Source organism: Algibacter sp. (assembly GCF_029245835.1).
Classification (GTDB): Bacteria; Bacteroidota; Bacteroidia; order Flavobacteriales; family Flavobacteriaceae; genus Algibacter_B.
Map to the genome: position 1 here is coordinate 1 of NZ_JAQWOO010000074.1, position 57,671 is coordinate 57,671.

Sequence of the window (57,671 nt, forward strand, 5' to 3'; positions counted from 1 at the left end):
AAAGCACTAAAAAATGGATAATGCCTGTTAGAAATTGGGGAATTATACTCAACCAATTTTTAGCTATATTTGAAAACAGGATTAAACTATAAATAATTTAACCCTGAAATTTTGAACTTACACACTTTTTAGGATAGTGTCCATTGGTTTTAGGTTCTGCCAAACCAAAAACATTTGCCGCAAACAAATCCATTGGTATTATTATGCATCAAAAAACATCGCATTTACAAACTGCTTTATTTAATAATGTTTTAGGATTACCTCCAGGAACTACTGGAACTTCTATTTTGGAAAGTGGTAAAGCACAACTTTCAAACCTTTATCCGCATGTTGAGCAAATTGAAAAAGAAAAAGTTTGTGAAATATCTAAATCGAGTGACGGGTTTAAAATTACAACCAACAAAAACACCTATGCTTCTAAAATTGTTGTTATAGCAATTGGCTACACCAATTTAATGACTATTAAGGGGATTGAAAAGTATATTGAACCTCACCCAAGAGCAGCTATTGAAAAAAATCGTATTTGGTTAAAAAATACCGACCATTTAATTGAAGAGAACCTATATGTTGCTGGTACTTTAGCAGGATGGCGCAGTCAATTTGCTATGGCTTCTGGAAGTGGCGCGCATGTGGCTACTGATATTTTAACACTTTGCAATGGCGGGAAGCATGTCAAGGTGCATGATAAGGTTTAATTATCGGCTGAAGTTGCTAAGATTATGAATGTATTTGATGAGAGACTGAAACAACCTTTGACTACCCTCTAGGTGATATCTTCAATATACCAATATTACTCACCACCATTACTCAACTTAATAACCTCATCAATCATAATATCGCGTTGGTTATAAACTTCTTCAAAAGCGCCCGCTCCAAAAAGTTGATCGGCAAGTGTGGCTTTAATATATTGTTTTACCTCTTCGTGGTAGGCCACAAAAGTAACTTTAGATTCTGTTCTTAGATTCAAGTAATCTTGAAAAGCAAACACTAAATCACTACCTACTTCAAAAGCATCTATAAAATCTTGTCTTGTAGCACCATCATAAAGGTGTCGGTCTTTTTCAAGCTCTTCAAATACGAAATTCCCAAAAAACCCGCGACGTAGTAAAAAGGACAATGTTTCGTTTTGCATGCTATTATCAATAGGCACAAAAACATCAGGAATAATACCACCACCACCGTAAACAATTTTTCCTTTGGGTGTGGTGAATTTTAAAGAATCATCTACTTTTATCTTTTCAGGGTCTAGAAGTTCTCCGCTATCTAATCTATCAAAATACTCATCGTAATAGTCTTTATTTCCATTAATATACGGACGCTGAATAGAGCGACCCGTTGGCGTATAATAACGAGATACGGTTAAGCGCACTGCACTACCATCTCCTAAATCCATTTCGCGTTGTACAAGTCCTTTCCCGTAAGAGCGTCTTCCAACAATAGTGCCTTTATCATTGTCTTGCAATGCTCCTGCAATAATTTCGCTTGCTGATGCGGAGTTTTCATCAATTAGCACATATACTTTGCCGTCTTCAAAATCACCTTTGCTAGTAGCAAAGCTTTCCTCAATATCGCCTCGCTTATTTTTAGTAAATAAAATAAGGGTATTATCCTCTAAAAATTCATCTGCAATTTGTTCAGCAATACCTAAAAAACCCCCTGGGTTGTCTCTTAAATCCAAGGCCATTTCGGTAGCCCCTAAAGCCTCAAGTTTTTCAATGCCAGCTTTAAATTCTTTATAAGTAGATTCGGCAAAACGATTTATCTTTATGTAGCCTAAATTTTCCGTTAGCATATAAACGGCATCTACACTTTTAATAGGAATTTTTCCGCGCTTAACTGTAAAATCTAAAAGCTCTGGTTCGCCTCTTCTATAAACTTTTAGCTTAACTTTAGAGTGCATTGGTCCTTTTAGCTTTTTAACCAAATCCCCATCTTTTAAATTATCACCAAAAAGCGAATCGCCATCAGCCATAATAATCCTATCACCACCCATAATACCCGCTTTTGCACTGGGTCCGTTTTCAATAGCACGAATAACGGCAATGGTATCTTTATAAGTATAAAAACTAACACCAATCCCTACAAAATCACCTTTCATTTCTTCAGCAACACGTGCCATATCAGACTTAGGAATGTACACAGAATGTGGGTCTAGATTATCCAATATTCCATTTACAGTCACATCAACAATACTGTCTGTGTCAATATCATCAACATAATCATATTCAATGTAATCTATAAGCCTGTTGAGTTTATCTTTTTTGCTATTGGTAGAAAACAAACGATCTGAAGAGTCTGAAAAATCTAACTTTCCACCAATAAAAATGCCCGCTGCAATGGCAACGCCTAAAACAAGTGGTAAATATTTTTTTTGATATGGCATTATGCTTTTAAATCTTCAATATGTTCTAATTCGATACCGGCTTTTTCTAAAAATTTTAATCCAGAATTATCCTTATAGGCGTTATTATACACCACTTTTACTACACCAGCCTGATGGATTAATTTACTACATTCCTTACAGGGCGACATGGTTATATAAAGTGTTGCACCTTTACAGGATTGTGTAGATGCTGCTACTTTTAAAATAGCATTGGCCTCGGCATGCAACACATACCATTTTGTATAGCCTTCATCATCTTCACAAAAATTCTCAAAACCTGAGGGTGTACCATTGTATCCGTCTGAGATTATCATTCTATCCTTCACAATAATAGCGCCCACTTGCCTACGATTACAGTACGACAATCTCCCCCACTCTTGCGCAATTCTCAAATAAGCCTTATCGTACTTAAGCTGTTTGTTTTTAGACATTAATTTTTTATTTGGGCGTTACCTTTTACTTATACCTGCCAGGTTTTTAAAACCTTGCAGGATCGCAAAAGGTCAGGCTTTCCGTTTCAATCTTTTGCTATAAAGCAAAAGGATTTTCTCTGCAATCCTTAACGCGAGTCCATATAACGAATATAGTTAGTTAGTATTTTAATTACAACGCAAAGTTCGTTAAAGTTTTACGAAAGTTTGTTGAGGAAACGGTTTTGCGTTAGGGATTGAACGGTCTGTTTGAGCTCCCCGACCTTGGAGGGAGCGAGTAGTGAAAGCCCGACCCTTGTGGTAACGCCCAAATTAAATTTTAAGCTAAAAAGTCGCTATTTAAAATCATAGGAATTACCAAACCTACTACTATGGCCGAAATAACCATAATCCAATCGCGTTTTGTAAACCTGAAAATAGTTTGCACCACATAACTTAAAAACAGAACAATAAATACAATTATAACTTGAGCTAATTCGATACCTAAAGCAAATTCTATAAGTAAAACTAACTTGTTATCTGTATCACCCAATAGCATTTGAAACTCGCGTGCAAAACCTAAACCATGTATTAAACCAAAAAATAATGTAGATAGAAATAGTACGCCTATTTTTTCGCGTTGTGCGCCTTTACCGGAAGTAAATACATTAAAAAGTGCGACAACTAAAATGGTGATAGGAATTAAAAACTCAACCACTGTAGCATTAACAGCTACTACATGGTAAGCTGCTAAAACTAAGGACAAGGTATGCCCAAGTGTAAACACAGAAACAAGTAGTAACACGCGTTTCCAATTTTTAAAAACGTAAGGAACGGTTAAAACGATAAGGAATAAAACATGATCGTAGGCATTAATATCAAGTACATGATTGATGCCATACTCTACGTTAAACCAAAAATTTTCTAGCATAATAATTAGGATTTAGGGGTTATCAAATATACGATTATTGAGATAACTGCAATAGCAATAACGATGTAATCTCTTCTACTAGAAACGAATTTTAGCCGTTATTTTGAAGTTCATTTGGTATTTAATCTATATTTGTAATATTGATATTAAATGAAACCTAATGCGTGTTAAAATCGGAGTTATTTTAAGTTTTCTAGTGTTAATTTCAGCTTGTAAAAAAGCTCAAGAAGCCCCTTTAGAAAACCAAATGGAGCAAGATAAAAGTCAAGAAATAACAGAACTAGAAATATCTAAGCTAAATTATGTTGAATATATTTTAGACTCTAAAACCAAAGAAACGGTTCAAGATTGGAGTGAATATCAACAATTAGCAGATGTTATTAGCAATATTAAAAAAGCAGATTTAGTTTTTTTTAATGATAATGAAAAAGCCATTAAATTACTTTTAAAAGAGCTAAAACAAAACATTCCTAAAACTTTAAATTCAGAATCGATTCTTTCTAGGCTTTTGGTTTTAGAAACTAAATTGCTTAAGCTGGAGAGTTTATCAAATTTATCTACTACAAGTAAAGAAGAACTTCTTATCAATATAAAAGAATTCTTTATTGCTTTTTCAAACTTAAATTTTCAAATGAACAAAAAAATAGAGTTTGATAGTCAAGCGATTGAAAAACCGTAATTAACACAATAAAAAAAGTAGCTCTAAATTTAGAACCACTTTTTTTATAATTTTATTTTTAATTATTGTTTTGGTTGAGCTGCAGCTTGCTGTAAGGTCTGCTTTTGCCTTAATAATTCTTTTTTAGTAATGTTAATTAAACTAAAATTAGGCGCTTCTTTTAAAGCAGCATCTAAAATATCAACAGCAGCATCAATATTCGCTTTTTTATCTTTACTAAAAGTAGATATCGCATTTAAGTACATAAAACTAGATTTTAATGACACCTCATAAGGTGTTTGGGTTTCGTAGTATGCTTTTTTATCTTCTGGTTTAGAATTTTCCAAACCAAATGCAATATGCTTATCAGCTTCTACTAAATTTTGAATTTGCAAGTAAATTTCAGCCAATTCATAAGCTACTAATAGGTTTTTTTCTCTTTTAAAAAGCTCTTCAAAATGCTCCACAGCAAGCTTTGGTTGTTTAACAGATTTTAAAGAAACTGCCTTTACCTCAACAGCAATATCAGAATCTGTAGCGTTTTGTTTTATCCCAATAGTATTAAGCGCCTGCATATATTTGTTTTCGCTCATATATATATAAGCCAACGTGTCTTTTCTAGCTTCTGATGGTGATAATAAATTTAAATGCGTCATAGCATTAATAACCCCTTGTGTATCACCTTGAGATTTCATTTGTGCGTAATACGCCTCGTAATGTTTTAATAACTCCGAGTTAGTTTGTGCTCCCACCATAAAACTTGTCATCAATAAAACCAATCCAAATAATTTTTTCATTTTTAATCTAATTTATTTTTAGTGCGCTAAAACTAAAAAAAATTAACATTTAAACTCTTAAAAGAATGCTAATTATTACTAATTAAAATTTAAATTAGAGGTATTCGTAAGATATGTTGTGCTTTCCAAGCTTTAAACAATTACTTTTTTAGGAAAAATCAAAAAAAATAAGTATATTTAAGATTATTAAAAATTTAAATATTATTATGGGAATAAAGAGTTTTCAAGGAGCGAGAAGGCAACAGTCAGCAAATACTGATATACCATCATTAACGGTAAGCGATTATATGACCACAAGTTTAATAACGTTTACTCGTGACCAATCTATTGAAAGCGTCATGCAGTCTTTGATTAAAAACAGAATTTCTGGCGGACCAGTTGTAAATGAAAATAATGAACTTATCGGAATTATTTCTGAAGGCGATTGTATAAAACAAATAAGTGAAAGTAGATACTATAACATGCCAATGCAGGATCAAACTATTGAAAAGCACATGGTAAGTAATGTAGAAACTATAGATGGTAATATGAATATTTTTGATGCTGCTAGCAAGTTTTTGCAATCAAAACGCAGACGTTTTCCTATTCTTGAAAACGGGAAATTAGTAGGGCAAATAAGTCAAAAAGATGTGCTTAAAGCGGCTATGCAAATGAAAGGGCAGAATTGGAAATAAACCTTTTTAATGCTTTCAAAAGAATAAAAAAAATAGTGTTATCAGTATATATAAAGCTTCTGGTTTCTAATTAACCATAAGCTTTTTTTAAACCCGACCGTGTTTTGTCTTTAATACAGCAGGACTATCTGTTATTAAAAGTTTGTCTTTTCCTTTTGCGGTAATAGAAGCTATACTAGAATAATTATAATCTTTTAGCTGGTTTTCTAACTTTATATAATTAACATAACCAGCAACAGTAATACGTTCTCCAACTTCTACAATAGCTTCTTTGTATCGTAGTTGTTTATTAAAGCCAAACAAATTATCCGTTTTAATATTATAACCCTTTAAAAGTTCTGCAAATTCTGGTGTGAGTTCTTTAAACAAACCTGAACTTGTTTTTTTATCCGTTACTAAATAATCGTAATAATTTTTTGGTGTTTTGGTTGGAAGCACAAGCACACGCTCTCCCATTTGCTCAATAAAAAAATCTTGAATATATTCTTCGCTAACAATTGTTTTCCAATGCGAATTTTTACCAGAACTCACTTTTTTTTGAATCTGCATTTTATAAAACACGCATTTACGCTTGCTTAAAGACGCAATTAATGGCGCTTCAATATTTAAAGCCTTACCTTCTATTTTAGAATAGGTTTTTGTTTTTAAACTACCTACACGCTGTTGTGGCAAATTTTTAAGTCGTCTTAAAATAATTGTTTTTGGGCTATAGTAATAAATTAAACAAGCGATTAACGAAAAAGCACTAATAGCAATAACAACAATAATTGGTGTGCTCATTTTTTAAATTTGAAATGATTAGTTGGTATACATAATAAGTATCTCAGCATGCAAAAAAGTTACAGCAATATTACTCCCTTTTTACAAGCGCATAAAAATCATTCTCTAAAGGCAAATACCCTTGATCGTAAACGAAATAATAAATAGTTCCTGCTTTAGTAGTATAAATACTTGTGAAATAATTAAAATCAAAACCATTTTGAATAAGTTTTGTTCTTGTAGTTTTAGTTTTTTGATTAGGGTTTAAAGTTTCTAAAATTCTCCAATTCTTTCTTAATCGATTATTAATATTCCTAATCAGGTTTTTAGAATCTTTATTAATAGTATTGTTATAAGCGTTTCTACAATAATCACTACAGAATTTTTTATCACTTCTTCCTAATAATTTATCACCACATTCTAAACAAACTTTATTCATAATTACTAATTTTTATAAATATATACAATTTATTTTAAAAAAATTATAATTATACTATTCAATTATATTAATGATTTAAAACGATTTAAACGACTACAATTATTTACAAACGAACACAAACGTTTACTAACCGATTAAAAACTTTCAAGTATAACATCTTTGCAGTGTCGAAACATAAGAACTCGATAGTATTAACTGTTTAACGATTAAAAATTTAAAATTATGAACACACTTAGAAACAAAGTACAGTTGATTGGTAACTTAGGAAACGATCCTGAAATCATCAATCTTGAATCAGGAAAAACTTTAGCAAAATTTAATATTGCTACTAATGAAAGCTACACCAATAATAAAGGTGAAAAAATTACAGATACACAATGGCACAACATTATTGCTTGGGGAAAGACTGCTCAGATTATTGAAAAGTATGTAACTAAAGGAAAAGAGATTGCTATTGAGGGCAAATTAACATCTAGAAGTTATGATGATAAAGATGGTAACAAACGTTATATCACAGAAATTGTATGTGGTGAATTATTAATGCTTGGAAAATAAACACCTGTTTTTGCCCAAAGAAAGACTTAGAAGAGATTCTCTAAAAAGAGTCTCTTCTATTTTTTTGTGTTATCAATATTAAAATACCCGCCTTTATTTTCAGTTCTATCTAAAGATTGTCTAATAATTAAATGCGCTACATTTATCATATTTCGTAATTCACAAAGCGACGTGGTTATTTTAGATTCTCGATACAAATCTTCAACTTCCTCATAAATCAAATCTAAATGTTTAATAGCTCTTTTTAAACGTTTATTACTTCTTACAATACCAACATAATCTCGCATTAAAGCTTGTAATTGTTTTAAATTATGTTTTATTAAAATATGTTCTTCTGGTATAATAGTGCCTTCATCATTCCAATCTGGAATATTAACCTTTATAGATTCAGGCTCTTTCTTAGAATGAAGTTTATAAATATTATGGGCATATACCAAAGCTTCTAATAAAGAATTTGAAGCCAATCTATTTGCACCATGCAGCCCGGTTCTAGAACATTCTCCACAAGCAAATAAATTATTAATAGTGGTCGCTCCGTTGTTATTCACTTTAATGCCTCCGCATAAATAATGTGATGCTGGCACAACAGGAATCCAGTCTGTTTTAATATCTATATGATGCTCTAAACATTTCTTATAAATATTAGGAAAATGATTTATAAAGCTATCCATATCTAAATGGGTGCAATCTAGATAAACATGCGATTCTCCAGATTTTTTTAGTTCGCTATCAATACTTTGCGACACAATATCTCTTGAAGCAAGTTCAGCACGCTCATCATAATCTGGCATAAACCGATACCCCTTTTTATTTCTTAGGTAGGCACCAAAACCTCTAACGGCTTCAGAAATCAAAAAAGAAGATTCGCCTTTGGCTTCGTATAAAGCTGTTGGGTGAAATTGCACAAATTCCATATCCTCAATTCTAGCTTTAGCCCTGTATGCCATTGCAATACCATCACCAGTAGCAATTACGGGGTTTGTAGTGTGTCCATAAACACAACCTATACCGCCAGAGGCCAACAATGTACTATTGGCTTTTATAGTGAAAATACGTCCAGACTTTTGATTAAAAACATACGCTCCATAACAAGATAATTCCTCTGAATCCGCATATTTAAAATGATGATTTGTTACTAAATCTATTGCAAAATGGTGGGGTAAAATTGAAATATTAGGTAATTGATGTGCCTTAGTTAATAAAGCGCGTTCTATTTCGTAGCCTGTAATATCTTTATGGTGTACAATGCGGTATTCAGAATGCCCTCCTTCTTTACCTAAATCAAATTTCCCTGTATCATTCAGGTCAAAATTGGCGCCCCAAAGGAGTAACTCTTCTAAACGGTCTGGACCTTCTTTAACAACCATTTCTACAACATCTTCATCACAAAGGCCATCGCCAGCAATTAAAGTGTCTTTTATATGTTTTTTAAAGGAGTCTTCTTCTTTATTTGAAACAATAGCAACACCTCCTTGCGCATATTTAGTATTAGATTCGTCTTCATTGGCTTTAGTTACAATAACAACCGTTCTGTCAGGAAACTTTTCAGCTATTTTTACTGAAAATGTTAGACCTGCAACACCCGAACCTATTACCAAATAATCTGTAGTCATATTATTTTGAAAGCTCTAGCATGCGTTCTATGGGCAACAATGCACGTTCAATTATAGCTGGATTAACTTCAATTTGCGGAGACTCATTAAGCATACAATCGTATAGTTTTTGAAGGGTATTCATTTTCATGAAATGGCATTCGCTACACGCACAAGTATTATCTTCTTTTGCAGGCGCTGGAACCAATTCCGTATTAGGCATTTCTTGCTTCATCTTATGCAAAATACCTGCCTCGGTTGCTACAATAAACTTTTGGTCTTGATGTTCTTTTACATAATTTATCATGCCTGATGTAGAACCAATATATGTTGCCGTATCTAAAATATGAGTTTCAGATTCTGGGTGGGCAATAATTTTATAATCCGGATATTTTTTATGAAGCTCTATGAGTTTGTCCATTGAAAACGCTTCGTGTACAATACAGCTACCATCCCAAAGCAGCATATCTCTACCTGTTTCATTTATAATATATTGTCCTAGATTTCTATCTGGAGCAAAAATAATTGGCGTTTCTTTTGGAATAGAATTTACAATTTTTAATGCATTTGATGAGGTACAAACAATATCACTCAAGGCCTTAATTTCCGCAGAACAGTTTACATAAGTAATCACCACATGGTTTGGGTGTGCTTTGGTAAATTTCTCGAAATCTTCTGGTGGACAAGAATCTGCCAATGAACATCCTGCCTTTAAATCTGGTAATACCACCGTTTTTTCTGGACTTAAAATTTTAGCCGTTTCCGCCATAAAATGAACACCTGCAAATACAATCATATCTGCATCAGTTTCTGCCGCTTTTTGAGAGAGTCCTAAACTATCTCCTACGTAATCTGCTATATCTTGTATCTCGCCTACTTGATAATAATGCGCTAAAATAATAGCATTCTTTTCTTTTTTTAAGCGATTAATTTCTTTTACTAAATCCATTTTAATCTTTTAAGAATAATTGCAAAATAGTTAATAACTACTATTTCTTATTACTAAAGTTACAAATATCTTAATTAAAAGCTTTAATAAAATATGAATTCCTAAAAAAAAATAATGGAATATCGAACCTACAGTTTTTTTATAAAATCATTAAATTTTCATTAAACAAAGGCTTCAATAATTCATAAAACTAAAACTCGTTTTTAGTTATTTATTATATTTTAAGATATAACCGTTAAATTTTGAATTTCTAATTGAATCCTATTCAAAGTTTTCTCACTCTTTTCTAACTCTTTTAAAACTGTAGTTTTAATACCTTCAAAACTATGCTTAACCTCCTTAAATAAATTTTGATAATACACAATTCCAGCTTTCATATTACTAGTAAATGTATGTAGATATTTTTCATCTTTCCTATTCATTGAAGTCTTAGCATCATCTAACTTATCCTTAAGATAGTCAATGTAAATATGAAGCTCTTTAATAAATAAATTAGGACGATCTGGACGAGACACCATATTACTTCTGCCATAAATATGATCTGTAATATTTTCAAGACTCATCACTTTAGAATAGTATGCCATATTAGGTCCAGGACAAACGGAAACACCATCGCCCTCAACTTTGGTATCTAAATTATATTTTAATAAAGCAGAGGTACCAAGCCCAACGCAAGTACAAGATTTTTCAGTAATTTTATTAAGCTCTTTTTGGTATATATCTGGATTTAAGCCCATACCATCTAAGGCTTTAATCTTGTTGTATTGATACTCTCTTGATGCTGTACAAATACCTTTTTCTTTAAATTCCTTATTTAAAGCAACAAACTTTTTAGGGCAAGAACTACCGGGTCTGTCTTTATTAATCAGTGCCTGCTTTTCAATATCTTTTGTATTATCCCTTAAATTATTAAAAGGAATTCCTAATGGTGAAATATTACTGAGGTACAAATCTTTTTCCTCAGCTTTAGCTAATTTCGCTAGGGTATTATCATCAACTGTAGTGGCCTCTGGAACTAATAAAAAAGGACTGCCCCAACCTATTGAATCTAGGTTGTAATGGTCTAATAAAAAATTATGCTCTTCTTGGGTTCCAACACCGCCTTGAGCGCTAATTTCTATAGATAGCGGTTGTTTAGGAATACTTTTATTTTGGCTTAAAAGCGCTTTAGAAAACACACTATGAATAGTTTCAATAAGGGCACCTCGCTTTTCATTAAATTCTGCTAAAACAGGCCCTAACAAATATCCCTCAGTTGCAAATGCATGTCCCCCACAATTCAGTCCGGATTCTATTCTATATTCTGAAACCCAAAGGCCTTTTTTAGCTAAAAATCGTCCTTGAATAAGTGCAGATCTATAATCACTAACTTTTAAAATAATTCGTTTTTTTATGTTTCCATTTTCGTCTGGATAAAAATCATCAAACTGAGACATATAACTGAATAATCTAGGGTTCATACCAGCAGAAAGTACAACTGAAGAATGTAATTTACTTTCTGCAAAACCACGAAGTGCTGCATGAGCATCATTATATTCAACATCTAATTTCTCGTCTTTTTTATAGTTATCCTTATCAACTTTAGTCATGATATTAACATCAATGGCACCCATAACCAGATTATTTGATGCCCATTTTTTTATTTCAGTAAAATCAACGCCTTTTGAAGTTAACTTTTTAAAATCAGCTTTAAGGTTTGAATTATCGGGAAGCATATTAATATACGCTAGCAATTCATCTCCTTTTTTAGAAGTCGCCGTTTTTAAAGTTTCAAACTTGTTTTCAGCTAAATCGCTTATTAAATTCAGATAAGAGGTTATTCTTTTTGCTCTAAAATCATCAATCTTTTCAGAAATTTCTTGATAAGGTATTTCAAATTTTTCACTGTACATCTTTCTTAACTTCTCCAATAAAATATCATCTACTAAAGATATTACTGAATCCATACCGTACTGCGCCACTTTTAAAGGCGTATCTATTGTAAAACCAATTCCCATTACAGGAATGTGAAACGAATGTGCTTTTTTCATATTGTAAATATTAATCGACAAAGGTAGAGTGAGGTTAAAGAAGATTACATGATTTATATCATGTAATTAACTATCATGAATGCATGATAAACGCATTTGGAGTGTTTTAAAAAAGAAGAAAATATTAAAAAAATTAAGGTATCCAAGCTATTTTTTTTAATTATTCACAATCATAATTCATCAAAGAACAGAAATTGATAAAACTTTAAAAAGACTATGTGTTTCGTTTAAGCTTCACTACTTTTATGGTTAATTTTTTCAACAGAAGATACTATGCCAGTAAAACCAAAATTAACACGATTTAATCAAAATGTGTTATCAAAATACCAGATATATAACAGTATATTCATGACATTACCTTTTGATGCTGTTACAAAAACAGGAGTATTACTTCCGTTATTTCATGAAACCTGTAAAAAAGGATTTAACAACGGAGATGATCCTACTGCCATTGTTGACTCCTTTTTTGAAAAATATCAAGCTAGAAGAAATAAACAAAGCCAAATTAACTTACTATTTAGGTTTATTCAATATATAGAAAGACAAGTTGTTTTATTTGATGCTATTGAAGATGCATCATTCTCAGTTGTAAATAATATGGAGGGTTTAGGTACTTTAAGAAACCTTAAAGAAACCGCAAGTTCTGAAGGAAAGTTAGAAGAACTTAAAGCATTTCTTGAAGAATTTAAAGTTCGAATCGTTTTAACGGCTCACCCAACACAATTTTACCCAGGTTCTGTTTTAGGTATTATTACAGAACTTACAGATGCCATTAAAAGAAACGATTTAACAGAAATAAACAATCTATTTGGTCAATTAGGAAAAACACCTTTTTTCAAACAAAAGAAGCCAACACCTTACCAAGAGGCAAAAAGCTTAATGTGGTACCTTGAAAATGTATTTTATCAATCATTTGGTGATATTTATAATTACATTCAAACGAATATTTATGATGATGGTAAAAAACACAACGATATTATAAACATTGGATTTTGGCCAGGAGGAGACCGTGATGGAAACCCGTTTGTAAAACCAGAAACTACTTTAAAAGTTGCAAAAAAATTAAAAAAATCTATTCTTAAAAAGTATTACCAAGATTTAAAAAATTTAAGAAGAAAGCTAACATTTAAAGGTGTTGAAGATCGTATTATTCGTCTTGAAACCATCATGTACGAATACAGCATTAATTTAAAAACAAAAAAAGCAATTAGCGCTAAAGAATTAAGAGCAGAGCTTTTAAGTATAAGAGATGTTATTGTAAACGAGCATCAATCATTATATGTAAGTGAAATTAACAACCTAATAAATAGAGTTCATCTTTTTGCTTACAGATTTGCATCTTTAGATATCAGACAAGATAGTAGAATACACCATAATGTTTTCACAACAGTTATAGACCACTTAATTGCTAAAGGCAACTCATCTTTCCCAGATAATTATCACGATTTATCTGAAGCTGAACAAATTAAAATACTATCAAAAGCCACTGATGATATTGAAGATTTAGAGATTTTTGAAGATGAAATGGTTAGCAATACTTTAAAAACTATTGCTATAATAAAAGACATTCAAAAAAGCAATGGTGAACGTGGCGCTAACCGATACATTATTAGCAACAACCAAACAGCACTTAATGTAATACAGTTATTTGCTATGTTGAGAATGGTGGCTTTTAAAGATAATTTAACAGTTGATGTAGCGCCGTTATTTGAAACCATTCCTGATTTAGAAAATGCACCAGGAGTTATGGAACAATTGTACCTAAACCCAGAATACATGGCTCATTTAAGAGCTAGAGGAAGCAAACAGCATATTATGTTAGGGTTCTCTGATGGCACAAAAGATGGTGGTTATTTAATGGCAAACTGGGGTATTTATAAAGCAAAAGAATTGCTAACTGAAATGTCTAGAAAATATGATATTACCGTTATATTCTTTGATGGTCGTGGCGGACCTCCTGCTCGTGGTGGTGGAAAAACGCATAATTTCTACTCATCTTTAGGACCAACTATTGAAGATAAAGAAGTACAGATTACCATTCAAGGACAAACGGTAAGTTCTAATTTTGGAACCAACGACTCTTCACAATATAACTTAGAGCAATTAATTACTTCTGGTATAAAAAATAGAATTGATGGCGAAAAGAATCGTTTATCAAATGAAGATAGAACGGTAATGAATGATCTTGCAGAAACAAGTTACCAAACTTATAAAGATTTTAAAAGCCATCCCATGTTTATCCCATATTTGGAACGCATGAGTACTTTAAAATATTACGCAAAAACCAATATTGGAAGTAGACCTTCTAAAAGAGGCACATCAGATAAATTAGTGTTTTCAGATTTAAGAGCCATCCCTTTTGTAGGGTCTTGGAGTCAGTTAAAACAAAACGTTCCAGGTTTTTATGGTGTTGGTACAGCATTAAAAGTTTACGAAGATAAAGGTGAATGGCATAAAGTTGAAGACCTTTACCACAACTCTAAATTCTTTAAAACACTCCTAGAAAACAGTATGATGTCCTTAACTAAATCGTTTTTTGATTTAACAAAATACATGTCTAAAGACGAAGAGTTTGGCGGTTTTTGGAATATTATTTTTGAAGAATACAAAACCACTAAAAGATTATTATTAAAACTAACCGGGTACACTGAGTTAATGGAAAACGAGCCTTCTGGAAAAGCTTCAATTGAAGTAAGAGAGTCTATCGTTTTACCGTTATTAACCATTCAGCAATACGCACTTAAAAAGATACAAGAGTTTGAAAAAGCTGGTGTAGCTGCTGACGATCCTGAAAAATTAATTTTCGAAAAGATTGTAACACGATCGTTATTTGGAAATATTAATGCCAGTAGAAATTCAGCATAAGTATTTTTCATAAAACACAAAAAAATCAAAGCCTTCACTTTTTTAGTAAAGGCTTTTTTATGTAATAAATCTAAGCCAGTAATCCTAAAAAGTTACTACTCTAAGTGCTTTTTGGACGTTATCAAAAGAGTCAGGCTATACGCTATAAGTCCTTGGTATTAAATCTCTGTGGACTTTTATTCACTTTTTTTTATATGTTGTTTTTATGAACATAAATGTTTCATTGCTATTAACTAAAGCGGACTTTCAAATTATTAATTAATATGACTCAGCTTCACCTTTTAACACCCTTTAATTGTAGCACTTAACTTTACAAAACAAAAAAAAAGGACGCCTTGCAAAAGCAAAACATCCTTTTAATCAAACTAACTAAACTAAACTAAATTGTTATTAATTAGTGCTCATTTAACCTGAAATCTGGATACGCATCCATTCCATGCTCATGACCATCTAATCCTTCTAATTCTTCTTTTTCAGACACTCTAATTCCAATAGTTTTCTTAAGTGTAAATATTATAATGAATGATGTTACAATACAAAATACAGCATAACAAGCCACGCCTATTAATTGTGCAACAAATGTATGATCTGGGTTAGTTGAAAATATTCCAACAGCTAAAGTTCCCCAAATACCACAAATTAAGTGCACTGCAATTGCTCCTACTGGATCATCTAATTTAATAGCATCTACAAAAGCAACAGCAAATACAATAAGCGCACCAGCAACAGCACCAATAATAATGGCACTCTCAGGAGTCATAACATCCGCACCAGCAGTAATACCTACTAAACCACCTAAAATACCATTTAAAAACATGGTTAAATCTAAATTTTTATATTTTAGAAATGATACCACCATAGCAACTACTCCACCTGAAGCTGCCGCTAAACAAGTTGTTACCAGCGTTAATGATGTTAATTCTGGGTCAGCAGAAAGTACAGAACCACCGTTAAATCCAAACCATCCTAACCAAAGAACTAATACCCCAGCAGTAGCTAATGGTATACTATGACCTGGAATAGCTTGAGGCTTTCCATTTTTAAATTTGCCAATTCTTGAACCTAACAAATAAACAGCAACCAAAGCAGCCCATCCACCAACAGAGTGTACTAGTGTAGAACCAGCAAAATCATAAAATCCGAGTTGATCCAAAAATCCACCACCCCATTTCCATGATCCGGCAATTGGGTAAATTAAACCAACGTATATCACAGTAAAAATCATAAATGCACCAATTTTCATACGCTCCGCAACGGCCCCTGAAACAATAGTTGCAGCTGTTGCAGCAAACATTCCTTGAAATAAGAAATCTGTCCACCATGTATAACCACCATCAGCATATTCTGGAGTCATTCCATTTTCCGGAGGCGCAATACCAAATCCTGCAAAATCAAAAAATCCAGCTGAACCTTCAGCAAACCCTGGATACATTAAGTTGAATCCCATTATATAATACAATAGTAAACCAACTGTAATGATAAAAATGTTTTTAAATAATATGTTTATTGTATTTTTTTGTCTTGTTAGCCCAATCTCCAAAAATGCAAAACCAGTATGCATAAAAAAGACGAGTGCCGTACAGACCATCATCCATACGTTATTAGCTGTAAATAATCCTTCCATAATTGTTATTTTATTTTGATACTTTCTTTAAAGTGTCTCCTCCTTTTTCTCCAGTTCTTATTCTATAAGTTTCTGTAATGTCTGATACGAAAATTTTACCATCTCCAACTTCTCCTGTTGCAGCAGATTTTAATAAGGCATCTAAGGTTATTTTTTCAAAATCGTCATTTACCACAATTGATAAGTATCTTCTTTGAATATCGCTCGTACTATATGAAACACCTCTGTAAACGTGTGCTTCTTTTTCGTTACCTAAACCTGTTACATCCCAATAAGAGAAGAAGTTTACATCTACTTGATGCAACGCTTCTTTAACGGCACTAAATTTAGATTTTCTAATAATTGCTTCAATTTTTTTCATAATTTATTATCTTATAATTGTTTAGTTTGTTAAAATAGGAAATTATTTAATGCTGATAACTAAACTTTGAAAACACTACTTTTATTAAAGTCTAAAAGATGCCTTAGTTATAAGGCACCTTTTAGATAATAATTTAATTTTATAATTATTCCTCAATTTCTCTTTGTCTCTTACCTGGGTAAGCGATAGAGCCATGTTCTGTCCAGTCAAGACCAGCAATTTCTTCTTTTTCAGAAACTCTTAATCCAACTGTCTTTTTCATAATTCCTAAGAAAATGAATGATAAACCAATAGCCCATGCAGCATATGCTAAAACTCCAATAGCTTGAGCGCCTAATTGTGCAGCTCCACCACCATTAAATATACCAATACCAGCATCACCATCAACACCCCAAAGACCTATAACTAAAGTACCCCAAGCACCAACAACACCGTGTACTGAAATAGCACCTACAGCATCATCAATTTTTAATGTTTTTTCAATGAAACCTATCGAGAATACAACAAGTAAACCACCAATTAATCCAGCTAATACAGCACCACCTTCAGTCATGTTACCACATCCTGCAGTAATACTTACAAGACCAGCAAGTGCGCCATTTAAAGTCATACTAAGATTTGGTTTTCCGTTTTTAAACCAGGTAAGCAATAATGCACCTAAAGCACCCGCAGCAGCAGCTAAGTTTGTTACAAGTACAACTTGCGAAGCAGCAGTAGCATCATCACCACCCCAAGCTAATTGAGAACCACCGTTAAAACCGAACCATCCTAACCATAGGATAAATACACCTAAAGTTGCATACATTTGGTTGTGACCATGCATTTCAATTGGCTTACCATTAAGGAATTTTCCAATTCTAGGACCAACCATCCAAGCAGCAACTAATGCAGCCCATCCACCAACAGAGTGAACAATAGAAGATCCAGCAAAATCGATAAATTCAGCAGGCATAATACCATCAGTGTTGTTTAACCAACCACCGTTCCATTCCCAACCACCAGCGATAGGGTAAATAAAAGCAGTTAATAAAATACTAAAGATGGCGTAAGTTGTATATTTAGTTCTTCCAGCAATAGCTCCAGAAACAATAGTTGCAGCAGTAGCAGCAAATACAGTTTGAAAAAATAAATCTGCAGCACCTTGAGAAAATATAAAGCCTCCCCAATGGAACCAACCACCGGCAACATCAGTACCGTACATTAAAGAATATCCGATAAACCAGAAAGCTAGAGAGCCTACTGCAATATCAAGGAAGTTTTTCATCGCTATATTTACAGCGTTTTTTGAATCTGTCATTCCAGACTCTACCAAGAAGAATCCTGCTTGCATGAAGAATACTAAGATACCTGAAATAAGCATCCACATCATTCCCATATCGCCTTCAATAGCGGCAGTATCTTGAATTAAAAAGGGTATATTTAATATTGACATAATAAATAATTTTTAGGGTTAGTTAAATAAATAAAGGCAAGTTCTCTGAGAACTTAGAGAACTTGCCTTATATTCTCTTTTATATTTTTTTCTCTTAGAACGAGTAGATTGCAGCTAATGTGAAAGCAGCTAAATTATCAGATGCATCTCCATCAGAATCAAAATAAGGCATATCATTACTCCAAGAATCTAATCTAATCTCAGGTTTGATAATTAAATTGTCTACAGTATAACTAGCTGTTAATGTAGTAGCAAATACACTAGGCAAATCATCAACATCTTTTTCATGTAATCCGAAAAGCTCACCTCTTAGACCAATAGAAAAAGAATCAGATGTCGCTAATTGTGGATATAATGCTACACCATAAAACCCAGCTTCATCACTAACTTGATAAGCACCATTAATACCTAAGAAAAAAGAATCAGATAAATCAAAACCACCTGTATAATCGATTTCAAAACCTAAAACTTCATCATCATCATAGTAAAGGTTTAAGAATTGTCCTTTATACCCTAATTGAGCACCTAAAGCATATCCACCAGTTAAGTTATTGTTAACATCTGTTGGATTCATAAAAGCAAGCATTAAGCTAAAATCTTCAGATAAGGCGAAATCAGCTTTTAAACCAACCATAGAAAAAGGTCCGCTTGAAAATAAATAAGACGTACTGTAGTTGAAATTTGCAACCGGAGAAATCACTTCGTAACCAAGGTAAGTATTCCAACGTCCCATTGTTAATGTGGTGCTTTCAGATACATTCCAGTAAGCATACAATTGGTTAATGTATAAATCATTCCCGCCGCCTGCAGCTTGAATTCCTCTAGTTCCAAAAGCCAAATCAGCTACTGCACCTGTTGTTTCACCCTCATAAGATGCTATTACATTTGCCATACCTAAAGCAAAACCTGTTTGATCTGCAAAAGATGATCCAAAAGATTGGACAACATTATCTGAGGCTGTTAAATAAGTTTGATAATAAGTATCAACACTACCACTAATACTTAATTTTTTTGGTGCTTCTTCTTGAGCAAATAACGCTGTTGCTACGAAAAGCATTGAAAGTGTAATAATTTTTTTCATCATTGTTTTATTTTTAAGTTATTTAATTTTTTAGATCTAAGTTTTGATTAGTTTTTGTTTTAAGTTAAATAATTTTAGATCTAGTCTTCCTTAAGAACGGGGCTAAACTATATCAAAAAGATTTAACCCCCATAAAAAATAGGGGCATTTAGCTTACTTTTATCAATATTCTATTTTTTGCCCTATTTTTTTAAGGGTATTCTCTAAAATAATAGATTTTTTGATATTTCAACAATCAGCGTAATTGAATTATTGTCAGTATTTTCTAATTTTTAGTATTATAAATTTCATTTAAAAGATGATTTCTTAACATAAATTCACATATCCTTATATATAAGCAAAAATTTACCGTTTGAATATTTATTAAAAAAAACGTCTAATATTGATATATACCCATTTTTATATCCTGTTGACTTCAAAAATCGAAATAATCAAATCTACCTTATTGTATTTCAAATCTTAGAGCGTATCTTAGCTCTTCAACTCAAGTTTTTAAACTAATTTATTGTTGACTATGATTAAGAAACAAGGACTTTATTTACCAGAATTTGAACACGAAAACTGTGGCGCAGGTTTTATTTGTAATCTTAAAGGAGAGAAAACAAATCAAATCATTCATGATGCCCTAGAAATTCTTGTTAAATTGGAACACCGTGGTGGTGTTAGTGCAGATGGAAAAACTGGTGATGGTGCTGGGTTATTAATTGATATCCCTCACGACTATTTTAAACGCGTTTGCGATTTTGAAATCCCTAAACAAAGGGCATATGCTGTTGGTATGGTTTTTTTACCAAAAACATCAAACCAATATAATTTTTGTAAAACCACTTTTGAAAAAGAAGTAGAAGCACAAGGGCTTACTATTTTAGGATGGCGTAAAGTACCGGTTGACTCCTCTCAATTAGGGCAAATTGCTTTAGCATCAGAGCCTAACATAGAACAACTTTTTATTGGCAAAACAGAAGCTATTGATGAAGCTACTTTTAAAGCTAAATTGTATGCGGCTAGAAAAATAACTGAACACGCTATTAGAACCTCTAAAATCTCTGAAAGCGGTTACTTTTACGTACCTAGTTTATCGAATACAACCATAATATACAAAGGTATTATTATGCCTGAAGATATTGGGCCATATTATACCGATTTACAACAAATAGATTTAGTAACCCGTTTAGCATTAGTGCACCAACGTTTTTCTACCAACACCATGCCTACTTGGGAATTGGCACAACCATTCCGCCACATGTGTCAGAATGGAGAAATTAATACCCTACGCGGAAACGTAAGCAGAATGCGTGTTCGTGAAGAAATCATGAAGAGTGATGTTTTCGGGCCACAAATAGATAAATTATTCCCAATAATTTTACCAGGAAAATCAGATTCAGCTTCTATGGATATGGTTGTTGAATTATTAACGCATACCGGACGCTCATTACCAGAAATTATGATGATGATGATTCCTGAAGCATGGGAAAAACACGCCACCATGTCTGAAGAGCGTAAAGCTTTTTACGAATACAATGCTTGTATTATGGAGCCTTGGGATGGTCCTGCATCTGTGCCTTTTACAGATGGCGACTATATTGGTGCTTTATTAGACAGAAACGGATTAAGACCTTCAAGATATACCATTACAAAAAGTGGTAAACTTATTATGTCTTCTGAAATTGGCGTGGTTGAAGTTGCACCAGAAGATGTAAAAGAACACGGTAGATTAGAACCAGGAAAAATGTTCTTGGTGGATATGAATAAAGGACGCATTATTGAAGATGAAGAAATAAAAAGTAAAATAGTTTCAGAAAGACCGTATCAAGAATGGTTAGATAAATCACGTTTACATTTAAAAGACGTAGCATATACCAGCGAAACTTGCCCTATTGAAACTATAGATATTAAAACACGTCAGCGTTTATTCAACTACACGTTTGAAGATATTCAAGAAGTCATCACACCAATGGCGCAAGTTGGAAAAGAAGCTTTAGGCTCTATGGGTATTGATACCCCTTTAGCGGTTTTATCTGATAGACCTCAACTCATTTCAAACTACTTTAAACAATTATTTGCACAAGTAACAAACCCACCATTAGATGGGATTCGCGAAGAGATTGTTACAGATATTAGTTTAAATTTAGGAAAAGACAGAAACATTTTCAGCATTACAGAAAGACAATGTAGGAAATTAAGAATTCAAAATCCTGTTATTTCTAATGATGATTTAGAAAAAATAAGAACCATTGATATAGATGGTTTTAAAGCCGAAACCATACAAATGCTTTATCCAAAAGTAGAAGGTATGAATGGTTTAGAAAATGCGCTTGATGATGTCATCATTCAAATTGAAAAAGCTTTAGAAAGAAAGACAAATATTATTATTCTTTCTGATAGAGGAGTTAATCAAGAATTTGCGCCAATTCCTGCTTTATTAGCCTGTTCTTATGTTAACCATCAATTGAATCGTTTACGTAAGCGTTCTTATTTCGATATTATTATTGAGTCTGCAGAACCTAGAGAACCTCATCATTTTGCTACCTTATTTGGTTACGGTGCTAGTGCTATTAACCCGTATATGGTTAATGAAATTATCAGAATGCAGGTTAAAGAAGGCTTCATCACTGATATGGATGAGCAAAAAGCAGTCGATAATTTTAATAAAGCGATTGGAAAAGGTATTTTAAAAGTGATGAATAAAATTGGAATCTCTACGCTACATTCGTACAGAGGTTCTCAAATTTTCGAAATTGTTGGATTTAATTCTCAATTTGTTGAAAAATATTTCCCATACACCGCTTCAAGAATTGAAGGTATTGGATTATATGAAATTGAAAAAGAAATTGACCAACGTTATAAACAAGCGTACCCAGATAATTCTATCGATAAAAATTTAGGATTAAATATTGGTGGTGATTATAGATGGAGACGTAATGGAGAGCGTCACTTATTTAACCCAACTACAGTTTCAAAATTACAACAAGCGGTTCGATTAAGCGATCAAGCCAGTTATAATGTCTATGCAAAAGCCATAAACGAACAATCTGAAAACTTAATGACTATTCGTGGTTTATTTGAGTTTGATAACTTAGACCCTATTCCTTTAGAGGAAGTAGAGCCTTGGACAGAAATTGTAAAAAAGTTTAAAACTGGAGCGATGTCTTATGGTTCTATTTCTCGCGAAGCCCATGAAAATTTGGCCATTGCGATGAACAGAATTGGTGGAAAATCGAATTCTGGTGAAGGCGGAGAAGATAGAAAGCGTTTTCAAAAAGATATAAATGGCGATAGTCGTAATTCAGCAATAAAACAAGTCGCTTCTGGTCGTTTTGGAGTAACGTCACATTACTTAACCAATGCCAGAGAGATTCAAATAAAAATGGCGCAAGGTGCTAAACCCGGAGAGGGCGGACAATTGCCAGGGTATAAAGTATTACCATGGATTGCAGCAGCACGTAACTCAACACCATTTGTAGGGTTAATTTCGCCGCCGCCACATCACGATATATATTCTATTGAAGATTTAGCTCAATTAATTTTTGATTTAAAAAATGCCAATCGCGAAGCTAGAATTAATGTAAAATTAGTTTCAGAAGTTGGTGTTGGTACCATTGCCGCTGGTGTTGCAAAAGCAAAAGCCGATGTGGTGTTAATCTCAGGATATGATGGCGGAACAGGCGCATCTCCTTTAACCTCTTTAAAACATGCAGGTTTACCATGGGAACTTGGTTTATCTGAAGCACAACAAACTTTAGTTCTAAACAACTTAAGAAGTAGAATTGTTGTAGAATGTGATGGTCAGTTAAAAACAGGTCGCGATGTTGCCGTAGCCGCTTTATTAGGAGCTGAAGAATTCGGATTTGCAACAGCGCCTCTAGTAGCTTCTGGTTGTATAATGATGCGAAAGTGTCACTTAAACACATGCCCAGTGGGTATTGCAACTCAAGATAAAGAGTTACGTAAAAACTTTAAAGGCACACCAGAGCACGTTATTAATTTCTTCTATTATATCGCTGAAGAATTAAGAGGAATAATGGCACAGTTAGGATTTAGAACGCTTGCCGAAATGGTTGGGCAAACACATAAAATAAATGCTAATAAAGCTATTAAACATTATAAAGCTAAAGGTTTAGATTTATCAAGTATATTGCATAGACCTGCAGCTTATAGAGAACTTACTGTTAGAAATACAGAACAACAAGATCATAACTTAGATAGTGTTTTAGACTTTACAATATTAAAAGATTCGCATCGCGCTTTATATAGAAAAGAGAAAATGACGCTTGCCTATCCTATAAATAACATAAACCGTACAGTTGGTGCTATTGTAAGTAACGAGATTTCTAAAATTTACGGACATCTTGGTTTACCAGAAGATACCTTAAATATTAATTTTACAGGTTCTGCGGGGCAAAGTTTTGGCGCTTTTGGTGCACATGGATTAACATTCATTTTAGAAGGCAATACAAACGATTATTTAGGTAAAGGTTTATCTGGAGCGAAATTGATTGTTAAAAAACCAGCTAAGGCAGACTTTATTGCCGAAAACAATATTATAATTGGTAATGTTTGTTTGTTTGGAGCTGTTCAAGGTGAAGCTTATATTAACGGTATTGCAGGTGAGCGTTTTGCAGTTCGTAACTCTGGAGCAACAACTGTTGTTGAAGGGGTTGGAGATCACTGTTGTGAATACATGACAGGTGGAAAAGTAATTGTTCTAGGTAAAACAGGAAGAAACTTTGCAGCAGGTATGAGCGGTGGTATCGCTTATGTTTACGATCCAGATAACAAATTTGCAAACGGTTTATGTAATATGGAAACTATAGAGTTTGAAGATATTACTGGCGATGATGCAACAGACTTAAAACAATTTATTGAAAAGCATACGCTTTATACAGATAGTGGTCTTGGTAAAAAACTATTAGCAGACTGGGATACTAGTCTTGGTAATTTTGTAAAAGTCATGCCAATTGAATACAAACGTGCATTGAAACGTTTAGAGACAGAAGAACCAATGGTAGAAGAATTAACAATAGCATAGTGTCATGGGAAAAGTAACAGGATTTAAAGAATTTGAAAGACAAGATGAAACTTACACACCTGTAAAAGATCGTGTAAAACATTATAAAGAATTTACGGTTCCATTAAATGAACCCGAGCTTCAAAAACAAGGGTCGCGTTGTATGGATTGTGGTATTCCGTTTTGCCATAGTGGTTGTCCATTAGGAAATTTAATTCCTGATTTCAATCATATGGTTCACCAAGGTGAGTGGCAAAAAGCCTCTTGGATATTACATTCAACCAATAATTTTCCTGAGTTTACAGGTCGTTTGTGTCCTGCCCCATGTGAGCAATCATGTGTGTTGGGTATTATAGAAGACCCCGTATCTATTGAAAATATTGAAAAAAACATTGTTGAGCGTGCTTTTAAAGAAGGCTGGATTAAACCACAACCACCAAAAACAAGAACAGGTAAAACCATTGCCGTTGTTGGCTCTGGACCTGCTGGTTTAGCTGCAGCGCAACAATTAAATAGAGCGGGACATACAGTAACCGTATTTGAGCGCGATGATGAAGTTGGCGGATTATTACGATACGGGATTCCTAATTTCAAAATGGAAAAAGGCATTATAGACCGTCGTTTAAAAATTTTAGAAGCTGAAGGTATTGTATTTAAAACTAACGTTAATGTTGGTGTTAATTATAGTGTTGAAGACTTAAAAGCTTTTGACTCGGTTGTTTTGTGCGGAGGTGCTACAGACAGGCGTAGTTTACCAACTCCAGGTATAGATGCTGATGGTGTAGTACAGGCTATGGATTTCTTAACACAACAAACGAAAGTGTTATTTGGTAAGAAAGTTGAAAACCAAATACTAGCCACTGATAAAAATGTTATTGTAATTGGTGGTGGAGATACAGGTTCAGATTGTATTGGTACATCAAACCGTCAAGGTGCGAAATCGGTAGTTAATTTTGAAATTATGCCGAAACCTCCAGGACATCGTTCACCAACTACCCCTTGGCCTTTTTGGCCATTACAGTTAAAAACATCATCGTCTCATAAAGAGGGCGTAGAACGTAACTGGTTAATTAACACTAAAGAATTCGTAAAAGATAAAAACGGAAAGTTAACCGCATTAAAAACGGTTAATGTGGAGTGGAAAATGGTTCCTGGACAACGTCCGCAGTTAATTGAAATTGAAGGTACAGAAAAAACATGGCCTTGTGATTTAGCTTTATTGGCACTTGGTTTTACAGGCCCAGAAAGTACACTTGCAGATAAATTAGGAATTAATAAGGATGCGCGTTCTAATTACAAAGCAGCATACGGAAAATATCAAACGAATGTTCCAAATATATTTGCCGCTGGCGATATGCGTCGTGGACAATCTTTAATTGTTTGGGCCATTTCTGAAGGGAGAGAAGCTGCAAGACAAGTGGATATATATTTAATGGGTAAATCTAATTTACCTTCTAAAGATGTTACTGGCGATTTGGTTGCGATGTAACTTATAAAATAACATCATTTAAAAAGGCGAACTTAATAAGTTTGCCTTTTTTTATGTCTTGTTATAAAAACATAATTACATTTCAAACTCCGCTACCGCACGAACCCTTTCGTGTGGTTTCTGTAAAGCTAAACTACATATTTGTAAAAGTCTAAAATTTGCTTATTATAAAGATACCTTTTTTATATTTACAGTAAACCAATAAAGTATCTATGAGCAGAAATTATAAAATCATTATAAATTCGAACTACCACACGAAAGGATTCGTGCGGTAGCGGGGAATTATATTCAACCAATTTTTAGCTATATTTGAAAACAGGATTGAACTATAGATAATTTAACCTTGAAATTTTGAACTTACACACTTTTTAGGATAGTGTCTTTTTTATTTAGCATTCCGCATAAACTCTTCAGCTTTTTCAACCATGTTTTTGCTTCCACAAATAAAAGGTACACGTTGGTGTAACTCTGTAGGTTCAACATCCATAGTTCTAGTAAACCCATCACTAGATTTACCATTAGCCTGTTCTGCTAAAAAAGCCATTGGATTACATTCGTATAATAAACGTAATTTACCTTGTGGATTTTTCGAACTTTGCGGATATAAATAAATCCCCCCTTTTATCATATTTCTATGGAAATCAGATACTAAAGACCCTATATACCTTGATGTATAAGGTCTGTCATCTTGCTCTTGTTGGCAATATTTAATATAATTTTTTATACCCTGTGGAAAATGAATATAATTTCCTTCATTAACCGAATAAATATTCCCATCCTCTGGGAATTGCATATCTGGATGCGATAAATAAAACGAACCTATAGCTGGATTTAATGTAAACCCATTAACACCATCACCCGTAGTATACACTAACATCGTAGACGTTCCATAAACCACATATCCAGCCGCTACTTGCTGACTCCCTTTTTGTAAAAAATCTTCAAGTTGAACAGGCGTACCAATAGGCGTTACGCGTCTGTAAATTGAAAATATAGTTCCTACAGAAACATTTACATCTATATTAGAAGAACCATCTAGAGGGTCTATCAAAACCACATATTTATTCTGATGGTTTTCATCTTGACTATTAATGGCTACAAAATCATCCTCTTCCTCACTGGCAATACCACAAACAATATTTCTTTTAGTCATGGTTTGAATAAACTTTTCATTGGCATATACATCAAGTTTTTGCTGGTCTTCCCCTTGAATATTAGTGTCACCAGCAGCACCAATAATATCAACTAACCCCGCTTTATTCACCTCATGATTTACCACTTTTGCAGCCAATCGAATAGAATTTATAAGACTTGATAATTCCCCTGAAGAATATTTAAAAGAGGATTGATTTTCAATAATAAACTCTCCTAAAGTTTGCTTTTTATGAGCCATAAAGATGTATGTTTTGATTCTTGCAAATATCTATAAATTTTATCAAACTATAACGTTTTCGTAAAGTTTAAATTCTTCTATGTAATGAACTTTAAACTATATTTGAAATAATTAAAGAAAATTATGAATTTCACAATTAGAAATGCTCAAAAAGAGGATATGCCACAAGTGCTTCGTTTAATTAGAGAATTAGCTCTATTTGAAAAAGAACCTGATGCGGTTGAAGTTACTATAAAAGATTTAAAACGTGATGGCTTTGGCGAGTACCCTGCTTTTCATTGTTTTGTTGCAGAAGTAAATTCTAAAATTGAAGGTATTGCTTTAATATACAATCGTTACTCTACTTGGAAAGGTAAAATTATACACCTAGAAGATTTAATTGTTAGTAATGCTATGCGTGGGACTGGATTAGGAACTGCGCTTTTAGATCAAGTAGTTAAATACGCATACGATTTAGGCGTAAAACGCATTAACTGGGAAGTTTTAGATTGGAATGAAAATGCCATTGCCTTTTATGAAAAAAAGGGTGCAAATGTTATGCGAGATTGGGATGTAGTTCAGTTAAATGAAACAGGCATTAAAAATTATATAGCAAAATTATAATTTATATTAACATGCAAGTATTTAAGTTTGGTGGCGCTTCTATTAAAGATGCAAACGGTGTAAAAAATATAGCATCTGTTTTGCAAAAAACGGGCTATAAAAACACCTTGATTGTAGTTTCTGCAATGGGAAAAACAACAAATGCTTTAGAGGTTGTTATCAAAAACTATTTTGAAAATAAGGCTGAATTACAAAGTTCGCTTCAAGACGTAAAAAAATATCACAATCAAATATTACTCGACTTATTTGAAAACGTTAGTCATCAAGCTTTCAAAAAAGTTAAAGAGTTATTCGATGAATTAAACAGTTTTTTAAAAACTAATAAATCCCCTGATTATAACTTTGTTTATGACCAAACTATAGGTTATGGAGAACTTCTTTCAACACTAATAATTAGCGAATATTTAAACAATATTGGCTTAAAAAATAATTGGATAGACGTTAGAAATCATATTAAAACTGATAATTATTACAGGCGTGCCAATGTAAATTGGAAAGCAACTCAAGATCTCATCTCATCAAAATTCAATACCTCTGTTTTAAATATCACCCAAGGGTTTTTAGGGAGTGATAAAAATAATTTTACCACAACGCTTGGTAGAGAAGGTAGCGATTACACAGCAGCTATTTATGCTTACTGTTTAAATGCCACTAGTGTAACCATTTGGAAAGATGTTCCAGGGGTTTTAAATGCAGATCCCCGTTATTTTGAAAACCCACAATTATTAAATAAAATATCATATCGTGAGGCCATAGAATTAGCATTTTATGGCGCTTCAGTTATTCATCCAAAAACACTGCAACCTCTGCAAGGGAAAGAAATTCCACTATTTGTAAAATCTTTTTTAAATCCCGAAGCCACAGGAACTCAAATAGGAAAAAATGTAACTTTAGAACCTCTAATCCCCTGCTTTATAGTCAAAAAAAAACAAGTTTTAATTTCATTATCGTCACTTGATTTTTCGTATATCGTTGAAGAGAATATCGGTGAAATTTTCAGTCTTTTACATACCTATAAAATGAAAGTAGATGTGATTCAAAACTCTGCCATCAGTTTTTCTGTATGTGTTGATAATATTTATAATAACCTAGACAAACTATTACAACATTTAAAAGCAAAATTTAAAGTAACTTGCCATGAAAATGTCTCACTTTATACGATTCGGCACTATAACCAGTCGGCTATAAATGAAATTGAAACTGGTAAAATGGTATTGTTGAAACAATTAACACATGAAACTGTTCAAATAGTAACTAAATAGTTTATTTAGTACATTTACAACCATGGGCAAAACGGAAGACATCGGTTTAGTAAACGCAAAAGAAGTTGCAAAAGCTATTCAATTAGATAAGTATGGCTTTCTTGGTACTTTCATTGGTTGGGGGTTAATGAAAGTTCTTAAAATATCTACTCTAAATAAATTTTACAAACGTCATAAACATCTTGAAGGTGTAGATTTTCTGGATAGTATTCTGGAAGAATTTCAAATTAAATTTGAAATCCCAGAAGAAGATTTAAAACGTTTACCAAAAGATGGTGCCTATATAACCGTATCTAACCATCCGCTTGGTGGTATAGATGGTATTTTACTTTTAAAACTCATGTTAGAGCAACGCAGCGATTTTAAAATCATTGCCAATTTTCTGCTACATAGAATAGAACCTATGATACCTTATATTATGCCTGTAAACCCATTTGAAGACAGGAAAGACATAAAATCTAGTCTTGCAGGATTTAAAAACTCTATACTTCATTTAAGAGCAGGGCATCCCTTAGGTATTTTTCCTGCTGGAGAAGTATCAACGTATAGAGATGGTAAACTCGTAGTTGACAGACCTTGGGAAGAAGCTGCCATGAAACTAGTTAAAAAAGCTGAAGTCCCTGTAGTTCCCATTTATTTCCATGCTAAAAATAGCAGGTTATTTTATAAACTTTCTAAAATTAGCGATACGTTTAGAACCGCTAAATTACCATCAGAAGTACTAACACAAAAACGACGTACTATTAAGGTTAGAATTGGCAAACCTATTTCTGTTACTGATCAAAAAGAACATACTAGTCTTGATGATTTTTCAGAATTTTTAAGGCGGAAAACATATATGTTATCTCATGCTTTTGAGGACAAACCCAAAATATTAGAAAACTTATCATCTACCTTAAAAACGCCTAAAGCACCTAAAAACATTGTAACGCCAGTTGAAAATGGTTTAATGATAAAGGAAGTTGATACCCTTAGGGAGGGAGATGCTAGGCTATTACAAAGTAAAAATTATGAAGTGTTTTTGGCTCAAGCCAAAAATATGCCTAATATTCTTCGAGAAATAGGGCGTTTAAGAGAAATTACATTTAGAGAAGTTGGAGAAGGCACTAATGAAGCTATAGATTTAGACGAATTTGATGACTATTACCACCACATGTTTTTGTGGGATAATGAGAATAAAGTGCTTGCAGGTGCTTATAGAATGGGTTTAGGCTCTAAGATATTTTCGCAATTTGGTATTAATGGTTTTTATTTACAAGATTTATTTCGTTTTGAGCCAGAACTCTACAAAATGATGAGCGAATCCATTGAAATGGGTCGTGCTTTTATAATTAAAAGCTACCAACAAAAACCTATGCCTTTATTTTTACTTTGGAAAGGTATTGTGCACATTACGTTACGATACCCAGAACATAAATATTTAATTGGTGGCGTAAGTATTAGTAACCAGTTTTCAAACTTCTCAAAATCTCTGATGGTGGAGTTTATGAAATCCCATTACTACGACCCTTATATTGCACAATATGTGCATCCTAAAAAGGAGTTTAAAGTAAAATTAAAAGACGCCGACAAAGATTTTGTTTTTGATGAAGCTGAAGCCGATTTAAACAAGTTTGATAAGTTTATTGACGAAATCGAACCTGGAGCATTGCGCTTACCTGTGCTACTTAAAAAATACATTAAACAAAATGCCCGATTAGTAGCTTTTAATGTGGATCCTTTATTCAACAACTCGGTTGATGGTTTGATGTATATTAGGATTGCCGACTTACCTGAAAGCACCGTAAAACCTGTAATGGAAGAGTTTCAAGCGGAGTTGGAACGTAAATTAGAAAGTAAGATTGAATAAAACACATGTGTTCCAAACTAAAGTTTTAATTTGGGCGTTACCACAAGGGTTGGGCTTTATTCGCTGGTTTATATTTTAAATTATTGAACTCATGAATATGAATATTTCACTACTCGCTTCCTCCTATCGTCGCCGAGCTCAAACAAAGCGTTCAATCACTAACGCGAAAAAAAGACCAAACTTGAAGGATCTGAAAACGCTAAATAAACAAGATTATTAGTAATACCAAATAAACTTTAAAACTGTATAATCAACCTGACCTGAAAGCTTAAATTTCTTTATCACAATTAAGCGGAGCTTATCTGTACGGTGTAATAATGAACCTCTAAAATAGAGTGATTCAAAATTTTTCATAAAATGCTTTTACGGGAAAACCACAGCAATACTTTAACTTTTTAATGACGTGTGTAAAATTTTACAAAAAAGTTTGCTTTTTCCTATTTTTCTTTTTTTACATTTGAAGTGTTCAAAAGTAAAGTTTTGTTTAAGTCTTTACAAAATAATGTTTTTGAACAAACATGTTGCAACAAAATCAGCGCTGATTATTTTTTGTTCTCCCTTAAAACTAAATATTGACAAAAAAGGTTTAAATTTTAGACTGCTTAAATCATTACAAATAGGCTAAATTCATAGACTATAAATTTTAGACTGAAATAGACTGGTTAATATTTTGTTAAACCAAACGGTCATCATATTGTATTGACTGTTATAAAGATTTATAACTATGAAAATTTTAGATCAAATTAATGACACAACTTTAAAAGTAGCAAAAGGGTTTTTAGCAATTTTTGTGCTTAAAGTATTTCTTTTATGTGGAGTTTTAATTTTCCAATCTTGTGAAGTGGATTCTAACAAAGACTACGAAACTTCTCAAAAAGAAATTGCTATCGACAATTTTGAAAAGTTAGTTTCAAGTAATGCTTCAAATATAGAAGGCTATGTAAATAATGAAAGAGATTTATTTTTAGCAAGAAATAGTAATAAAGGAAAAAGTACTGAATTAGACTAAAGAAAAGCTAAAGCAACTGTAATTCCTTTAATTAATGGGTCTAAAGATCTGCTAACTAATTACGATATAAATGAAGAAGATTTAAACAATATCTTTGGTGACTCTAATGATCCAAGAATAGCTATTTTAGGTCTATTAACTTTAAGAATTGAAATGCTTTTAAAGCAAAATTCTAATATATCATTTACAGAGAGTAAAACCGTTAGCAATATATTTTTTAGTAGTGCGTATGCTCAGTCAACACTACAAGTAGTAGATTGTGCACTTATAGCAATGAGGCTCCCCGCTGGTTTAGTAATTGGTAGTGCAAAAAATTTAGGAACAAAAGCAATACTTAAAGCTGCTGGAAAATTAGCTGGAAGAGCTGTAGGATGGATAGGAATGGCTGTAGCAACTTATCAATTTATAAGATGCCTTGAAAATCTTCCAAGAGAGGATATGAGTACTTATTTTCCAGAAATAGCAATAGAGTTGGAGTTGACTCTTCTTCCTTGGGATGAAGGCGAGCCATTAAGTATTTAAAAATCAATAAAAACCTTTTTTTTAGTCAAAAACATTCCTTGTGGAAACTTTAGATTTAATATTAAACTATTTAGCTATAGCCTTATATGGTTACATTCTTTTTTTAATCTATGAAAAAATTAAAGTAGAGACTTCATCCAAACACAAAATTATTTATATTTTAACCTTTGTTCTTTTATTATTATTATTGACAAGAGCTTTTTTTTAGATTATCCTAAAAAATAAAAACTAATTACACAACTTGTAATAGCTAAAACTGTTCCAGTTTTAGCTATTACGCTTTTGTTTTAAACTAGAAAATACAAACTTCATTTCTGTTGCTATTTGCAAACTTCTTTTTCGATACGTTTCTGTTTGTTGTGGTGTTCCATCAGATTTTTTTGGGTCTTCGTAAGTTATTGCTATCCGCTCATCACATCCAAAAACCATAGGGCAACCTTTATCTGCTGAAGAACAAGTCATGATAGCTGCAAATTCTGAAGCAGGATTAAAATCGTCACTAAATTGTTTTGAAAACGCTATAATAGCAGGTTCGTTTTCTGAAAACTTAATACTGTAAACAGGATTATTTTCTTCAGACAATTTATTAATTTTAAAGCCTTGATTATTTAAAGTCTCTCCTACTTTTGGAAACATGGCCGTGGCTTCTGTTCCTCCAGAATAACAGGATACATTATTAATATTATAATACGCTGCCATAGTTTGTGCCCAAATTTGAGACAAGTGACTACGACGCGAATTATGTGTGCAAATGAAATTTAACCGAATGGATTTGTTTGTTTTAATCTTATCTTTTAAATAGTCTATTAAAGGCTCAAGTATAGCTTTTCTTTCTTCTGAAATCTCCGTTATTTCTAATGATTCTATAGTATTAGAAATGGTTTCAAACAACTTTGTATGATTCATATTATTTATTAATTAACAGCAACCCAAACTAGGGGAACAACAAGATTCTACATTCTCAACTATTTTTTCAGCAGCTTCAACAATTTTTTCAGGTATGCCACAAATTTCTTTAGCTTTACAGTCTGTTTTTTCGATGGCTAATTTAAGGATTAAGTTATCTCCATGTATTTCAAAATCATTAACAAATAGCTGTGCCGTATGGAAATTTGCATTACTATATTCAAATTTTACTTCTGATTCTAAATCAAAAGCTTTCATTTCTCCAACCTTTTTGAGAATTGCCAAAGCTTTGTAAGCGCTCATATAGTCCGTTTTTCCTTTTTCTAAAGGACTTTCCCATAATTGAATAATGGTTTCGTTCCATGAATCGGTTTGAGCTCCGCAATCTACGGAGTCTACAACAATATGCTTTACTTCAGTAATATGATAATTGGCACCTACCAATAAATTTGGTGCATATTCAAATAATAAAGATTTTTGTTTATTATTTTCTAGTACTTTAAAAAATTCTTGTGTCTTCATATTAATAATAGTTATTTCGATTGTGTGAAATCATTAAATCTTCGTTAAACACTAACAGCAATTTGTTTTTGTTTTATTAAAAAAGCTGTTTAGTTGGTTTTGAATATCTATCCAACGTTCAATATTTATGCAATAGCACATGCGCTTTCCTTCTACCTCCCCATTAAGTAAACCAATACTTTTAAGCTCTTTTAAATGTTGAGATATTGTAGCTTGTGCTAACCCAATTTCTTCAACCAAATCATTACAAATACATGCGTTTTGATTGCTTATATATTGCAAAATAGCTACACGAGCGGGATGCCCTAACACTTTAAAAAACTGTGCTAAATCATTTTGATTGTCTGTAAAAATTTGTGACTTAGTAATACCCATTATATAATTATATATTGCAATATTACGATGTTAAATTTGAATAAAAAAGTCAAAAGACTATACTTTTGACTTTTTTAAAATATATCTATTAAAACCAAGGTTTTTTACCTGCTTGATACGTATTATAAAACTCTTCATCAGATTTAGTTAAGTACATAATACCTTCGACTAAACCTATTACTGAAACAATCATCGTTGGAATGCCACATAAAAACCACCCTAAAACACCAACAGCAGCCATTATAGCACCTTCTTTGTTGTATCCTAAAATAAATTTATGAACACCAAGCCAGCCTAATAAAATAGCAAGTATTCCAGCTAATACTTTCTTATTTTCTCCAGAACTAAAAGTTTCTTTAGCACTTTCACTAAACTCTGAAGCCGTTTTTTTAGCATCACTAGCAAATTCCTTTGCTTTTTCTTTAGCATCTCCTGCTAGTTCCTTGGCATCGTCTGCTAGCTCGCTTGCTTTATCACTTACTTTATCGGCAGCTTTTTTTGCACCATCTTTAGCATCACCTAACATATCGTTTAGGTCATCACTTAAATTTTTGTCGTCAGCCATTTTAATATTTTTTTTGGTTATACTGTAAAATTAATAAAAAATAAATGGCTTTGTAATTATATGTCATTTAAGTTAACTTAATGTTGCACAAACAATTAAATTAATTATTTAAATAACATGATAACGCCACCAATAGCGGTAATAATTAAAATAAAACGCCTGTAATTTACATTTGAAATTAATTTTATAATGTATGCGCCTAAGAAAAATCCAATAATTACAGCAGGAATTAGCACTGAGTTTAAAATCAATGTTTGGGTAGTAACCGTTTTCCAAATAAAAATATGAAAGGGTAGTTTAAATATATTTATAATGAAAAACAACCAAGCTGCGGTTCCGATAAATTCATTTTTTGGAAACCGCATTGCAAGAAAATAAACATTAGAAATAGGACCAGCAAGGTTTCCAATCATAGTCATAAAACCAGTTAAAAACCCTATAACTATAGCAAAGAATTTGTTAGTTGGCACTTTATTAGATTTTCTGATTTCAGTATAAAACATGATACCAACAGAAACAATTATTATAATTGCCATTAATTTTTTAAATAGTGTTTCAGAAATATCATTCCCAATCCAAACTCCAACTAAAACACCAACAATCATCCAAGGGATTAACTTTTTAATAATTTGCCATTGAACATGTTTTATATAATAAGTAACTGCAAAAATATCAGCACAAATTAACAGTGGAAGCAAAATGCCTGTTGATGCTTTTTCGCCAAAAACGAAAGCAAGTATGATAACAATTATAATGCCTATTCCTTTTATACCAGCTTTAGATAAACCCAATAAAAAAACTGCAAAACCAATAGCTATCCATTGTATGGCAGTTAAATTGTAGGATTGAAGAATTTCTAAGTAAGTCAATATGTTCTATATAATAAAAGGCCAAATTACGGGAATTTTTTAAATTTTGAATAAAGATTCCCGATTTCTCGGGAATGACAATTTCAACTGAAATCTCTTAGCAAAAAAGGCGAAGAGAAATTTTTTATCATTTACAAAAATGCGGAATCTATAGGCTCCCAAAGTTCAATTTTATTGCCATCGTTATCCAAAATCCATCCGAATTTTCCATACTCGTACTCTTCAACTTCACCAACAATAGTAACCCCTTCCTCTTTTAAAACTTCAAGTAGTTTCTTTAGATTTTCAACACGATAGTTGAACATAAAATCTTTTTTTGAAGGCTCGTAATATTTTGTATCTTCTGGGAAAGGACTCTATTGTGTTGAACAATCTTTCCCTGCTGCATCTTTCCACCAAAAGGTGCAACCATAATCATCGCTATTAAAACCAAGATGTTTTTTATACCAATCTTTTGATGCTTTTGGGTCTTTAGTTTTAAAAAACAATCAACCAATTCCCGTTACTCGATTTTTCATATTGTAGGTGCTACAAGGTTATACATGCTGATCGATGAGTATGGCATTGCCATCGGGATCGTTCAAAACTATACTTGCTGGACCGGAGGTGTTTTCTTCGACCTCTTTTTCTAATTTTATATGATTATCCTTTAGGTGCTTTTGAATTGTTCTAACATCTTCAAAATCGCCCACTTTAGTAGCACTTTCATCCCAACCAGGGTTAAAGGTTAATATGTTTTGTTCAAACATACCCTGAAATAACCCGATGAGTGCGTTACCATTTTTCATGATAAGGTAATTGTTTTTAATATCTCCTGCGAATACACTAAACCCAAGCGTTTCGTAAAATTGCTTTGATGCATTAATATCTTTAACGTTTAAACTTACTGAAAAGGCTCCTAATTTCATGATTTAATTATTTTAAGGTTTTTATTTCTTTTTAATATTGGTTTCATAAATGTCTATCCATGCCTTCACAGATAACTGTGTACATAATTCTGCAATTAAGTCATACGGGATGTCTTCAATGTTTTTAAATCGGATACAACTTTTTCCCATATCTAATTTTCGCTTACTGTGTTTTGGGAATTCAGATACAAACCAATCATGAATTTTTGGTACGGCATAAATCCCACTATGATAAAGATTAATTGAACTTTTTTGAGAAGCAAAACTCATAAAAGGTAATGGTTCTTTTGGTGAGCAATGATAGCCGTCTGGATATATGGAATGTGGCACGTAATACCCAATCATACCATATTGAATACCTTCTTGAAACTCTTTTGGTAAATTTTCATTGATGATAGTACGTAGTTTTTTTAAAACCGGCTGACGCTCTTCTGGAACTTGACTAATATAGTCTTCTGGCGAGCTCGCTTTATATTGCATAAGAAGTTGGTTTTGAAAAGACTAAAGTTAATAAAATAAATCCATGCTAGTATAAGTGATTTTGAAATCATTAAAAATAGTACTGAAAACTAATGGAATTAAACGTTTTAATACTCCCTTATTTTATGGGGACTTTAACTAAAAAAACTTTGCTATAATTTTATCGACTATGGTTTGGGCTAGTTTTTCTTTACTCTCAATAGTCCAACCCGCTACATGAGGCGATAATAAAACATTTTCTGAATCTATTAAATATTGGAAAGCTTCTGGCAATTCTGACGAAAAAAGTGTTTCAAAAGATGCTTTTTCATATTCTAGAACATCTAATCCTGCGCCTAATATTTTTTCTGATTTTAATGCGGAAACTAAATCTGCTGTTACAACACTTTTTCCTCTTGCCGTATTAAAGAACCAAAACGATTTTTTAAATTGATTAATGAATTCTGAATTAATCATATTAAGCGTTAACGGTGTTTGTGGGGTGTGCAAACTCAATACATCAACCTTTTCTTGGAATTCTTTTAGCGTGACTTGTTTTGCGTTTTTATCGCCAACATTTTCTTTTATATCATAACAAAGTACCTCAACATCGAAACCGCGAAGTTTTTTTGCAAAGGCTTTTCCCATATTGCCGTAGCCTATAAGACCAACTGTTCTCCCGTCTAGTTCGATACCTCGATTATCTTCTCTTAACCATTTTCCAGACCGAACCTCAGCATCTGCTTTGTTGAGTTTATTAAAAAGTGAGAGTAGCATACCCAAAGTATGTTCGCCAACAGCGTTTCTATTTCCTTCTGGTGCTGAAATTAAATATACCCCTTTTTGTTTGGCATAATCGCAATCTATATTTTCTAATCCCGCGCCAACACGAGCTATAAATTTTAGATTTTTTGCGGCATCCAGAAATTGTTTGTCTATGGAGAAACGACTTCTTAAAACGATGCCATCATAATTATGAATTTTTGCTTCAATGGCTTCTTTTGAGGACTTGTAATCTTCATGATTTATGAAACCTAAATCGTTTAATTGACTGATTAGTAAGTTGTGATTGGTGTCGAGGTGGAGGATTTTCATGTTGTAAAATTACGGAGTTTTGATTTGAAAAGAAAGGGAGATTTATATTATACTGATTCCTTAGAATTGTAACGCAGAGATTTTTAACCCTTCCGTCTTTAATCCCGAAAATATCGGAATGAAATCCACCTTACCTTAAAACAAGGTAAGGAGTTGTTTCGTAGGTTGCTTGCGTTAGGGACTTGTAACGGAAAGCCCGACCATTGTGGTAACGCCCAACTTCTCGATACAATTTTGATAAAAAAAATCAAAATCACTCGAAATGACAATTATTTAAGCTTCCGGGTTTTTGTCTCTAAAATTTTTATAAACTTTGAAACCTAACATGATAAGCACGCCTAAAACGACAATACCAATGATGCCCCAAACCCAATTGATGGCACTTTGCAGAATAACTAGAAAAACGACTGCGAATAGTATGAATGTGGCACCCTCGTTCCAGATACGCATGTAACTTGATGTTTTTTTTACGACACCGTTTTGTAATTGATTAAAATATTGATGCGTTTTTAGGTGATAAATGAAGAGCAGCAATACGAATGCTAGTTTTACATGCATCCAAGGTTGTTGGAGCCAATACGGTTGTAATATGAGTAACCATACGGCGAATAGTGTTGCTAAAATGGCTGATGGCCATGTGATGATGTACCACAGGCGTTTTGCCATAAGTTTGAGCTGTTTGCCAAGGATTTCTTTGTCTGGTGATGGTTTATAAAAGGCTTCTATTTGATATACAAAAAGTCTTGGGATATAAAACAAACCGGCAAACCAAGTGATTACAAAAATAAGATGAAAGGCTTTTATGTATTGGTAATATTCCATAGTTTAAGTAATATGAGTTGCAAATTTACTTTCTGGCTTTAAGTTCTGAATAATTTCTCTATTTAGAAAATATGCTGTTACAATTGTTGCTAATATATCTGAAATAGGGAATGCTATCCAGACGCCTAATTCGCCATAAAATATTGGTAAAATAAAAATTAGTGGAATAAAGAAAAACCCTTGTCTTGTTAGTGTTAATATCAGGGCTTGTTTTGCTTTACCAATGGCCTGAAAATATGCTGCACCTATAAGCTGTAAGGCAATTATTGGGGTAGCAGCAAATACCCATCGCATGGCTGGAGGTGTTTGTGAAATTACTTTTGGGTTATCGGTAAAAAGCCTTGTTATCGCCTCAGGGAAAACCATTAATAAAATAAAAACTATGGTTGCTAAACCTGCTGCATATTTAATGGCTGTATAAATACTTTCTCTAACTCTTGCATATTTGAGAGCGCCATAATTAAATCCTGCAATGGGTAAGAACCCTTGCGTTATTCCATAAACGGGAAACAATGCGAACATAAGCATACGTCCAACAATAGCATAAGCTGTTACTGATGTTTCGCCACCTAAATTGAATAAAATATTATTCATAAATAAATAGGTTATACTAACTACAGCTTGTCTTGCAAGTGTAACAAAACCTAATGACCCTATCTCTAAAACAATAGGTTTATTAAGGCCAAAATGGTGTTTCTTTATTTTTAGTTCGGAGTTTTTGGATAAGAAAAACCAAAATATGAATGCAAAACAAAATACATAAGCCAATGTCGTTGCCCATGCGGCACCTGCCATTCCTAAATCTAAAACATTAATAAAAATATAGTCTAAAACGAGATTACCTACCGATGGAATCATCATAGCATACATGGCAAACTTTGGTTTTCCTTCTGCCCGAATCACCGTATTTCCCATCATGGAAAGTGCTAAAAAGGGCACACCATAAAGCACGATAATGTAATAGATTTTAGCGGGTTCTAAAATATTTCCCTTTCCTCCGAAAGCGGGAACAATAGCATCAACAAACCATAACCCTAAAATAACCATAGAGACTGTTAACACTAGAGTTAGTGTAATTTGGTTACCAAAGGTTTTTAGTGCTTTTTCAATAGTATTTGCGCCTAAAGCTCTCGATATTATTGAAGAACCACCAACACCTATAGACATGCCCAAAGCCGCTATAAAAAACGATACGGGCAAAACTACATTAATGGCGGCAATAGCTGTAGATCCTATCCATTGTCCTACAAAAATAGTGTCTATCAATATATTTAGAGACATTACTAAAATACCTATTGATGCGGGAATTGCTTGCTTAACTAGGAGTTTATTTATGGGAAGTGTGCCTAAATCTTGTGATGCTATTTTAGCCATTAAACGGTTAATGGATTTTTAACAGGAGACCATTCCACAGCGATATTAGCAACAACTTGAGCAAAATCTTCACGATCGTTTAAGCATGGAATCACCGTAAATTCTTTTCCGCCAACTTCATGGAAAATCTCTTCGCCTTCCATTGCAATCTCTTCTAAAGTTTCTAAACAATCACTTACAAATGCTGGTGTAACAATAGCCATTTTTTTGACTCCCGCTTTACCCATACGTTCTATAGTACGATCTGTATAAGGTTGCAACCATGGATCAAAACCCAGTCTAGATTGAAACGACGTGGAGTATGTACCATTTTTTAAACCTAATGTTTTAGCGACATTAACCGTGGTAATTTCACATTGGTGTCGGTAACAAAACTCGTGTTGTTCGCTTCCTTTTTTAAAGCAACATTTTCCATCCATTTTACAATTACCATTAGTCACATCACTTTTACGAATATGGCGTTCTGGAACACCATGATAACTAAAAAGTATATGCTCATAGTCTAAACCATCAAGGGTTTCTGCTATACTTTTAGAAAGTGCATTTATATAATCTTCTCGCTGATAAAAGGCTGGAGTTCGTGTTATTTTTAAATTCGGAAAATATTCGGCAACCAATTCGTCTACTTTAACATCAATTGTTTCGGTAGTTGCCATTGCAAATTGCGGGTATAGTGGAATGGTTTTTATTTCTGTACAACCTTTATCTACTAATTCTTGAAGCCCCTTTTTAATGGTCATACTTCCATATCGCATGGCTAGTGCTACAGGCATTTCTAGTTTTTCTTGTACTTTGTCTTGAAGCTTTTCAGATAATACTATAAGTGGAGACCCCTCTTTCCACCATATTTTTTTGTAGGCTGCGGCAGATTGTTTTGGTCTTGTATTTAATATAATACCTTTAACTAAAAGCGTTCTGGCCCAAAGTGGCACGTCTATAACGCGCTCGTCCATTAAAAACTCTCCTAAATATTTTTTGACATCTTTTGGTTCTGGGCTATCTGGTGAACCAAGATTTACTAATAAGATTCCTTTTTTCATAATGCAAAAATACGATAGAAATTTCAATCATAAAATCTAGTGAGAAATAATTACGAAACGGGTTACTTTGAAGACTCTTTCTCTTCAGCTCTTTGCTGATGATATAACTTAGGTCGCTCCTCAGTATAATCACAATCTTGAAAAATACCGCAAGACACATTAGTACGCGCTAACGATTTGCTAACAGTCATGTTTTTTGATAGAGCTTCTATTTCCGGAGTTAGGTATTTCATAATTTAACGGAGGTTTCTTTATAAATTAGTCTAAGCGACATCTCATAGCTTACATTTTCAAATGTTAACCCAAAGACATCACATATTTCTTAGGTGTTGTGCCATATTTCTTTTTAAAAGCAGCAATAAAATGACTAGATGTACTGTATCCAATCTTATGCCCTACTTCATTTACATTATCATTCCCAGCTTCTAAAAGTTTTCTAGCCACTTCCATTTTGTAATCAAATAAAAAACTAAACACAGAATCGCCATAAATTTGTTTAAAACCTTCTTTTAATTTTTTTAGGCTCAATCCTATTTCATCTGCTAATTCCTGTAAACTTGGTGGTTCTGCCATACGACCTATTATAATATCTTTTGCCTTTCTAATTTTTATCACATTAGTTTCGTCAACTAAAAATGGGCATTGCTCAATATCAGCATCTTCACTTCTGTTAAAATACAAACTTAACAACTCGTAAGCCTTTCCTTTAAAATATAGAGGTTTTATAGATTGGTTTAGATTATAATTAATTAACTGATTTAATACAATGGCCATTGAGGGCGATATAACACCATCTTTGTAATACTTTTTATCTTTATTATCTTCACTTAAAAATGTTATATAATCTGCTTCATGAGAAAAAAAACCATGAAATTTTTTAATAGATATTAAAACAGATACGATCCAAGAATGTGGATTGATCTCTAAATTTATTGGCAGATCGCGTTGTGGGTTATATAATAATAATGAATTCTCTTCAAGAATATTTAATCGATATCTACCTTCATTAAAAACAAATTGACTTGACCCTTTGATACAAAAATGAAATTGAATATAATCGCTATCTATTTCTTTTGCAATTGATTGCACAAGGTTATCTTCATTCTTATGCGCCAATACAAAAACACCATCATCCACTTTTGTTTCTTCAAAAGAACTTTTAGCGATACTTTTATTAGTATTTAATTCTTGATTCATATCTCTTTTATTTAGATTGGTTCTAAATTAAATGTTTAAAACCTGCGTAATTCAGTACAAAAATATGATATTTATCATGTATTACGAAAAAACGATGTTAAAAAACCAAAAACGACACTAAAAGTTCTTTGAGCGTTACTTTTTAACAAACCATCCATATATTTTTGCTACACATTTTCAGGTATAAGTATGCAAAAGTATAATATTAGTAAAAGTAGTTCCTTTTACGCCATTGGTTTAAGTTATAAAAAAGCCGATGCAGATATAAGAGGGCGTTTTAGTTTGGATGAAGAATCTAGGCTAGCATTGCTAAATCAAGCTAAAGAAAATGAAATAGAAAGCTTATTAATTACTTCTACCTGCAACAGAACCGAAATATACGGTTTTGCACAACACCCTTTTCAACTCATTCAATTACTTTGTGAAAACACTAGAGGCACAGTAGAAGAATTTCAAAAAGTGGCTTACGTTTTTAAAAACAAAGATGCCATATCTCATATGTTTCGTGTGGGTTCTGGTTTAGACAGCCAAATTCTTGGTGATTTTGAAATTATAAGCCAATTAAAAACAAGTGCTAAATTATCTCGAAAACACGGTTTACTGAATCATTTTACTGAGCGTTTAGTAAATGCTGTTATTCAAGCAAGTAAACGTATTAAAACGGAAACTGAAATTTCCTCAGGTGCTACCTCGGTATCCTTTGCGTCTGTGCAGTATATTTTTAATTCTGTAGAAAATGTTTCAAATAAGAATATTTTACTCTTCGGAACGGGGAAAATAGGAAGAAATACTTGTGAAAATTTAGTAAAACATACCAAAAACGAACATATTACACTTATTAACAGAACAAAAGATAAAGCAGAAAAAATTGCTGGAAAGTTCAATTTATTGGTAAAAGATTATGCCAATTTACAAGAAGAAATCACGGAGTCTGATATATTAATAGTAGCAACGGGTGCACAACGCCCAACTATAGATAAACATATCATTCAGACTGATAAACCACTTTTAATTTTAGACTTATCCATACCTAAAAATGTGGATGCCAATGTTGAGGAATTAGATAATGTATCCTTAGTTCATCTAGACTATTTATCTAAAATTACAGATCAAACTTTAGAGGCTCGTAAAGCTCATATTCCTTCCGCGGAAGCGATTATAGAAGACGTAAAAGCAGAATTTAATAGTTGGTTAGAAACCAGAAAGTTTGCCCCAACAATTAAAGCTTTAAAACATAAATTAGCTGATTTTGCAACTGCAGAATTAGATACACAACGTAAAAAAAATGCTGATTTTAACGAAGCGCAAGCAACATTAATTAGCAACAATATCATTCAAAAAATCACTAATCATTTTGCGCATCATTTAAAAGATGATGCCGTTTCTACAGATGATAGTCTGGAACTTATTAAAAAAGTATTTCAGTTAGAAGAACCTCAAAAAACAAATGTCTAAAACCATAAGAATTGGCACGCGCGATAGTGAATTAGCACTATGGCAAGCCAACATAGTAAAAAAATTACTCGAAGAAGCTGGTCATAAAACCGAACTCGTCCCCGTTAAATCTACGGGCGATTTAGTTTTAGACAAACCGCTTTATAAATTAGGCATAACCGGTATTTTTACTCGAACTTTAGATATCGCCATGTTAAATCATGACATTGATATTGCTGTACATTCTTTAAAAGATGTACCTACAGTTTTACCAAATGGCATTATTCAAGCAGCGGTTTTAAAACGTGGCAACGTTAACGACACTTTAGTTTTTAAGGACAATGAAGAGTTTTTAGGCGCTAAAGATGCCGTTATTGCAACCGGTAGTCTACGCAGAAGAGCACAATGGTTAAACCGTTTTCCAACCCATACTATTACAGATTTACGTGGCAACGTAAATTCGCGCTTGCAAAAACTGGAAGATAATGACTGGAACGGTGCTATTTTCGCAGCAGCCGGTATTGGCAGAATAGGTATAAGACCTGAAGAAGCCATAAATTTAGATTGGATGATTCCTGCTCCAGCACAAGGCGCTATTATGATTACCGCTTTAGACGAAGACGAGTTTGTAAAAAAAGCATGTGCTGAATTAAACCATGAGGAAACTGAAATTTGCACAACCATAGAGCGTGAGTTTCTAAATAAATTAGAAGGCGGTTGTACAGCTCCTATTGGAGCTTTAGCCTTTATTAAAGATGAGGAAATCAACTTTAAAGGCGTTTTATTAAGTCCTGATGGCACCAAAAGAATTGATGTAACGCGAGTTAAAAAATTAGGTGAACATAACGATATGGCGCAGTATTGTGCCGATTTTGTTATAGAACGTGGAGGCAAACGTTTGATGGATAAAATCAAAAATTCCACTAAAAAAACAAATGTGTATTCCACAAAGAGTTTTACCAAAGATCAACGTTTATTATTTCATGAAAAAGTGGTTGCAGAAAGCAGCGATTTTATCAAAATAAGCTTAAATCGTATCCACCCTCGATTCTTGAAAAATGAAATTCAGAATGTAGTGATTACCAGTAAAAATGCTGTTGAATCATTAACAACAAACTATTCAGCAATAGAATTACAATTTAAAAATATTTACTGCGTTGGGCGCAGAACCAAACGACTAGTTGAAAACAAAATAGGAAAAGTTAAGCATACTGAAAAGAATGCTAAAAAGCTTGCTGAGTATTTAGTAGATTTCATAGAAGGTACCGAAGTCACGTATTTTTGTAGCGATATTAGGTTAGATGCATTACCAACTATATTAGCTGAAAATCATATAAAAGTAAATGAAGTTGAAGCCTACCAAACTAAATATGATGGTGTAAAATTAAATGACTCTGTTGAAAGTGTTATGTTTTATAGTCCATCAACCGTTGAAAGTTTTGTGCGCAGTAATAAAGGAGAAGTCATTGCTTTTTGTATTGGTGAAACCACTGCAAAAGAAGCAAAAAAACACTTTGATGATGTTAGGGTAGCGAAAGTGCCAACTGTAGAAAGTGTCATTGAATTAGTGAACGAACATTATGTGTGATAGCTATTGGCTATTGGCGCACACTCATATGGAAACAAAATTAAAGTCAACAACTAAAGGCTAACCGCTAAAAACATGAGAGACTTTAGAACACTTGAAATTTGGAAAAACGGAATTGAACTTGTAAAACAAGTTTATCAAATTTCGAACAAATTTCCTTCCGAAGAAAAGTTCGGTTTAAAAAGTCAAATCATAAGAGCTGCCGTCTCAATACCTTCAAATATTGCAAAAGGTTGTAGTCGAAATAGTGAAGTTGAATTCAAACGTTTTTTGGAAATAGCAATAGGTTCGTTATTTGAAGTTGAAACACAACTCATAATAGCCCAAGAACTAAAGTTTATAAAAACAAAAAAACTAGAAAACATTTTTAGCTTAATCGAAAAAGAAGCAAAAATGATAAACAGTTTAATAAATAAAATCAAAAACAGCTGATAACCCCAAGCCAAAAGCTAAAGGCAAACAGCTAAAAGCCAGTTATGATTAAAAACGATTTATTTTTAAGAGCACTAAAAGGAGAAACCGTAAACCGTCCACCAGTATGGATGATGCGTCAAGCAGGACGCTACCTTCCAGAATTCATGGAAATTAAGGCTAAATACGATTTCTTTACGCGTTGCCAAACTCCAGAATTAGCAAGTGAAATTACCGTGCAACCTATTAGAAGATACGGAATGGATGCTGCGATTTTATTCTGTGATATTTTGGTTATTCCTCAAGCCATGAATATTGAGGTACAGATGAAACCTAATTTTGGTCCGTATTTACCAAACCCGGTTCGCTCTCAAAAAGATGTGGATAATGTTATCGTTCCAGACGTAAAAGAATCTTTAAGCTACGTATACGAAGCCATAAAAGCCACAAAAGAAAAACTTAATGATGAGATTCCATTAATAGGATTTGCGGGTTCACCGTGGACTATTTTATGCTATTGTGTGCAAGGTCAAGGCAGTAAAAACTTTGATAAAGCTAAAGAGTTTTGTTTTACTAACCCCATTGCTGCTCACCAATTATTGCAGAAAATAACCGATACAACCATTGCCTATCTTAAAGAGAAAGTAAAAGCCGGATGTAACGCGGTACAAGTATTCGATTCTTGGGGAGGCATGCTCTCTCCAGTCGATTATCAAGAATTCTCATGGCAATATATCCAACAAATTATAGACGCTTTAAAAGACGATGCTCCGGTAATTGCATTTGGTAAAGGCTGTTGGTTTGCATTGGGGGAAATGGCAAAATCTGGTGCTTCGGCTCTAGGTGTAGATTGGACGTGTTCTCCAAGAAACGCGCGCTATTTAACGGGTGGAAACATTACCCTACAAGGTAATTTCGACCCAACGCGCCTATTTTCTCCACCTGCAGAAATCAAAAAAATGGTGCACCAAATGATTAACGAATTTGGTAAAGACAAATACATCGTAAACCTTGGCCACGGTATATTACCCAACATCCCTTTAGATAATGCCAAGGCTTTTATTGATGCCGTTAAAGAATATAAAAGCCCCTCTTAATCTCCCCAAAGGGTAGACACTCTTACTCAGGATTTTGTAAGATAAATTATGGTTGAATAAAATTGAATCTTAAAATTTTCAATATTTGATGAATTTCAATATTTTAACGTAATCAATTCCCTCTCCTTTGGAGAGGGCTAGGGAGAAGCTTCTATGATTAAAAACATCATTTCAGGAATTAAAGCATACTTCGGCGCTTTCAGTTTAATTTCAAAATTAAAACTTTGGAAGTATTTTGCAGTTCCTATGCTAATTAGTTTCATAACAGCAATTGTTGTCTTTGGTTCAGCTTACGGATTATCAGATAACATTGGTGCTTTTATTTCCAAAATATGGGTTTGGGATTGGGGAGACGACACATTTTCTTCAATTAGTAATTTTATTGGTGGATTATTAGTATTAGTCATCGGGCTCATACTTTTTAAACACATCATAATGGCATTATCTGCGCCATTCATGAGCCCCGTTTCAGAAAAAATAGAAGTGCATTTTACTGGCAATCCTCCGCATTCACATAGAGACACCTCCTTTATGCAACAACTATCTAGAGGTATGCGTATTAATGGTCGAAACTTGTTGATGGAATTACTACTAACCATACCCATTTTACTTTTAAAGTTCATTCCAGTAGTCAATATATTTTCAACCATTTTGCTATTTATGGTGCAGGCATATTATGCAGGTTTTGGTAATATGGATTATACTTTAGAACGTCATTTTCAGTATAAAGAAAGCTTACAATTTGTCCGTAAACATCGTGGTTTAGCCATAGGTAACGGTATTGTTTTCATTCTATTTTTATTAATTCCAATAATAGGCGTAATTTTAGTGCTCCCTTTATCGGTTACAGCAGCTTCAACTAGAACAGTAGAGGCACTTCAACTTAAAAATAAACCTATACATGCGGCTTAATTTCGGCTCATATCATATTATACCAATTCATCCCAAAGATGGTTGGAACATGTGCAACTTTATTGTAGCTAATGAAGACCGATTAAAAAGCTATTTCCCATTAACATTAGAACAAAACTTAACCCCCGATTTATCAAATATTTTTGTCGCAAAAAAGGCTAAGAAATTTGAAGCTAAAGAAGAGTTTTTATTCACTTTAAAAAAAAATGAGTCCAGTAAATTGGTTGGTTTAGTGTATGTTAAAGAAGTAGATTGGGACAAAAAGCAAGGTGAATTTGCCTATTGTATAGATTACAATTTTGAGGGTAAAGGATTAATAACGGAAGCTATACAGCAATTATCAGATTATGCCTTTGACATATTGGGTTTAGAAACACTACAAATCATTTCGCATAAAAGTAATATTGGCAGTATTAAAGTGGCTGAAAATAATAATTTTACTTGGATTAAAACACTTAAAAATGAGTTTACACCTCCTGAAGGAAACGCACTAAACATGGAGCTTTATGAGTTGTATAACGAGATTGAGTAGTTACGTAACGGAGACCTGTCAGGTTTTAAAAACCTGACAGGTCTATAAAAAAAACAAAAGCATAGTTTGAATGGAAAAATTAGAAAAAGACCACTACTATCATATTTTTAATCGAGGAATTAATAGCAGTATTATTTTCCAGGGTGATGATAATATGTCTTATTTCTTAAAATTAACTGAAAAACATTTAACAAATAACGTTGATATCATTGCTTACTGCTTAATGAACAATCATTTTCATTTGGTTGTGAAAATCATTTCAGAAGAATCCTTAGCTACACAATCATTCTCAAACCTTTTTAATGCTTATGCTAAAGCATTTAACAAACAACAAAATAGAACTGGAACTCTTTTTGAAAGACCTTATAAGAGAATTAAAATTCAAAATGAAACATACTTAAAGAACTTGATTCTATATATTCATAAAAACCCTGAATTGCATAATGTTGTTAAAAACTTTAAAGATTATAAGTTTTCATCATATCACTCCTATGTAAATGAGGATTTAAAGTTACTTTCAGAGGAGAAAAAATATATTCTAAATTTGTTTGAAGATATTAACAACTTTAGATATGCACACAAATCAGACCTGTCAGGTTTTGAAAACCTGACAGGTCTTAATAATCAAAATAAACCAAAAACCATCAAAAACAAATTCTACCAATACATCCAAGATTTACAAGACCGTATTACGTCAAAACTTGAAGCCATCGACGTGAAAGCCAAATTCCAAGAAGACCTTTGGGAACGACCAGAAGGTGGCGGTGGACGAACCCGTGTGATTGAAAATGGAAACGTTTTTGAAAAAGGAGGTGTTAATATTTCTGGTGTTCACGGTAAATTACCAAAATCTATGCAAGCCTATTTTAAAGTAGGCGAAGTCGATTTTTTTGCCTGCGGTTTAAGCTTGGTATTGCACCCAAAAAACCCAATGGTGCCTACAGTTCATGCGAATTGGCGTTATTTTGAGATGTATGACAAAGACGGAAAAATTATAGATAGTTGGTTTGGAGGCGGACAAGATTTAACGCCTTATTACTTGTTTGAAGAAGATGCTATACACTTCCATAAAACCTGTAAAACAGCATGTGACAAACACAATTCTGAGTTTTATCCAACCTACAAAAAACGATGTGATGAGTATTTCTATAACGCACACAGAAATGAAGGCAGAGGTATAGGTGGTTTGTTTTTTGACTATTGTAAAGCATCCGATGGTATGACTATGGAAAATTGGTATAACTTTGTAACCGAAGTTGGTGATAGTTTCCTGGAAGCCTATGTGCCGATAGTTGAAAAACGGAAAGATTTACCATATACAGAAGCACAACGTAATTGGCAAGAAATTCGTCGTGGTCGTTATGTAGAATTCAATTTAGTGCATGATAAAGGCACGCTTTTCGGGCTAAAAACAAACGGCAGAATTGAAAGTATTTTAATGAGTTTGCCACCGCATGTACAATGGGTTTACGACCATCATCCGGAAGCTGGAAGTGATGAAGAAAAATTAATTGAGGTATTGAAAAATCCAATAGACTGGATGAACAAATAAACAAAAAACATTTTAACAATGTATCCACTTAGAAGAAACCGCAGATTAAGAACCAACGAAGCCATACGTTCCTTAGTTCGAGAAACCATAATTACACCAAACGATTTTTTAGTGCCTCTTTTTATCGTTGAAGGTAAAGGTATAAAGGATGAAATTCCGTCGATGCCCAATTACTTTCGTTATAGCTTAGATTTGTTGGAAGGCGAAGTAAAAGCGCTTTGGAAACTGGGTTTAAAATCGGTTTTACTTTTTGTAAAAGTCCCTGATAATTTAAAGGATAATAAAGGTACTGAAGCACTAAACCCAAACGGATTGATGCAACGCGCTATAAAAACGGTTAAAAATGTATGTCCAGACATGTTAGTGATGACGGATGTTGCTCTTGACCCCTATTCAGCTTACGGACATGATGGTATTATTGAAAACGGACAGATAATTAACGATGAAACGGCTGAGTTTTTAGCAGAAATGAGCATCTCTCACGCACAAGCTGGTGCAGATTTTGTTGCGCCTAGCGATATGATGGATGGTCGCATTCTTACTATTCGTGAAGCTTTAGAAGATGAAGGGTTTATTAACACAGGCATCATGAGTTATTCGGCTAAATATGCTTCTGCCTTTTATGGCCCTTTTAGAGATGCTTTGGATTCAGCTCCTGTAGATTTATTAGATATTCCAAAAGATAAAAAAACCTATCAAATGGATTACGCTAACCGTTTTGAAGCTATTCGGGAAACCGAAATGGATATTGATGAAGGCGCAGATATTGTCATGGTAAAACCAGGTTTATGCTATTTGGATATTGTACGCGAAATAAAAAATGAAGTAGATGTTCCTGTTGCGGTTTATCAGGTTTCTGGCGAATATGCCATGTTAAAAGCTGCTGCTGAAAAAGGGTGGTTAGACCATGATGCTGTTATGATGGAGCAGGTTACAGCAATGAAACGTGCTGGCGCAGATATTATAGCATCTTACTTTGCAAAGGATGTTGTTAAATTACTTTCGTAAATTAGCCGTTAACTAAAACCTATTTAATGAGCGCATTAATTCTTTGGGCAACTGTTTCTATTTTCTTTTCCTTTTTATGTTCAATACTCGAAGCTGTTTTATTGAGTATTACCCCAACCTTTATAAATGTTAAAAAACAAGAAGGAAAAGACTATGCTTTAACTCTTGAATCATTAAAAAAAGATGTTGATAAACCCTTAATTGCCATACTTACTTTAAACACTATAGCACATACTTTAGGCGCTATGATGGTAGGTATTGAAGCTGAAAGTTTGCCATATAAAATTGAACTTTTTGGTATAAATACCGTAGGTATAGTGTCTGCAATTATGACGTTCTTAATTCTTGTTGCTTCGGAAATTATTCCCAAAACTATTGGAGCAACCTACTGGAAAAAGTTAGCAAATTTCACATCAAAAGCACTAACTGTATTGATTTTTCCATTAAAATGGACAGGTATTTTATGGTCGCTTCAACTAACAACAAAACTTATAGGTGGGAAAGGTCACGGTAGTGTTTTAAGTCGTGAAGGGTTTTTAGTCATGGCAGATATGGCTCATGAAGAAGGTGTTTTTCAAGAAAACGAAAACACAATAATAAAAAATCTACTAAACTTTAAACTAATTTTGGCAAAAGACGTGATGACGCCAAGAACTGTTATGAAGACAGAAGATGAAGCTACTACTGTTGAGGACTTTTTCAAACGAAATTTAAACCTTCGCTTTTCTAGAATTCCTGTTTATACTAATGACTCCGATAACATCACTGGTCTTGTTCTAAAAGACGAAATCTTTAAGGAAATGGCTCTTGATAATAACAAGAAAAAATTATCTGAATTAAAGCGTAGTATTATTGTTGTAGATAGAAATCTACCTATTCCAACACTCTTCGAAAAATTAGTGGAAAGTAGAAATCATATGGCACTAGTAGTTGATGAATATGGTTCAGTAAGTGGCTTGGTAACTATGGAAGATGTTATTGAAACACTTTTAGGTTTAGAAATTATGGACGAGAGTGATAATGTTTCAGACCTTCAGCATCTTGCTAGAAAAAGCTGGGAAGTTAGAGCAAAAAAATTAGGTATTTTCGACGATAAAGATACGCCTTGACAATGGAAATTTGCATAATCAAAACGCCTCTAGGTTTTACTAAAATTATTGGTAATAACCTAGGTATTACCTCTGTAACCATTCTTAATTCTGAAGAAAAAGTAACCGATATTATCCCTATTGAATTAGAAGATTGTGTGATTCAACTAAACGAATATTTTGACGGATTACGAAAGCAATTCGATCTTAAATTAAATCCTCAAGGTACCGATTTTCAAAAGAGCGTTTGGAAAAAACTTGCACAAATCCCCTACGGAAAAACAATTTCCTACTTAGAACTTTCAAAACAATTAGGAGATGTAAAAGCAATTCGTGCTGTTGCTAATGCCAACGGGAAAAATCCATTGTGGATTATTGTGCCCTGTCATCGGGTTATTGGTAGCGATGGTGCTCTTACTGGTTACGCTGGAGGTTTGCATCGTAAAAAGTGGTTGCTAGAACATGAAAGCCCATATAAACAACAATCTCTTTTTCAATCTTAATTGCAAAGAATTTTCTTATCTTTAATTTCTACTTTAAACTAAAGAAATGAAATTCTTAAAAAAAGGCTTCAAATGGATAATAATCTTATTCGGGTTACTAATCATTGTATTATATATTACGGATACAGACTATCTTATTAAAGCGGTAAGAACCATATATCTTCAAGGTTATACCACAGCTTATTTAGAAGATTATAAGAAATTTGACAACCAAGTTATTGAAAATGGGACTCCTCAACCTTGGCCAAATCACAAAAACTATAATTCATTTAAAGAAACAAAAGGTTTAGATTCAATAAATCAAGCCAACGGAACTATTGCCTACGTTATTATAAAAAATGATAGTATTTGGTTTGAAAATTATTACGATGGTTTTGATGAAAACTCTCAATCCAATTCGTTTTCCATGGCTAAAAGTTATGTTTCAGGTCTTTTAGGAAAAGCCCTTATGGAAGGACACATAAAAAGCTTAGACCAACCTGTTAGTGATTTTTTACCAACACTTAATAAAGGTTTAGCGGCTAAAATGACTGTTGGCGACTTATCTAGTATGGCTTCTGGGACTAATTGGGACGAAAAATATTATTCTCCGCTATCCATTACAACACGAGCCTACTTTGATGATGACCTAGAAAAAGTAATGTTAGGGCTAAAAACTGTTGAGGAACCCGGAAAAAGCTTTAAATACTCTAGTGGCGATACCCAAATGTTGGCTATGGTAATTGAGAAAGCCACAGGAAAAAAATTGTATAATTATTTAACCGAAAGCTTCTGGAAACCTCTAAATTCTGAAAATCCAACACTTTGGCAAGTTGATAGTGAAACACACGATTTAGTTAAAGCCTATTGCTGTATTGCAAGTAATGCCAAAGATTTTGCCCGCTTTGGTAAACTTTATAAAGATTATGGAAAGTGGAATGGAAAACAGATTTTAGACTCTACTTTTGTAACAAAATCTTTAAAACCTGTTCATAGCGATGGCCCTATGTATGGCTATGGTTGGTGGTTAAAAACCATTGGTACGAAACACTTTTTTATGATGCGCGGGCATTTAGGGCAATACGTAATTGTTGAACCAAACGATAATGTAATTATTGTAAGATTAGGTCATTCTAAAGGGTCTAATAAAGAAGTTGGTAAATTTACAACAGATATTACCACGTATATTGAAGAAGCTTATAATATGTTAAATTATGATTAGCAAATTAGATCTTGAAAATATTTTATTTCTGGATATTGAAACCGTTCCTGAAACACAACATTTCTCTGATTTAGATGAAACCAAACAAGCGCTTTGGGAACATAAATCCAAATATCAACGTAAAGACGATTTTACGGCTGAAGAATTTTACGATCGTGCTGGTATTTGGGCTGAGTTTGGCAAAATAGTTTGTATTTCGGTGGGTTATTTTAATATTTTAAACGATTTACGAACGTTTAGAACCACGTCTTTTTATGGTAATGAAATTAAAATATTGAAAGACTTTAAAAACTTACTTATTTCGCATTATAGCCATACCAAACATTTACTTTGTGCCCATAATGGAAAGGAATTTGACTTTCCTTATATAGCACGACGCATGATAATTAATAATATTGAATTACCATATAAACTTAACTTATTTGGGAAAAAACCTTGGGAAGTTCCACATTTAGACACTTTAGAATTATGGAAGTTTGGTGATTATAAAACCTATACGTCTTTAAAACTATTGACTAATGTTTTAGGAATACCTTCGCCAAAAGATGATATTGATGGTAGCGAAGTGTATCGTGTCTATTACGAAGAAAATGAAATAGACCGAATTATTACGTATTGTGAAAAAGATACGATTGCAGTCGCTCAAATATTTCTGAGATTACGAGGTGATGCGCTTTTGACTTCGGACGAAATTATTCATATTTAGATGAAAGAAAATACTATTTTAGAAATTAAAAATTTATCTATATCCTTTGGGGATAATGAAGTTATTCATAACATTTCATATCAACTCAATAAAAACGAAATATTAGGGATTGTAGGTGAATCTGGTTCAGGAAAATCGGTGTCTTCTTTGGCTATTTTAGGTTTGCTTCCTAAGAAAATCTCAAAAATAAATAATGGTTCAATTCATTATAACGATCATGATTTAACCCAACTTTCTTCAAAAGCATTTCAAAAAATTAGAGGACATAAAATCGCCATGATTTTTCAAGAACCCATGAGCTCTTTAAATCCGTCTATGACTTGTGGAAAACAGGTTGAAGAAATATTATTACAACATTCTAGTTTATCAAATAAACAAGTTAAGGAGGAAACGGTATCACTTTTTGAAAAAGTAAAGCTTCCAAATCCAGAACGTGTGTTTAAAGCCCATCCTCATGAAATTTCTGGAGGGCAAAAACAACGGGTTATGATTGCTATGGCTATTGCCTGTAAGCCTAATATTCTAATTGCTGATGAACCCACAACTGCCTTAGATGTTACGGTACAAAAAGACATTATAAACCTGCTGAAAGATTTACAACTCGAAACAAAAATGAGTATTATATTCATTACTCATGATTTGGCTTTAATTTCCGAAATTGCAGATCGCGTTATTGTCATGTACAAGGGGGAAATTGTTGAACAGGGTTTAGTTAAAACCATTTTTAACAACCCGAAACATAATTATACAAAAGCCTTAATAAATTCGCGCCCCTCTTTAGATACACGATTAAAAACCTTACCAACCATACAAGATTATTTGAATGATTTGATTTCAAATGGCGTAGTTACCTCTAACGAACGTAAAAAAAACCATGAAAAATTATATAGTAACCCACCTATTTTAGAAGTTATTAATGTTAAAAAAGAATATATTACTAAATCTGGCTGGTTTACTAAACCACAGCATTTTAAAGCCGTAAATAATGTAAGCTTCAAACTATATGAAGGTGAAACACTAGGTCTGGTAGGTGAGTCTGGTTGTGGAAAATCAACTTTAGGTAATGCGATTCTTCAGCTTGACAAAGCAACATCTGGATCTATCTTATACCATGGTATTGATATTACTAAACTGTCAAAAACTGAAACTAGGGCGCTTAGAAAAGATGTTCAAATTATATTTCAAGATCCTTATTCATCATTAAACCCAAGAATACCAGTGGGTGAAGCCATAATGGAGCCCATGAAAGTTCATAAGCTCTATGCTTCAGACAAAGAAAGAAAAGAAAAAGTCATAGAAATTTTAAATCGAGTTGGTCTATCTGAAGATTATTTCAATAGATATCCGCATGAATTTTCTGGTGGACAACGCCAACGTATTGGTATAGCTAGAACTATTGCTTTGCAGCCTAAATTAATTGTTTGTGATGAATCGGTTTCAGCTCTAGATATCTCCGTTCAAGCACAAGTTTTAAATTTACTTAACGAACTGAAACGTGACTTTGGATTTACCTATATATTTATTTCTCACGACTTAGCAGTAGTAAAGTACATGTCTGATCAATTGTTGGTCATGAACCAAGGTAAAATTGAAGAATTAGATGATGCGGATATTATTTATAATAATCCGAAAAAAGAGTATACTAAAAAGCTAATCCATGCCATACCCAAAGGGTTATAGCATGAATAATTTTTTTGTTAAATAAACTAAGCTTTTTAAAAATTGCAAATTCTCTTTTAAAGTTTCTTTGAATTTGCTTTTGTCATTTGTAGGTAGTTCAGGTAGATTTGTTGCAATATTCATAAGTTTTAAAGTTTATGGTAGATTTGGGGAAATCTATAATTATTTGGTCTATTTGGGGACAACTAAGATAGTATACATTTTCAAAATACACGTTTAAAAACAAATAAAATCGACATAATACATTTTAATTTAACATTTAATCGAATTTTCTTATGTTTTTACTCATCTGTATTTTATCTAAATATCCATTTCCGGAATATCCCCTTCAACAATTAAGGTCCCTTCAGTAGCAATTTTAATTTCTTCTACAGATACTCCTGGGGCGCGTTCTAACAACTTAAAACCTTGCTTTGTAACTTCTATTACAGCCAAATTAGTTACTATTCTTTTTACACAACCAACGCCTGTTAAGGGTAAGCTACAGGTCTTTAATAATTTAGACGCTCCACGCTTGTTAGTATGCATCATGGCAACAATAATATTTTCTGCACTAGCCACTAAATCCATCGCGCCCCCCATACCTTTTACCATACGCCCAGGAATTTTCCAATTGGCTATATCTCCATTCTCTGCCACTTCCATAGCGCCTAAAATAGTTAAATCAACGTGCTTGCCTCTAATCATAGAAAAACTCATTGCTGAATCAAAAAAACTTGCTCCTGGTAAAGTAGTGATGGTTTGTTTTCCTGCGTTAATCACATCAGCATCTTCTTCACCTTCAAAAGGAAAAGGTCCCATACCTAAAACCCCATTTTCACTTTGAAATTCAACTTCTATATCATCTCTTACATAATTAGCCACAAGTGTAGGAATCCCAATCCCGAGATTTACATAAAACCCATCTTGTACTTCTTGTGCAATCCGTTTTGCTATACCGTTTTTGTCTAACATTTTTTAATCGATTTTGTCATTCCCGAGAAGGCGAGAATCTTTGTAATTGAAACTTAATTTCTTAATTACTACAAAGGCTACCTTAAGGTATGTCTTATTATTTTTATAACTTAAACCTACAAGGTTTTAAAAACCTCGCAGGTTCAATAATCAATACTATACTTTTGTTCTAACAGTGCGTTGCTCAATGCGTTTTTC

Annotated in this window: 54 protein-coding genes and 2 pseudogenes (1 of these 56 running past the window's edge); 26 read left to right on the forward strand and 30 right to left on the reverse strand. The window is 33.1% G+C overall.

Features of this window, described 5'->3' with window-relative positions:
- The first annotated feature begins 143 nt into the window (after positions 1 to 143).
- Positions 144 to 695, forward strand: coding sequence for an NAD(P)-binding domain-containing protein (locus P8K68_RS11995; RefSeq protein WP_300251261.1), 552 nt, complete (start codon positions 144 to 146; stop codon positions 693 to 695).
- Between the two features lie 95 nt (positions 696 to 790).
- On the opposite strand, the gene P8K68_RS12000 is transcribed toward P8K68_RS11995, so the two are convergent.
- From P8K68_RS12000 to P8K68_RS12010, 3 genes are all read right to left on the reverse strand, one after another.
- Positions 791 to 2,383, reverse strand: coding sequence for a S41 family peptidase (locus P8K68_RS12000; RefSeq protein WP_300251263.1), 1,593 nt, complete (start codon positions 2,381 to 2,383; stop codon positions 791 to 793).
- Positions 2,383 to 2,814 carry a dCMP deaminase family protein gene (locus P8K68_RS12005; RefSeq protein WP_300251265.1) on the reverse strand — a complete coding sequence of 144 codons (432 nt, stop codon included), beginning with the start codon at positions 2,812 to 2,814 and terminating at the stop codon, positions 2,383 to 2,385. Before P8K68_RS12005 ends, P8K68_RS12000 begins: the two co-directional genes overlap by 1 nt.
- 319 nt (positions 2,815 to 3,133) lie before the next feature.
- The gene (locus P8K68_RS12010) at positions 3,134 to 3,724 is read right to left on the reverse strand and encodes a HupE/UreJ family protein (protein WP_300251267.1); all 591 of its coding nucleotides are present in this window, start codon (positions 3,722 to 3,724) and stop codon (positions 3,134 to 3,136) included.
- A gap of 160 nt (positions 3,725 to 3,884) precedes the next feature.
- Here P8K68_RS12010 and P8K68_RS12015 point away from each other — a divergent pair, with 160 nt between their 5' ends.
- Positions 3,885 to 4,403 (forward strand): hypothetical protein, encoded by a 519-nt coding sequence (locus P8K68_RS12015; RefSeq protein WP_300251270.1) that lies wholly within the window; start codon positions 3,885 to 3,887, stop codon positions 4,401 to 4,403.
- A gap of 62 nt (positions 4,404 to 4,465) precedes the next feature.
- On the opposite strand, the gene P8K68_RS12020 is transcribed toward P8K68_RS12015, so the two are convergent.
- Positions 4,466 to 5,179 (reverse strand): hypothetical protein, encoded by a 714-nt coding sequence (locus P8K68_RS12020; RefSeq protein ID WP_300251273.1) that lies wholly within the window; start codon positions 5,177 to 5,179, stop codon positions 4,466 to 4,468.
- Between the two features lie 206 nt (positions 5,180 to 5,385).
- Between P8K68_RS12020 and P8K68_RS12025 the strand changes: the two genes are divergently transcribed.
- Complete coding sequence (locus tag P8K68_RS12025) at positions 5,386 to 5,853, forward strand: CBS domain-containing protein (RefSeq protein WP_300251276.1); 468 nt, start codon at positions 5,386 to 5,388, stop codon at positions 5,851 to 5,853.
- An 87-nt stretch (positions 5,854 to 5,940) separates the two neighbouring features.
- Here the strand turns inward: P8K68_RS12025 and P8K68_RS12030 are convergent, their stop codons facing one another.
- Complete coding sequence (locus P8K68_RS12030; RefSeq protein WP_300251279.1) at positions 5,941 to 6,633, reverse strand: hypothetical protein; 693 nt, start codon at positions 6,631 to 6,633, stop codon at positions 5,941 to 5,943.
- 70 nt (positions 6,634 to 6,703) lie between these two features.
- Positions 6,704 to 7,051: a hypothetical protein gene (locus P8K68_RS12035; protein ID WP_300251281.1), complete on the reverse strand. Its 348-nt coding sequence runs from the start codon at positions 7,049 to 7,051 to the stop codon at positions 6,704 to 6,706.
- Between the two features lie 222 nt (positions 7,052 to 7,273).
- On the opposite strand from P8K68_RS12035, the gene ssb reads away from it, so the two are divergent.
- Complete coding sequence (gene ssb, locus P8K68_RS12040) at positions 7,274 to 7,606, forward strand: single-stranded DNA-binding protein (protein WP_300251284.1); 333 nt, start codon at positions 7,274 to 7,276, stop codon at positions 7,604 to 7,606.
- 56 nt (positions 7,607 to 7,662) lie between these two features.
- Here ssb and nadB read toward each other — a convergent pair whose 3' ends face one another.
- From nadB to P8K68_RS12055, 3 genes are all read right to left on the reverse strand, one after another.
- A complete protein-coding gene (nadB, locus tag P8K68_RS12045) occupies positions 7,663 to 9,219 on the reverse strand; it encodes an L-aspartate oxidase (RefSeq protein WP_300251287.1) in 1,557 nt (518 codons plus the stop codon).
- A gap of 1 nt (position 9,220) precedes the next feature.
- Positions 9,221 to 10,147, reverse strand: a complete 927-nt coding sequence (gene nadA, locus P8K68_RS12050; RefSeq protein WP_300251290.1) for a quinolinate synthase NadA — start codon at positions 10,145 to 10,147, stop codon at positions 9,221 to 9,223.
- A gap of 221 nt (positions 10,148 to 10,368) precedes the next feature.
- A complete protein-coding gene (locus P8K68_RS12055) occupies positions 10,369 to 12,177 on the reverse strand; it encodes a hypothetical protein (RefSeq protein ID WP_300251293.1) in 1,809 nt (602 codons plus the stop codon).
- Between the two features lie 273 nt (positions 12,178 to 12,450).
- On the opposite strand from P8K68_RS12055, the gene P8K68_RS12060 reads away from it, so the two are divergent.
- Entirely contained in the window at positions 12,451 to 15,042 is a 2,592-nt protein-coding gene (locus P8K68_RS12060; protein ID WP_300251295.1) for a phosphoenolpyruvate carboxylase, read from the forward strand.
- 394 nt (positions 15,043 to 15,436) lie between these two features.
- Here P8K68_RS12060 and amt read toward each other — a convergent pair whose 3' ends face one another.
- From amt to P8K68_RS12080, 4 genes are all read right to left on the reverse strand, one after another.
- The gene (amt, locus tag P8K68_RS12065; protein ID WP_300251299.1) at positions 15,437 to 16,666 is read right to left on the reverse strand and encodes an ammonium transporter; all 1,230 of its coding nucleotides are present in this window, start codon (positions 16,664 to 16,666) and stop codon (positions 15,437 to 15,439) included.
- Between the two features lie 10 nt (positions 16,667 to 16,676).
- Entirely contained in the window at positions 16,677 to 17,027 is a 351-nt protein-coding gene (locus P8K68_RS12070; protein ID WP_300251301.1) for a P-II family nitrogen regulator, read from the reverse strand.
- A 145-nt stretch (positions 17,028 to 17,172) separates the two neighbouring features.
- Complete coding sequence (locus P8K68_RS12075; RefSeq protein WP_300251303.1) at positions 17,173 to 18,459, reverse strand: ammonium transporter; 1,287 nt, start codon at positions 18,457 to 18,459, stop codon at positions 17,173 to 17,175.
- A gap of 94 nt (positions 18,460 to 18,553) precedes the next feature.
- The gene (locus P8K68_RS12080; RefSeq protein ID WP_300251387.1) at positions 18,554 to 19,540 is read right to left on the reverse strand and encodes an outer membrane beta-barrel protein; all 987 of its coding nucleotides are present in this window, start codon (positions 19,538 to 19,540) and stop codon (positions 18,554 to 18,556) included.
- Between the two features lie 514 nt (positions 19,541 to 20,054).
- Between P8K68_RS12080 and gltB the strand changes: the two genes are divergently transcribed.
- Complete coding sequence (gltB, locus tag P8K68_RS12085) at positions 20,055 to 24,569, forward strand: glutamate synthase large subunit (RefSeq protein WP_300251305.1); 4,515 nt, start codon at positions 20,055 to 20,057, stop codon at positions 24,567 to 24,569.
- A gap of 4 nt (positions 24,570 to 24,573) precedes the next feature.
- Entirely contained in the window at positions 24,574 to 26,037 is a 1,464-nt protein-coding gene (locus P8K68_RS12090) for a glutamate synthase subunit beta (RefSeq protein ID WP_300251307.1), read from the forward strand.
- 385 nt (positions 26,038 to 26,422) lie between these two features.
- Here P8K68_RS12090 and fbp read toward each other — a convergent pair whose 3' ends face one another.
- The gene (fbp, locus tag P8K68_RS12095; RefSeq protein ID WP_300251309.1) at positions 26,423 to 27,430 is read right to left on the reverse strand and encodes a class 1 fructose-bisphosphatase; all 1,008 of its coding nucleotides are present in this window, start codon (positions 27,428 to 27,430) and stop codon (positions 26,423 to 26,425) included.
- Positions 27,431 to 27,553: 123 nt separating this feature from the next.
- On the opposite strand from fbp, the gene P8K68_RS12100 reads away from it, so the two are divergent.
- The 5 genes from P8K68_RS12100 (at position 27,554) to P8K68_RS12120 (ending at position 32,675) form a co-directional block, all read left to right on the forward strand.
- Complete coding sequence (locus P8K68_RS12100; RefSeq protein ID WP_300251311.1) at positions 27,554 to 28,033, forward strand: GNAT family N-acetyltransferase; 480 nt, start codon at positions 27,554 to 27,556, stop codon at positions 28,031 to 28,033.
- A gap of 11 nt (positions 28,034 to 28,044) precedes the next feature.
- Positions 28,045 to 29,295: an aspartate kinase gene (locus P8K68_RS12105; protein ID WP_300251313.1), complete on the forward strand. Its 1,251-nt coding sequence runs from the start codon at positions 28,045 to 28,047 to the stop codon at positions 29,293 to 29,295.
- Positions 29,296 to 29,317: 22 nt separating this feature from the next.
- Complete coding sequence (locus tag P8K68_RS12110) at positions 29,318 to 31,144, forward strand: lysophospholipid acyltransferase family protein (RefSeq protein ID WP_300251315.1); 1,827 nt, start codon at positions 29,318 to 29,320, stop codon at positions 31,142 to 31,144.
- Between the two features lie 724 nt (positions 31,145 to 31,868).
- Complete coding sequence (locus P8K68_RS12115) at positions 31,869 to 32,153, forward strand: hypothetical protein (protein ID WP_300251317.1); 285 nt, start codon at positions 31,869 to 31,871, stop codon at positions 32,151 to 32,153.
- 273 nt (positions 32,154 to 32,426) lie between these two features.
- Complete coding sequence (locus tag P8K68_RS12120; RefSeq protein WP_300251319.1) at positions 32,427 to 32,675, forward strand: hypothetical protein; 249 nt, start codon at positions 32,427 to 32,429, stop codon at positions 32,673 to 32,675.
- Positions 32,676 to 32,942: 267 nt separating this feature from the next.
- Here P8K68_RS12120 and P8K68_RS12125 read toward each other — a convergent pair whose 3' ends face one another.
- From P8K68_RS12125 to P8K68_RS12190, 14 genes and pseudogenes are all read right to left on the reverse strand, one after another.
- The gene (locus P8K68_RS12125; RefSeq protein WP_300251321.1) at positions 32,943 to 33,581 is read right to left on the reverse strand and encodes a protein-tyrosine-phosphatase; all 639 of its coding nucleotides are present in this window, start codon (positions 33,579 to 33,581) and stop codon (positions 32,943 to 32,945) included.
- Positions 33,582 to 33,593: 12 nt separating this feature from the next.
- On the reverse strand, positions 33,594 to 34,103 hold the full coding sequence (locus P8K68_RS12130; protein WP_300251323.1) for a DUF6428 family protein: 510 nt from the start codon (positions 34,101 to 34,103) through the stop codon (positions 33,594 to 33,596).
- A gap of 51 nt (positions 34,104 to 34,154) precedes the next feature.
- Entirely contained in the window at positions 34,155 to 34,478 is a 324-nt protein-coding gene (locus P8K68_RS12135; RefSeq protein WP_300251325.1) for a metalloregulator ArsR/SmtB family transcription factor, read from the reverse strand.
- 88 nt (positions 34,479 to 34,566) lie between these two features.
- Positions 34,567 to 35,043 carry an NINE protein gene (locus P8K68_RS12140; protein ID WP_300251328.1) on the reverse strand — a complete coding sequence of 159 codons (477 nt, stop codon included), beginning with the start codon at positions 35,041 to 35,043 and terminating at the stop codon, positions 34,567 to 34,569.
- A gap of 104 nt (positions 35,044 to 35,147) precedes the next feature.
- The gene (locus P8K68_RS12145; protein WP_300251330.1) at positions 35,148 to 35,912 is read right to left on the reverse strand and encodes a sulfite exporter TauE/SafE family protein; all 765 of its coding nucleotides are present in this window, start codon (positions 35,910 to 35,912) and stop codon (positions 35,148 to 35,150) included.
- Between the two features lie 131 nt (positions 35,913 to 36,043).
- Positions 36,044 to 36,400, reverse strand: a pseudogene (locus tag P8K68_RS12150) (VOC family protein).
- 48 nt (positions 36,401 to 36,448) lie between these two features.
- Positions 36,449 to 36,820 carry a VOC family protein gene (locus P8K68_RS12155; protein WP_300251332.1) on the reverse strand — a complete coding sequence of 124 codons (372 nt, stop codon included), beginning with the start codon at positions 36,818 to 36,820 and terminating at the stop codon, positions 36,449 to 36,451.
- Between the two features lie 21 nt (positions 36,821 to 36,841).
- Entirely contained in the window at positions 36,842 to 37,300 is a 459-nt protein-coding gene (locus tag P8K68_RS12160) for a DUF1801 domain-containing protein (RefSeq protein WP_300251334.1), read from the reverse strand.
- 138 nt (positions 37,301 to 37,438) lie between these two features.
- Positions 37,439 to 38,374 carry a 2-hydroxyacid dehydrogenase gene (locus P8K68_RS12165; RefSeq protein ID WP_300251337.1) on the reverse strand — a complete coding sequence of 312 codons (936 nt, stop codon included), beginning with the start codon at positions 38,372 to 38,374 and terminating at the stop codon, positions 37,439 to 37,441.
- Positions 38,375 to 38,647: 273 nt separating this feature from the next.
- Complete coding sequence (locus P8K68_RS12170) at positions 38,648 to 39,196, reverse strand: CopD family protein (RefSeq protein ID WP_300251339.1); 549 nt, start codon at positions 39,194 to 39,196, stop codon at positions 38,648 to 38,650.
- 3 nt (positions 39,197 to 39,199) lie between these two features.
- Positions 39,200 to 40,570, reverse strand: a complete 1,371-nt coding sequence (locus P8K68_RS12175) for an MATE family efflux transporter (RefSeq protein ID WP_300251342.1) — start codon at positions 40,568 to 40,570, stop codon at positions 39,200 to 39,202.
- On the reverse strand, positions 40,570 to 41,610 hold the full coding sequence (gene hemH / locus P8K68_RS12180; protein WP_300251343.1) for a ferrochelatase: 1,041 nt from the start codon (positions 41,608 to 41,610) through the stop codon (positions 40,570 to 40,572). The genes P8K68_RS12175 and hemH overlap by 1 nt, the downstream gene beginning before the upstream one ends.
- A gap of 62 nt (positions 41,611 to 41,672) precedes the next feature.
- Complete coding sequence (locus P8K68_RS12185; RefSeq protein WP_300251346.1) at positions 41,673 to 41,843, reverse strand: hypothetical protein; 171 nt, start codon at positions 41,841 to 41,843, stop codon at positions 41,673 to 41,675.
- A 64-nt stretch (positions 41,844 to 41,907) separates the two neighbouring features.
- Positions 41,908 to 42,807, reverse strand: a complete 900-nt coding sequence (locus tag P8K68_RS12190; RefSeq protein ID WP_300251348.1) for an AraC family transcriptional regulator — start codon at positions 42,805 to 42,807, stop codon at positions 41,908 to 41,910.
- 189 nt (positions 42,808 to 42,996) lie between these two features.
- Between P8K68_RS12190 and hemA the strand changes: the two genes are divergently transcribed.
- The 14 genes and pseudogenes from hemA to P8K68_RS12260 all read left to right on the forward strand — a co-directional run bounded on the left by hemA (position 42,997) and on the right by P8K68_RS12260 (position 56,519).
- On the forward strand, positions 42,997 to 44,262 hold the full coding sequence (gene hemA, locus P8K68_RS12195) for a glutamyl-tRNA reductase (RefSeq protein ID WP_300251352.1): 1,266 nt from the start codon (positions 42,997 to 42,999) through the stop codon (positions 44,260 to 44,262).
- A complete protein-coding gene (gene hemC / locus P8K68_RS12200; RefSeq protein WP_300251355.1) occupies positions 44,255 to 45,829 on the forward strand; it encodes a hydroxymethylbilane synthase in 1,575 nt (524 codons plus the stop codon). The genes hemA and hemC overlap by 8 nt, the downstream gene beginning before the upstream one ends.
- A 75-nt stretch (positions 45,830 to 45,904) precedes the next feature.
- Positions 45,905 to 46,261 (forward strand): four helix bundle protein, encoded by a 357-nt coding sequence (locus P8K68_RS12205; protein WP_300251357.1) that lies wholly within the window; start codon positions 45,905 to 45,907, stop codon positions 46,259 to 46,261.
- 44 nt (positions 46,262 to 46,305) lie between these two features.
- Positions 46,306 to 47,337 (forward strand): uroporphyrinogen decarboxylase, encoded by a 1,032-nt coding sequence (gene hemE, locus P8K68_RS12210; protein WP_300251360.1) that lies wholly within the window; start codon positions 46,306 to 46,308, stop codon positions 47,335 to 47,337.
- A 153-nt stretch (positions 47,338 to 47,490) separates the two neighbouring features.
- The gene (locus P8K68_RS12215) at positions 47,491 to 48,249 is read left to right on the forward strand and encodes an EI24 domain-containing protein (protein ID WP_300251362.1); all 759 of its coding nucleotides are present in this window, start codon (positions 47,491 to 47,493) and stop codon (positions 48,247 to 48,249) included.
- Positions 48,239 to 48,781, forward strand: a complete 543-nt coding sequence (locus P8K68_RS12220; protein ID WP_300251364.1) for a GNAT family protein — start codon at positions 48,239 to 48,241, stop codon at positions 48,779 to 48,781. The genes P8K68_RS12215 and P8K68_RS12220 overlap by 11 nt, the downstream gene beginning before the upstream one ends.
- 70 nt (positions 48,782 to 48,851) lie before the next feature.
- A pseudogene (locus P8K68_RS12225) lies at positions 48,852 to 49,199 on the forward strand (transposase); the annotation flags it as partial.
- A gap of 225 nt (positions 49,200 to 49,424) precedes the next feature.
- Positions 49,425 to 50,333, forward strand: coding sequence for an oxygen-dependent coproporphyrinogen oxidase (gene hemF / locus P8K68_RS12230; RefSeq protein ID WP_300251389.1), 909 nt, complete (start codon positions 49,425 to 49,427; stop codon positions 50,331 to 50,333).
- 18 nt (positions 50,334 to 50,351) lie between these two features.
- Entirely contained in the window at positions 50,352 to 51,341 is a 990-nt protein-coding gene (gene hemB, locus P8K68_RS12235) for a porphobilinogen synthase (protein WP_300251367.1), read from the forward strand.
- 26 nt (positions 51,342 to 51,367) lie between these two features.
- Complete coding sequence (locus tag P8K68_RS12240) at positions 51,368 to 52,450, forward strand: hemolysin family protein (protein ID WP_300251369.1); 1,083 nt, start codon at positions 51,368 to 51,370, stop codon at positions 52,448 to 52,450.
- A gap of 2 nt (positions 52,451 to 52,452) precedes the next feature.
- Positions 52,453 to 52,932, forward strand: coding sequence for a methylated-DNA--[protein]-cysteine S-methyltransferase (locus P8K68_RS12245; RefSeq protein WP_300251371.1), 480 nt, complete (start codon positions 52,453 to 52,455; stop codon positions 52,930 to 52,932).
- 46 nt (positions 52,933 to 52,978) lie between these two features.
- Positions 52,979 to 54,133 carry a serine hydrolase gene (locus P8K68_RS12250; RefSeq protein ID WP_300251373.1) on the forward strand — a complete coding sequence of 385 codons (1,155 nt, stop codon included), beginning with the start codon at positions 52,979 to 52,981 and terminating at the stop codon, positions 54,131 to 54,133.
- Entirely contained in the window at positions 54,126 to 54,839 is a 714-nt protein-coding gene (locus P8K68_RS12255) for a 3'-5' exonuclease (protein ID WP_300251376.1), read from the forward strand. The genes P8K68_RS12250 and P8K68_RS12255 overlap by 8 nt, the downstream gene beginning before the upstream one ends.
- The gene (locus P8K68_RS12260; RefSeq protein WP_300251379.1) at positions 54,840 to 56,519 is read left to right on the forward strand and encodes an ABC transporter ATP-binding protein; all 1,680 of its coding nucleotides are present in this window, start codon (positions 54,840 to 54,842) and stop codon (positions 56,517 to 56,519) included.
- Positions 56,520 to 56,819: 300 nt separating this feature from the next.
- On the opposite strand, the gene P8K68_RS12265 is transcribed toward P8K68_RS12260, so the two are convergent.
- Positions 56,820 to 57,473, reverse strand: coding sequence for a 3-oxoacid CoA-transferase subunit B (locus P8K68_RS12265; RefSeq protein ID WP_300251382.1), 654 nt, complete (start codon positions 57,471 to 57,473; stop codon positions 56,820 to 56,822).
- Between the two features lie 156 nt (positions 57,474 to 57,629).
- Positions 57,630 to 57,671, reverse strand: the 3' end of a protein-coding gene (locus P8K68_RS12270; RefSeq protein WP_300251384.1) for a CoA transferase subunit A. The gene runs 660 nt beyond the window's last position; only the last 42 of its 702 coding nucleotides appear in the window; the start codon falls outside the window, past its right edge; its stop codon occupies positions 57,630 to 57,632.

What these genes read in the sequence shown, in the direction of transcription:
- P8K68_RS12240 (WP_300251369.1), top strand. Translation starts at nt 51,368, where the DNA reads ATGAGCGCATTAATTCTTTGGGCAACTGTTTCTATTTTCTTTTCCTTT.
- P8K68_RS12005 (WP_300251265.1), bottom strand. Translation starts at nt 2,814, where the DNA reads ATGTCTAAAAACAAACAGCTTAAGTACGATAAGGCTTATTTGAGAATT.
- P8K68_RS12245 (WP_300251371.1), top strand. Translation starts at nt 52,453, where the DNA reads ATGGAAATTTGCATAATCAAAACGCCTCTAGGTTTTACTAAAATTATT.
- P8K68_RS12165 (WP_300251337.1), bottom strand. Translation starts at nt 38,374, where the DNA reads ATGAAAATCCTCCACCTCGACACCAATCACAACTTACTAATCAGTCAA.
- P8K68_RS12140 (WP_300251328.1), bottom strand. Translation starts at nt 35,043, where the DNA reads ATGGCTGACGACAAAAATTTAAGTGATGACCTAAACGATATGTTAGGT.
- hemH (WP_300251343.1), bottom strand. Translation starts at nt 41,610, where the DNA reads ATGAAAAAAGGAATCTTATTAGTAAATCTTGGTTCACCAGATAGCCCA.
- hemA (WP_300251352.1), top strand. Translation starts at nt 42,997, where the DNA reads ATGCAAAAGTATAATATTAGTAAAAGTAGTTCCTTTTACGCCATTGGT.
- hemB (WP_300251367.1), top strand. Translation starts at nt 50,352, where the DNA reads ATGTATCCACTTAGAAGAAACCGCAGATTAAGAACCAACGAAGCCATA.
- P8K68_RS12175 (WP_300251342.1), bottom strand. Translation starts at nt 40,570, where the DNA reads ATGGCTAAAATAGCATCACAAGATTTAGGCACACTTCCCATAAATAAA.
- P8K68_RS12110 (WP_300251315.1), top strand. Translation starts at nt 29,318, where the DNA reads ATGGGCAAAACGGAAGACATCGGTTTAGTAAACGCAAAAGAAGTTGCA.
- P8K68_RS12020 (WP_300251273.1), bottom strand. Translation starts at nt 5,179, where the DNA reads ATGAAAAAATTATTTGGATTGGTTTTATTGATGACAAGTTTTATGGTG.
- P8K68_RS12135 (WP_300251325.1), bottom strand. Translation starts at nt 34,478, where the DNA reads ATGGGTATTACTAAGTCACAAATTTTTACAGACAATCAAAATGATTTA.
- P8K68_RS12155 (WP_300251332.1), bottom strand. Translation starts at nt 36,820, where the DNA reads ATGAAATTAGGAGCCTTTTCAGTAAGTTTAAACGTTAAAGATATTAAT.
- P8K68_RS12105 (WP_300251313.1), top strand. Translation starts at nt 28,045, where the DNA reads ATGCAAGTATTTAAGTTTGGTGGCGCTTCTATTAAAGATGCAAACGGT.
- P8K68_RS12130 (WP_300251323.1), bottom strand. Translation starts at nt 34,103, where the DNA reads ATGAAGACACAAGAATTTTTTAAAGTACTAGAAAATAATAAACAAAAA.
- P8K68_RS12185 (WP_300251346.1), bottom strand. Translation starts at nt 41,843, where the DNA reads ATGAAATACCTAACTCCGGAAATAGAAGCTCTATCAAAAAACATGACT.
- P8K68_RS12010 (WP_300251267.1), bottom strand. Translation starts at nt 3,724, where the DNA reads ATGCTAGAAAATTTTTGGTTTAACGTAGAGTATGGCATCAATCATGTA.
- P8K68_RS12025 (WP_300251276.1), top strand. Translation starts at nt 5,386, where the DNA reads ATGGGAATAAAGAGTTTTCAAGGAGCGAGAAGGCAACAGTCAGCAAAT.
- P8K68_RS12070 (WP_300251301.1), bottom strand. Translation starts at nt 17,027, where the DNA reads ATGAAAAAAATTGAAGCAATTATTAGAAAATCTAAATTTAGTGCCGTT.
- fbp (WP_300251309.1), bottom strand. Translation starts at nt 27,430, where the DNA reads ATGGCTCATAAAAAGCAAACTTTAGGAGAGTTTATTATTGAAAATCAA.
- P8K68_RS12250 (WP_300251373.1), top strand. Translation starts at nt 52,979, where the DNA reads ATGAAATTCTTAAAAAAAGGCTTCAAATGGATAATAATCTTATTCGGG.
- P8K68_RS12215 (WP_300251362.1), top strand. Translation starts at nt 47,491, where the DNA reads ATGATTAAAAACATCATTTCAGGAATTAAAGCATACTTCGGCGCTTTC.
- P8K68_RS12090 (WP_300251307.1), top strand. Translation starts at nt 24,574, where the DNA reads ATGGGAAAAGTAACAGGATTTAAAGAATTTGAAAGACAAGATGAAACT.
- P8K68_RS12100 (WP_300251311.1), top strand. Translation starts at nt 27,554, where the DNA reads ATGAATTTCACAATTAGAAATGCTCAAAAAGAGGATATGCCACAAGTG.
- P8K68_RS12220 (WP_300251364.1), top strand. Translation starts at nt 48,239, where the DNA reads ATGCGGCTTAATTTCGGCTCATATCATATTATACCAATTCATCCCAAA.
- P8K68_RS12160 (WP_300251334.1), bottom strand. Translation starts at nt 37,300, where the DNA reads ATGCAATATAAAGCGAGCTCGCCAGAAGACTATATTAGTCAAGTTCCA.
- P8K68_RS12125 (WP_300251321.1), bottom strand. Translation starts at nt 33,581, where the DNA reads ATGAATCATACAAAGTTGTTTGAAACCATTTCTAATACTATAGAATCA.
- P8K68_RS12190 (WP_300251348.1), bottom strand. Translation starts at nt 42,807, where the DNA reads ATGAATCAAGAATTAAATACTAATAAAAGTATCGCTAAAAGTTCTTTT.
- P8K68_RS12255 (WP_300251376.1), top strand. Translation starts at nt 54,126, where the DNA reads ATGATTAGCAAATTAGATCTTGAAAATATTTTATTTCTGGATATTGAA.
- amt (WP_300251299.1), bottom strand. Translation starts at nt 16,666, where the DNA reads ATGGAAGGATTATTTACAGCTAATAACGTATGGATGATGGTCTGTACG.
- P8K68_RS12080 (WP_300251387.1), bottom strand. Translation starts at nt 19,540, where the DNA reads ATGAAAAAAATTATTACACTTTCAATGCTTTTCGTAGCAACAGCGTTA.
- P8K68_RS12000 (WP_300251263.1), bottom strand. Translation starts at nt 2,383, where the DNA reads ATGCCATATCAAAAAAAATATTTACCACTTGTTTTAGGCGTTGCCATT.
- P8K68_RS12075 (WP_300251303.1), bottom strand. Translation starts at nt 18,459, where the DNA reads ATGTCAATATTAAATATACCCTTTTTAATTCAAGATACTGCCGCTATT.
- P8K68_RS12265 (WP_300251382.1), bottom strand. Translation starts at nt 57,473, where the DNA reads ATGTTAGACAAAAACGGTATAGCAAAACGGATTGCACAAGAAGTACAA.
- P8K68_RS12205 (WP_300251357.1), top strand. Translation starts at nt 45,905, where the DNA reads ATGAGAGACTTTAGAACACTTGAAATTTGGAAAAACGGAATTGAACTT.
- P8K68_RS12120 (WP_300251319.1), top strand. Translation starts at nt 32,427, where the DNA reads ATGAGGCTCCCCGCTGGTTTAGTAATTGGTAGTGCAAAAAATTTAGGA.
- ssb (WP_300251284.1), top strand. Translation starts at nt 7,274, where the DNA reads ATGAACACACTTAGAAACAAAGTACAGTTGATTGGTAACTTAGGAAAC.
- P8K68_RS12060 (WP_300251295.1), top strand. Translation starts at nt 12,451, where the DNA reads ATGCCAGTAAAACCAAAATTAACACGATTTAATCAAAATGTGTTATCA.
- P8K68_RS12260 (WP_300251379.1), top strand. Translation starts at nt 54,840, where the DNA reads ATGAAAGAAAATACTATTTTAGAAATTAAAAATTTATCTATATCCTTT.
- hemC (WP_300251355.1), top strand. Translation starts at nt 44,255, where the DNA reads ATGTCTAAAACCATAAGAATTGGCACGCGCGATAGTGAATTAGCACTA.
- P8K68_RS12030 (WP_300251279.1), bottom strand. Translation starts at nt 6,633, where the DNA reads ATGAGCACACCAATTATTGTTGTTATTGCTATTAGTGCTTTTTCGTTA.
- P8K68_RS12035 (WP_300251281.1), bottom strand. Translation starts at nt 7,051, where the DNA reads ATGAATAAAGTTTGTTTAGAATGTGGTGATAAATTATTAGGAAGAAGT.
- P8K68_RS12115 (WP_300251317.1), top strand. Translation starts at nt 31,869, where the DNA reads ATGAAAATTTTAGATCAAATTAATGACACAACTTTAAAAGTAGCAAAA.
- P8K68_RS12015 (WP_300251270.1), top strand. Translation starts at nt 3,885, where the DNA reads ATGCGTGTTAAAATCGGAGTTATTTTAAGTTTTCTAGTGTTAATTTCA.
- nadA (WP_300251290.1), bottom strand. Translation starts at nt 10,147, where the DNA reads ATGGATTTAGTAAAAGAAATTAATCGCTTAAAAAAAGAAAAGAATGCT.
- P8K68_RS12055 (WP_300251293.1), bottom strand. Translation starts at nt 12,177, where the DNA reads ATGAAAAAAGCACATTCGTTTCACATTCCTGTAATGGGAATTGGTTTT.
- hemE (WP_300251360.1), top strand. Translation starts at nt 46,306, where the DNA reads ATGATTAAAAACGATTTATTTTTAAGAGCACTAAAAGGAGAAACCGTA.
- gltB (WP_300251305.1), top strand. Translation starts at nt 20,055, where the DNA reads ATGATTAAGAAACAAGGACTTTATTTACCAGAATTTGAACACGAAAAC.
- P8K68_RS12170 (WP_300251339.1), bottom strand. Translation starts at nt 39,196, where the DNA reads ATGGAATATTACCAATACATAAAAGCCTTTCATCTTATTTTTGTAATC.
- nadB (WP_300251287.1), bottom strand. Translation starts at nt 9,219, where the DNA reads ATGACTACAGATTATTTGGTAATAGGTTCGGGTGTTGCAGGTCTAACA.